General features: G+C 60.1%; 62 protein-coding genes and 3 pseudogenes (1 of these 65 running past the window's edge). 45 read left to right on the top strand and 20 right to left on the bottom strand.

The features are described from left to right. Positions 1-238: the 3' end of a TetR/AcrR family transcriptional regulator gene (locus tag RM533_RS08860; RefSeq protein ID WP_311340874.1), read on the top strand. 458 nt of this gene lie to the left of the window's left edge; only the last 238 of its 696 coding nucleotides appear in the window; its start codon lies beyond the left edge, outside the window; it ends in the stop codon at positions 236-238. A 15-nt stretch (positions 239-253) separates the two neighbouring features. Here RM533_RS08860 and RM533_RS08855 read toward each other — a convergent pair whose 3' ends face one another. Genes RM533_RS08855 through RM533_RS08840 form a run of 4 tightly spaced genes read right to left on the bottom strand, consistent with a single transcriptional unit; the run spans position 254 to position 3,274 of the window. Further along, complete coding sequence (locus tag RM533_RS08855) at positions 254-1,285, bottom strand: LLM class flavin-dependent oxidoreductase (RefSeq protein ID WP_311340873.1); 1,032 nt, start codon at positions 1,283-1,285, stop codon at positions 254-256. Then, positions 1,286-1,666, bottom strand: coding sequence for a limonene-1,2-epoxide hydrolase family protein (locus RM533_RS08850; protein ID WP_311340872.1), 381 nt, complete (start codon positions 1,664-1,666; stop codon positions 1,286-1,288). A 2-nt stretch (positions 1,667-1,668) separates the two neighbouring features. Then, entirely contained in the window at positions 1,669-1,986 is a 318-nt protein-coding gene (locus RM533_RS08845; protein ID WP_311340871.1) for a 2Fe-2S iron-sulfur cluster-binding protein, read from the bottom strand. Between the two features lie 19 nt (positions 1,987-2,005). After that, entirely contained in the window at positions 2,006-3,274 is a 1,269-nt protein-coding gene (locus tag RM533_RS08840) for a sulfotransferase family protein (RefSeq protein ID WP_311340870.1), read from the bottom strand. A gap of 136 nt (positions 3,275-3,410) precedes the next feature. Here RM533_RS08840 and RM533_RS08835 point away from each other — a divergent pair, with 136 nt between their 5' ends. From RM533_RS08835 to RM533_RS08780, 12 genes are read left to right on the top strand one after another with little or no spacing between them, the layout of a single operon-like run. After that, a complete protein-coding gene (locus RM533_RS08835) occupies positions 3,411-4,196 on the top strand; it encodes an SDR family NAD(P)-dependent oxidoreductase (protein WP_311340869.1) in 786 nt (261 codons plus the stop codon). Positions 4,197-4,207: 11 nt separating this feature from the next. Further along, positions 4,208-4,408, top strand: a complete 201-nt coding sequence (locus RM533_RS08830; RefSeq protein ID WP_311340868.1) for a hypothetical protein — start codon at positions 4,208-4,210, stop codon at positions 4,406-4,408. Beyond that, the gene (locus RM533_RS08825; RefSeq protein ID WP_311340867.1) at positions 4,393-4,716 is read left to right on the top strand and encodes a hypothetical protein; all 324 of its coding nucleotides are present in this window, start codon (positions 4,393-4,395) and stop codon (positions 4,714-4,716) included. The genes RM533_RS08830 and RM533_RS08825 overlap by 16 nt, the downstream gene beginning before the upstream one ends. After that, positions 4,713-5,501 (top strand): tyrosine-protein phosphatase, encoded by a 789-nt coding sequence (locus RM533_RS08820; RefSeq protein WP_311340866.1) that lies wholly within the window; start codon positions 4,713-4,715, stop codon positions 5,499-5,501. Before RM533_RS08825 ends, RM533_RS08820 begins: the two co-directional genes overlap by 4 nt. Next, on the top strand, positions 5,498-6,382 hold the full coding sequence (locus RM533_RS08815) for an NAD(P)-dependent oxidoreductase (protein WP_311340865.1): 885 nt from the start codon (positions 5,498-5,500) through the stop codon (positions 6,380-6,382). Before RM533_RS08820 ends, RM533_RS08815 begins: the two co-directional genes overlap by 4 nt. Beyond that, a complete protein-coding gene (locus RM533_RS08810; protein ID WP_311340864.1) occupies positions 6,382-6,768 on the top strand; it encodes a carboxymuconolactone decarboxylase family protein in 387 nt (128 codons plus the stop codon). Before RM533_RS08815 ends, RM533_RS08810 begins: the two co-directional genes overlap by 1 nt. 3 nt (positions 6,769-6,771) lie before the next feature. Then, entirely contained in the window at positions 6,772-7,596 is an 825-nt protein-coding gene (locus RM533_RS08805) for an SDR family NAD(P)-dependent oxidoreductase (protein ID WP_311340863.1), read from the top strand. A gap of 4 nt (positions 7,597-7,600) precedes the next feature. Further along, positions 7,601-8,404, top strand: coding sequence for an SDR family NAD(P)-dependent oxidoreductase (locus RM533_RS08800; protein ID WP_311340862.1), 804 nt, complete (start codon positions 7,601-7,603; stop codon positions 8,402-8,404). Next, positions 8,401-9,570 carry a sulfotransferase family protein gene (locus RM533_RS08795; RefSeq protein ID WP_311340861.1) on the top strand — a complete coding sequence of 390 codons (1,170 nt, stop codon included), beginning with the start codon at positions 8,401-8,403 and terminating at the stop codon, positions 9,568-9,570. Before RM533_RS08800 ends, RM533_RS08795 begins: the two co-directional genes overlap by 4 nt. After that, positions 9,567-10,343, top strand: a complete 777-nt coding sequence (locus RM533_RS08790; RefSeq protein ID WP_311340860.1) for an SDR family NAD(P)-dependent oxidoreductase — start codon at positions 9,567-9,569, stop codon at positions 10,341-10,343. The genes RM533_RS08795 and RM533_RS08790 overlap by 4 nt, the downstream gene beginning before the upstream one ends. Then, positions 10,340-11,593: a hypothetical protein gene (locus tag RM533_RS08785; RefSeq protein ID WP_311340859.1), complete on the top strand. Its 1,254-nt coding sequence runs from the start codon at positions 10,340-10,342 to the stop codon at positions 11,591-11,593. The genes RM533_RS08790 and RM533_RS08785 overlap by 4 nt, the downstream gene beginning before the upstream one ends. Then, positions 11,583-12,125, top strand: coding sequence for a VOC family protein (locus tag RM533_RS08780; protein WP_311340858.1), 543 nt, complete (start codon positions 11,583-11,585; stop codon positions 12,123-12,125). Before RM533_RS08785 ends, RM533_RS08780 begins: the two co-directional genes overlap by 11 nt. On the opposite strand, the gene RM533_RS08775 is transcribed toward RM533_RS08780, so the two are convergent. Further along, complete coding sequence (locus RM533_RS08775; protein ID WP_311340857.1) at positions 12,122-12,937, bottom strand: SDR family NAD(P)-dependent oxidoreductase; 816 nt, start codon at positions 12,935-12,937, stop codon at positions 12,122-12,124. The two genes, RM533_RS08780 and RM533_RS08775, sit on opposite strands and share 4 nt — an antisense overlap. Positions 12,938-12,943: 6 nt before the next feature. Then, positions 12,944-13,141 (bottom strand): hypothetical protein, encoded by a 198-nt coding sequence (locus tag RM533_RS08770; protein ID WP_311340856.1) that lies wholly within the window; start codon positions 13,139-13,141, stop codon positions 12,944-12,946. Position 13,142: 1 nt separating this feature from the next. Here RM533_RS08770 and RM533_RS08765 point away from each other — a divergent pair, with 1 nt between their 5' ends. Genes RM533_RS08765 through RM533_RS08755 form a run of 3 tightly spaced genes read left to right on the top strand, consistent with a single transcriptional unit; the run spans position 13,143 to position 15,198 of the window. After that, entirely contained in the window at positions 13,143-13,640 is a 498-nt protein-coding gene (locus RM533_RS08765) for a hypothetical protein (RefSeq protein ID WP_311340855.1), read from the top strand. Continuing rightward, on the top strand, positions 13,640-14,965 hold the full coding sequence (locus RM533_RS08760) for a spinster family MFS transporter (protein ID WP_311340854.1): 1,326 nt from the start codon (positions 13,640-13,642) through the stop codon (positions 14,963-14,965). Before RM533_RS08765 ends, RM533_RS08760 begins: the two co-directional genes overlap by 1 nt. Then, on the top strand, positions 14,962-15,198 hold the full coding sequence (locus tag RM533_RS08755) for a hypothetical protein (RefSeq protein ID WP_311340853.1): 237 nt from the start codon (positions 14,962-14,964) through the stop codon (positions 15,196-15,198). The genes RM533_RS08760 and RM533_RS08755 overlap by 4 nt, the downstream gene beginning before the upstream one ends. Here RM533_RS08755 and RM533_RS08750 read toward each other — a convergent pair. Next, positions 15,132-16,004, bottom strand: a complete 873-nt coding sequence (locus tag RM533_RS08750) for an alpha/beta fold hydrolase (RefSeq protein WP_311340852.1) — start codon at positions 16,002-16,004, stop codon at positions 15,132-15,134. The two genes, RM533_RS08755 and RM533_RS08750, sit on opposite strands and share 67 nt — an antisense overlap. On the opposite strand from RM533_RS08750, the gene RM533_RS08745 reads away from it, so the two are divergent. After that, positions 15,988-17,322, top strand: a complete 1,335-nt coding sequence (locus tag RM533_RS08745; RefSeq protein WP_311340851.1) for a DUF1214 domain-containing protein — start codon at positions 15,988-15,990, stop codon at positions 17,320-17,322. The genes RM533_RS08750 and RM533_RS08745 overlap by 17 nt on opposite strands. A gap of 25 nt (positions 17,323-17,347) precedes the next feature. Continuing rightward, the gene (locus RM533_RS08740; protein ID WP_311340850.1) at positions 17,348-18,574 is read left to right on the top strand and encodes a cytochrome P450; all 1,227 of its coding nucleotides are present in this window, start codon (positions 17,348-17,350) and stop codon (positions 18,572-18,574) included. A 35-nt stretch (positions 18,575-18,609) separates the two neighbouring features. On the opposite strand, the gene RM533_RS08735 is transcribed toward RM533_RS08740, so the two are convergent. Then, a complete protein-coding gene (locus tag RM533_RS08735) occupies positions 18,610-18,996 on the bottom strand; it encodes a nuclear transport factor 2 family protein (protein ID WP_311340849.1) in 387 nt (128 codons plus the stop codon). A gap of 189 nt (positions 18,997-19,185) precedes the next feature. Here RM533_RS08735 and RM533_RS08730 point away from each other — a divergent pair, with 189 nt between their 5' ends. From RM533_RS08730 to RM533_RS08710, 5 genes are all read left to right on the top strand, one after another. Next, entirely contained in the window at positions 19,186-20,259 is a 1,074-nt protein-coding gene (locus tag RM533_RS08730; protein WP_311340848.1) for a TIGR03857 family LLM class F420-dependent oxidoreductase, read from the top strand. Further along, positions 20,259-21,386 (top strand): phosphotransferase family protein, encoded by a 1,128-nt coding sequence (locus RM533_RS08725; protein ID WP_311340847.1) that lies wholly within the window; start codon positions 20,259-20,261, stop codon positions 21,384-21,386. The genes RM533_RS08730 and RM533_RS08725 overlap by 1 nt, the downstream gene beginning before the upstream one ends. A 387-nt stretch (positions 21,387-21,773) precedes the next feature. Further along, positions 21,774-22,028, top strand: a complete 255-nt coding sequence (locus RM533_RS08720; RefSeq protein ID WP_311340846.1) for a hypothetical protein — start codon at positions 21,774-21,776, stop codon at positions 22,026-22,028. Between the two features lie 24 nt (positions 22,029-22,052). Beyond that, on the top strand, positions 22,053-23,369 hold the full coding sequence (locus RM533_RS08715) for an MFS transporter (RefSeq protein WP_311340845.1): 1,317 nt from the start codon (positions 22,053-22,055) through the stop codon (positions 23,367-23,369). Next, positions 23,369-23,758, top strand: coding sequence for a VOC family protein (locus RM533_RS08710; protein WP_311340844.1), 390 nt, complete (start codon positions 23,369-23,371; stop codon positions 23,756-23,758). The genes RM533_RS08715 and RM533_RS08710 overlap by 1 nt, the downstream gene beginning before the upstream one ends. Here the strand turns inward: RM533_RS08710 and RM533_RS08705 are convergent. The 7 genes and pseudogenes from RM533_RS08705 to RM533_RS08675 all read right to left on the bottom strand — a co-directional run bounded on the left by RM533_RS08705 (position 23,739) and on the right by RM533_RS08675 (position 26,440). Next, the gene (locus tag RM533_RS08705; RefSeq protein ID WP_311340843.1) at positions 23,739-24,611 is read right to left on the bottom strand and encodes a MaoC/PaaZ C-terminal domain-containing protein; all 873 of its coding nucleotides are present in this window, start codon (positions 24,609-24,611) and stop codon (positions 23,739-23,741) included. The two genes, RM533_RS08710 and RM533_RS08705, sit on opposite strands and share 20 nt — an antisense overlap. Then, positions 24,611-24,898 (bottom strand): alpha/beta hydrolase, encoded by a 288-nt coding sequence (locus tag RM533_RS08700; protein WP_311340842.1) that lies wholly within the window; start codon positions 24,896-24,898, stop codon positions 24,611-24,613. Before RM533_RS08700 ends, RM533_RS08705 begins: the two co-directional genes overlap by 1 nt. Further along, positions 24,883-25,274: pseudogene (locus RM533_RS13685) on the bottom strand (alpha/beta hydrolase fold domain-containing protein); the annotation flags it as partial. The gene RM533_RS08700 and the pseudogene RM533_RS13685, both read right to left, overlap by 16 nt. Beyond that, positions 25,274-25,519: a hypothetical protein gene (locus tag RM533_RS08690; RefSeq protein WP_311340840.1), complete on the bottom strand. Its 246-nt coding sequence runs from the start codon at positions 25,517-25,519 to the stop codon at positions 25,274-25,276. The gene RM533_RS08690 and the pseudogene RM533_RS13685, both read right to left, overlap by 1 nt. A gap of 44 nt (positions 25,520-25,563) precedes the next feature. Next, positions 25,564-25,719, bottom strand: a complete 156-nt coding sequence (locus RM533_RS13680; protein ID WP_432265053.1) for a hypothetical protein — start codon at positions 25,717-25,719, stop codon at positions 25,564-25,566. Between the two features lie 93 nt (positions 25,720-25,812). Then, positions 25,813-25,950 (bottom strand): hypothetical protein, encoded by a 138-nt coding sequence (locus RM533_RS08680; protein ID WP_311340838.1) that lies wholly within the window; start codon positions 25,948-25,950, stop codon positions 25,813-25,815. Between the two features lie 103 nt (positions 25,951-26,053). Beyond that, complete coding sequence (locus tag RM533_RS08675; protein ID WP_311340948.1) at positions 26,054-26,440, bottom strand: amidase family protein; 387 nt, start codon at positions 26,438-26,440, stop codon at positions 26,054-26,056. Between RM533_RS08675 and RM533_RS08670 the strand changes: the two genes are divergently transcribed. Further along, positions 26,358-26,735 carry a hypothetical protein gene (locus RM533_RS08670; protein ID WP_311340950.1) on the top strand — a complete coding sequence of 126 codons (378 nt, stop codon included), beginning with the start codon at positions 26,358-26,360 and terminating at the stop codon, positions 26,733-26,735. The genes RM533_RS08675 and RM533_RS08670 overlap by 83 nt on opposite strands. 19 nt (positions 26,736-26,754) lie before the next feature. Here RM533_RS08670 and RM533_RS13675 read toward each other — a convergent pair. Together RM533_RS13675 and RM533_RS08665 are read right to left on the bottom strand one after the other, a co-directional pair. Further along, a pseudogene (locus RM533_RS13675) lies at positions 26,755-26,931 on the bottom strand (hypothetical protein); the annotation flags it as partial. Further along, positions 26,909-27,103, bottom strand: coding sequence for a hypothetical protein (locus RM533_RS08665; RefSeq protein ID WP_311340837.1), 195 nt, complete (start codon positions 27,101-27,103; stop codon positions 26,909-26,911). The pseudogene RM533_RS13675 and the gene RM533_RS08665, both read right to left, overlap by 23 nt. Positions 27,104-27,339: 236 nt before the next feature. On the opposite strand from RM533_RS08665, the gene RM533_RS08660 reads away from it, so the two are divergent. Beyond that, positions 27,340-28,431, top strand: coding sequence for a CaiB/BaiF CoA transferase family protein (locus tag RM533_RS08660; RefSeq protein WP_311340836.1), 1,092 nt, complete (start codon positions 27,340-27,342; stop codon positions 28,429-28,431). Here the strand turns inward: RM533_RS08660 and RM533_RS08655 are convergent. Then, positions 28,418-29,434 carry an NADP-dependent oxidoreductase gene (locus tag RM533_RS08655; protein ID WP_311340835.1) on the bottom strand — a complete coding sequence of 339 codons (1,017 nt, stop codon included), beginning with the start codon at positions 29,432-29,434 and terminating at the stop codon, positions 28,418-28,420. The two genes, RM533_RS08660 and RM533_RS08655, sit on opposite strands and share 14 nt — an antisense overlap. A gap of 137 nt (positions 29,435-29,571) precedes the next feature. Here RM533_RS08655 and RM533_RS08650 point away from each other — a divergent pair, with 137 nt between their 5' ends. From RM533_RS08650 to RM533_RS08630, 5 genes are all read left to right on the top strand, one after another. Beyond that, a complete protein-coding gene (locus RM533_RS08650; protein ID WP_311340947.1) occupies positions 29,572-30,777 on the top strand; it encodes an acetyl-CoA C-acetyltransferase in 1,206 nt (401 codons plus the stop codon). A gap of 31 nt (positions 30,778-30,808) precedes the next feature. Then, on the top strand, positions 30,809-32,962 hold the full coding sequence (locus RM533_RS08645; protein ID WP_311340834.1) for a 3-hydroxyacyl-CoA dehydrogenase NAD-binding domain-containing protein: 2,154 nt from the start codon (positions 30,809-30,811) through the stop codon (positions 32,960-32,962). 6 nt (positions 32,963-32,968) lie between these two features. After that, complete coding sequence (locus RM533_RS08640) at positions 32,969-34,126, top strand: acyl-CoA dehydrogenase family protein (protein ID WP_311340833.1); 1,158 nt, start codon at positions 32,969-32,971, stop codon at positions 34,124-34,126. Between the two features lie 62 nt (positions 34,127-34,188). After that, on the top strand, positions 34,189-35,310 hold the full coding sequence (ribB, locus tag RM533_RS08635; RefSeq protein WP_311340832.1) for a 3,4-dihydroxy-2-butanone-4-phosphate synthase: 1,122 nt from the start codon (positions 34,189-34,191) through the stop codon (positions 35,308-35,310). 41 nt (positions 35,311-35,351) lie between these two features. Beyond that, positions 35,352-35,978, top strand: coding sequence for a phenylacetic acid degradation protein PaaY (locus RM533_RS08630; RefSeq protein WP_311340831.1), 627 nt, complete (start codon positions 35,352-35,354; stop codon positions 35,976-35,978). Here the strand turns inward: RM533_RS08630 and RM533_RS08625 are convergent. Beyond that, positions 35,975-36,931: a flavin reductase gene (locus tag RM533_RS08625; RefSeq protein WP_311340830.1), complete on the bottom strand. Its 957-nt coding sequence runs from the start codon at positions 36,929-36,931 to the stop codon at positions 35,975-35,977. The two genes, RM533_RS08630 and RM533_RS08625, sit on opposite strands and share 4 nt — an antisense overlap. A 105-nt stretch (positions 36,932-37,036) precedes the next feature. After that, entirely contained in the window at positions 37,037-37,930 is an 894-nt protein-coding gene (locus RM533_RS08620; protein ID WP_311340829.1) for a LysR family transcriptional regulator, read from the bottom strand. Between the two features lie 89 nt (positions 37,931-38,019). Here RM533_RS08620 and RM533_RS08615 point away from each other — a divergent pair, with 89 nt between their 5' ends. From RM533_RS08615 to RM533_RS08545, 15 genes and pseudogenes are all read left to right on the top strand, one after another. Next, complete coding sequence (locus RM533_RS08615; RefSeq protein ID WP_311340828.1) at positions 38,020-39,516, top strand: CoA-acylating methylmalonate-semialdehyde dehydrogenase; 1,497 nt, start codon at positions 38,020-38,022, stop codon at positions 39,514-39,516. Between the two features lie 4 nt (positions 39,517-39,520). Next, positions 39,521-40,240, top strand: coding sequence for a CoA transferase subunit A (locus tag RM533_RS08610; protein WP_311340827.1), 720 nt, complete (start codon positions 39,521-39,523; stop codon positions 40,238-40,240). Further along, positions 40,237-40,902, top strand: a complete 666-nt coding sequence (locus RM533_RS08605; protein ID WP_311340826.1) for a CoA transferase subunit B — start codon at positions 40,237-40,239, stop codon at positions 40,900-40,902. The genes RM533_RS08610 and RM533_RS08605 overlap by 4 nt, the downstream gene beginning before the upstream one ends. 12 nt (positions 40,903-40,914) lie before the next feature. Next, complete coding sequence (locus RM533_RS08600) at positions 40,915-41,463, top strand: glutathione peroxidase (RefSeq protein ID WP_311340825.1); 549 nt, start codon at positions 40,915-40,917, stop codon at positions 41,461-41,463. Between the two features lie 5 nt (positions 41,464-41,468). Next, positions 41,469-42,614 (top strand): acyl-CoA dehydrogenase family protein, encoded by a 1,146-nt coding sequence (locus RM533_RS08595; protein ID WP_311340824.1) that lies wholly within the window; start codon positions 41,469-41,471, stop codon positions 42,612-42,614. After that, positions 42,611-43,657, top strand: coding sequence for an enoyl-CoA hydratase/isomerase family protein (locus RM533_RS08590; protein WP_311340823.1), 1,047 nt, complete (start codon positions 42,611-42,613; stop codon positions 43,655-43,657). Before RM533_RS08595 ends, RM533_RS08590 begins: the two co-directional genes overlap by 4 nt. Then, positions 43,654-44,448 (top strand): enoyl-CoA hydratase-related protein, encoded by a 795-nt coding sequence (locus RM533_RS08585; RefSeq protein WP_311340822.1) that lies wholly within the window; start codon positions 43,654-43,656, stop codon positions 44,446-44,448. Before RM533_RS08590 ends, RM533_RS08585 begins: the two co-directional genes overlap by 4 nt. A gap of 96 nt (positions 44,449-44,544) precedes the next feature. Beyond that, complete coding sequence (mmsB, locus tag RM533_RS08580; RefSeq protein ID WP_311340821.1) at positions 44,545-45,423, top strand: 3-hydroxyisobutyrate dehydrogenase; 879 nt, start codon at positions 44,545-44,547, stop codon at positions 45,421-45,423. Between the two features lie 4 nt (positions 45,424-45,427). Next, positions 45,428-46,958: pseudogene (locus RM533_RS08575) on the top strand (acyl-CoA carboxylase subunit beta). A gap of 17 nt (positions 46,959-46,975) precedes the next feature. Next, complete coding sequence (bktB, locus tag RM533_RS08570) at positions 46,976-48,163, top strand: beta-ketothiolase BktB (RefSeq protein ID WP_311340820.1); 1,188 nt, start codon at positions 46,976-46,978, stop codon at positions 48,161-48,163. Then, a complete protein-coding gene (mce, locus tag RM533_RS08565) occupies positions 48,163-48,612 on the top strand; it encodes a methylmalonyl-CoA epimerase (protein ID WP_311340819.1) in 450 nt (149 codons plus the stop codon). The genes bktB and mce overlap by 1 nt, the downstream gene beginning before the upstream one ends. A 1-nt stretch (position 48,613) precedes the next feature. Continuing rightward, positions 48,614-50,869 (top strand): methylmalonyl-CoA mutase, encoded by a 2,256-nt coding sequence (gene scpA / locus RM533_RS08560; RefSeq protein WP_311340818.1) that lies wholly within the window; start codon positions 48,614-48,616, stop codon positions 50,867-50,869. Further along, positions 50,866-52,071 (top strand): ADP-forming succinate--CoA ligase subunit beta, encoded by a 1,206-nt coding sequence (gene sucC / locus RM533_RS08555; RefSeq protein WP_311340817.1) that lies wholly within the window; start codon positions 50,866-50,868, stop codon positions 52,069-52,071. The genes scpA and sucC overlap by 4 nt, the downstream gene beginning before the upstream one ends. After that, positions 52,068-52,958, top strand: a complete 891-nt coding sequence (gene sucD, locus RM533_RS08550) for a succinate--CoA ligase subunit alpha (RefSeq protein WP_311340816.1) — start codon at positions 52,068-52,070, stop codon at positions 52,956-52,958. The genes sucC and sucD overlap by 4 nt, the downstream gene beginning before the upstream one ends. Next, on the top strand, positions 52,958-54,905 hold a 1,948-nt coding region (locus RM533_RS08545), incomplete at its 3' end, for an ATP-binding protein (protein WP_311340815.1). The genes sucD and RM533_RS08545, both read left to right, overlap by 1 nt.

The following is a 54,905-nucleotide window of genomic DNA, read 5'->3' as shown; positions in this document are numbered from 1 at the left end:
CCAGCGCCGCTTGCAAGACTTGCTGACGCATGTCTCTTCCCGCACGCGGTTGAGGCCTATCGGCTCGGCTGCGCTTCTGGCGCTGCTTGTCCACGGCGTGGGGTCGTATTTCTCGCTTACTCCGTTGTATGAAGGTCTGCTGCCGGACCCGCCTTTGGAGGGTTCTGGCAAGCCGGGGCTGGAGGAACGCGCGGACACCATGGCGGAATTCCTGCTGGCGGGGCTTTTCTCGGACTAATCCGCCTGCGGTCATTCAGTCGCTTGCCGAGAAGAACAGATCGGCGATGCGGTCTCGATAGACCGCCGACTTGCTGTCTTCTATACCGAACTGCGGAACGACGGGCGTGATGGAATCGGCAAACCGTGCGCGATCCAGCACTTGCGCTTCCACCTCCTCGGCCGAACCGAGAATTGTAATCGCGCGCACCATTTCGTCCGGGCAGGCTTGCGACATGGCCGCGAAATTCTGCCGCGAGAAAGCCTCATGGATCGCCAACGCCTCCGCGCCGAAGCCGATTGCCTCGAAATAGCGAAGGTACTGCGGAGACTGGGTATAGAATGCGATATTCGCGCGGGCATCATTGATGGCTTCCTCGCGATCATCGTTGATGACGGCGAAAATCATCAGGTTGAGATCGAATTCGGATCGCTTTTTTCCCGCCTTCTCCAGTCCCTTCCGCAAGTTCGTATCGACCTTTTCGTGGATCCATTGCGTGGTCCAGAGCGGGTGACCCAGCAATCCATCAGCAATCTCGCCAGCCTGGGCACAGGCCTTTTCAAAGATTGCCGGCAGGTAGATTGGAACCACCGAACGCCGGGAGGGGCCGGTCAGGCGAAAATGCGAGAGGTCCAGCGTGGTATATTCCCCTTCGAGCAGCTGCAATTCGCCCGTGTGCCCCTTTCCGATCACCGCGCGCACCTGGCTTACGACCTCACGCATATGCGCCAGCGGCTTGCCGTAGGACATGCCGAAGCTACCCTCGATCTGGCTCTGCGCGCTCGATCCGAGGCCCAGCACCGCGCGGCCATTGCTGATGTGATCGAGGTCGATCACGCTGCATGCGGTCTCCAGCGGGCTGCGGGTGAAGGCGAGAGCGATGCCGCTGCCCAGCTTGATCCGCCTGGTGACCGCCGCCGCCGCCGCCAGCGTGACCTGGGGGAGGCCGAAAATCTGCGGTACCCACACCCCCTCGATGCCGTCCGCCTCCCACTTCTGCACCAGCGGCACGAGGTCCTGTGCGGGAAGCACCGGGAGTTGCGCCCACACCCTCTTGCCAGCGAACATTCAGCCGAAGCCCTTCACGGTGTCGAAATAGTCGCGCCAAGACAAGATCTTTTCACCATCCATTTCGAAGATGCCCATGAGTTGGAGCGAGACGATCTGCTTGCCGTCCTTGTCATAGAATGTGTCGGTTCGTTCCGTCAGCACGACATTGCCGGTCGAAGCGACATGATGGACAATCACTTCACCGCTTTCGATCGGATACATCTGCGCAAAACCGTCCATGAAGGCCTTCGCCTCGGCAAAGCCGGTGGTCTTCGATATGCCGACATTTTCCCACACGGTCTGCGCGGTGAAACGCCTCTCCATCGAGGCGAGCATGTCCCCCAGGGTAGGCTGCCATTCATTGAAGAATGCCAGCACTTCGGCTTGCGCATTGGCCATGCTCAGTCTTCTTGCGCGATCGTGACAGTCACCCCGTCGAGTTCGTCTGTCATTTCGATCTGGCAGGAAAGGCGCGAGGTCTCGTTGCGATGATCGGAACTGTCGAGCAGGTCGCTTTCGTCCTCGCCAAGTTCCGGCAGCTTGCTGGCAAAGGCCGGATCCACGTGGACATGGCAGGTGGCGCAGGAACAGCAGCCCCCGCAAAGGGCAAGAAGTTCGTCGAAACCATCGTCACGGATGATTTCCATGAGCGTCATACCGGTTTCGGCTTCCACTTCCTTGCTTGTGCCAGAACGGTCCACCACGTTGATCTTAGGCATTTGTTACTCCGTATTGATGTTATTTGACTTCGACTTCGACCGGAAAGCGGTCGAAGTAAAACTGGAATTTCGTGCGAATATCTTCCGGCGTCAGATCGAAATCACGCTCCAGATCGAACCTGACCTTGCCTTTGGCGGCCGGACTATGATCCTGGTGGTACTGATGGAGCGTTCGCACCGTCTTCTCGTCCAGTGGGAGGCCAGCCTTGGAATAAATTTCTTTGAGGATCGGGTCCGGGTCCTTAATCCATTCGTGGAAATAGACGTCGATAGCCTGATCTTCGGGCAGGCATTCGCGATCCCTTACGCAGCGCGACATCAGGGTCTTGTAACGGTCGATCCAGTAGTTCTTGGGTTCCTCGGGATCGCTTTTCGTGCGCAGTACGCGGGAAGCATATAGAGACATTGACATCGTCGAGCGGATCGATCCGACCGGGTCGCGATGTGTGATGACGAATGTGGCGTCGGGGAAGCTCTTGTACAGCACCGGCAGCTGTTCCATGTGCTGCGGACATTTTATGACCCAGCGGTTGGGGCCTTTCAAGAATGTAAGAACCTGAAGCCCCTTCTTCAGATAGGCATAGGTGCCGCTCTGGTCGTGGCTCAGGTAGTAATCACGCCATTTGGGAACCATGGCCATCCACTCGATCAGGTAGGATGAGAAATCGAGCGCCTGAAGTTCGATATCCTCGCTGATATAATCGGGCGAAAATTCGTGCATGTAACTCATCATCGGCAGGATCGCTTCCTGCTGCTCCCATCCCGCCTGCGCCTTGGTCCAGCGCGGATTGGGATCATCACTTGTCGGTTCGTCTTCAGCCGTGGGGACAGGGGCAATGGCTTCCCACCAAGGCAGGGAACGAAGCCGCTCGTCGGCCGAAAGCAGGCCAAGCAGGTGAGTAGTGCCCGAGCGCGGCGGCCCGGCGACGATGATGGGCCGATCGATCTCGATGTCCAGAATCTCGGGATGCCGTTTCCAGATGTCCTCCACCCGCAACCGATCCGAGGCATAGCGCACGAACATGCTCCACAGCGCCGCGCGACCGACCGCGGAGAGGAACTCGTCTTCCTCCACGCATTCGCACCACAGGTCCAGCCGCTCGACAAAATCCATCGATCCGAAGTCGTCGAGCCCCGTTTGCTTACTGGCGGCCGCCAGAATCGCCTTGGAGGAGAAATCGAGGTCCGCCTGCGCTGCCCCTGCAAGTGCCGCTTCCTGCGCTTCGCTCAACACCGGCGAGCGCATGTCGGTAATCTCGAAAATTTGCCCCTTGCCGGTCTGGCCCACCGTTTACGTCCTCTCATGCGGTAATTCCGCTTCGCATTTCCGTAAAAGGAGTGTGACGCAAACTTTGCCCTACCGAAAGATATGCTGCGCAGGTGATGGAGAAGTTTAGACCTCTTCGGCGAGAGGATAAGGGACCATGGCAGAAAAGCTGTTCGATCTGACGGGGAATGTGTCGCTTGTCACCGGTGCGAATTCCGGCCTGGGTTTCGGTTTCGCCGAAGGCCTGGCGCGGGCCGGGAGCGACCTAGTCATCTGGGGCAGGCGCAAGGATGCGAACGAACAGGCGGCAGAAAAGCTAAGGGCGCTGGGCGCGAAGGTCCATTGCGCCGCGGTGGACGTATCCGATGAAAAACAGATCGTTGACGGCGTGGCCGAAGCAATCGCCGCGATGGGCCGCATAGACACGGTTGTCGCCAATGCCGGAATCGCCAATCCGAAGCCCTTCGTCGATATGGACGCGGAGACCTATGAGACGCTGATGAAGGTCAACCAGCACGGCGTGGTGTTCACCTTGCGCGAGGTGGCAAGACACATGGTCGCGCGCGCCGAGGCGGGCGATCCCGGAGGTTCCATGATCCTGTGCGGTAGCGGGGCGATATTTCAGGGCGTGCCGACTCTGGTGCATTATGGCGCGGCAAAAGGCGCACTGGCTGGCCTTGCAAAAGGACTGGCCGCTGAACTGGGGCCGCACGGTGTCCGCTGCAATGTCATCGCGCCCGGTTTCATCGTCACGGAAATGACCATGAAGGACCCGGAGGTCGGCAAGGCCATGTCGGATGCCATCGCCGCGAAGGCGCCGATCGGGCGGGCGGGATTGCCGGACGATCTGTGGGGCGCCGTGGTCTATCTCGCCAGCGATCTGTCGCGCTATCACACCGGCGATACGCTGGTGATCGACGGCGGCAAGATGTTCAACAACTAGGAGCGCCGTTCATGTTTTCCCGTCCACAGGCAAGGCACGCCCAAAATGCCTATGTGACCAATGATCTGGACCGGGCGCTGGCCATCTGGCGCGAAGAATACGCAGTGCCCGAATTCTATGTATTCGAGAACGATATGCCGGGCCTCGTTGCCTATCCCGAATACCGTATGAAAATCGCGCTCGCCAATGTCGGGGGGTGGAGATCGAACTGATCGAGCCACTGCCATTGCAGGCGCCCCTGCATGCAGAGGTACTTCCCGACGATGGCAGCTTCGCAATGCGGTTCCATCATGCCGCATTGCGGATTGAAGGTGATCTGGCCGATTTCGAGGATTACATGGCTTCGCTCGACCCAACGGCGCACCCTGTGGTCTGGCGCGGGGCGCTAGGCGATGTCATGCGCTACACCTATACCGACGAGCGAGCGGCACTGGGTCATTACCTTGAGCATGTCTGGTACGATGCCGGTCTCTACGAACAGCTTGCTTCCGCAATTCCCGTTTGTCCTGGGCAGAGATGATGGAACTGGACCAACTCAATTTCCGGGATATCGGCGGCCTTCAGGCCGAGGGCGGGACAATACGCAAAGGCGCGCTTTTTCGGGGGGAGGGTCCGGCCAATTTCGCGCCTGACCACCATGCCCGCCTCAGGTCGCTGGAGATTGGCTATATCTTCGATCTCCGCTCTGCCGGCGAGCGGGAGAAGGACCCGCATGACTGGCATGACGAAAATTGCCGATGGCTGGGGCTAGATGTCAACGCGGATTTGCGGGTCTTCGGCAATGACGGTCGGGAGCGTCTGAGCCTTGGTAACGATGTTCAGCTGGCTGTCGATATCATGTGCGAAACCTATAGCGAAATTCCCGATGCCCTTGCCCCGCACTGGAAAACCATTGGCGACTGTCTGCTGGAGGGCAGGCCGGCCTTGGTGAATTGCACCGCGGGCAAGGATCGCACAGGCGTCGCCATCGCAATTCTGCTGGAGATGCTCGGAACGCCGCGAGACGTCATCCTCCACGATTATAGCCAATCCGTGATATTCGGTGAGAACCTGCGCCGCAGCGGATCGCTGGAAAATGGCTTTCGCTCAAGCTTCGGCTTCATGCCCAGTCCATCGCAAGTCGATGCGCTGATCGGTGTTCGACCTCAATATCTGCAAACGGCATGGGACCAGATCGAAAACAAGCACCAGAACGTGGCGCGCTACCTTGCGCAGTCGGGTCTTGGTGAAGACAAGCAAATCAAGCTGCGAAACCTCCTCGTTTCGAAGGATCTTGCGGCATCAAACGAAGGAGAAACAGCATGAAAACAGGCGGTGTAATTGGCCTTGGCGGTATTGGCGGCGGCGTTGCGCAATGCCTGCAGCGTTCGGGCCAGCTTTCGGCCATCTACGATGTGCGCGCCGAAGCTGCCGAACGCGTTCCCGGCGCTCCGCCGATGTCGGCCACGCCGAAGGAACTGGCTGCGACGTCAGATTGCGTGCTGATCGCCGTCCTAAATGGAGAGCAGGCGCTTGCCGTCCTATCTGGTCCGGATGGCGTGCTGGCGGCCGGGAAACCGGGGCTGACGGTGATCCTGCTGTCCACCATCGCGATGAAGGACCTGGAGCAGTCACAGAAAATGTGCGCCGAGGCGGGCGTTACCCTTATCGATTGCGGCGTCACCAACGGTCCGAAATCGGGCGAGAACGGACTGATCTGTCTTGCTGGCGGCAGCGATGAGGACATGGCGAAGGCCCAGCCGATCTTCGATGGCTTCGCGGGCGAAGTCATACACATGGGCGGCCCCGGCGCCGGAATGGCGGCCAAGATCGCCCGCAACACGACCTATTTCGGCTGCATGCGCGCCGGTTATGAAGGTGCCGTGATCGCACGCAACTATGGCGTCGATCTGGGCCAGCTGCGTCAGGCATTGTCGGGCGATCCGGATGCAGGTGGCGGCCTGGAAGGCGCGCTGGCCATGATGGTCAGGCCCGAACCGGAAGGGAACGAGCAGGAGACCGGCATTCGCAACTACTTCATGGGATTGATGGTCAAGGATCTGGAAGTCGCGATAGAAGAAGCCGCCAAATTCGGTATGCAACTGCCGATGGTGGAACTGATCCGCGACAATGCAAAGTCCACATCCGGCCTGGAATATCCCCAAGGCCAGCCGCTCGACCAACCAACTCTACAAGGAGTGAAATGATGAGTGACAAGAATTGGGAAAAGGGCCTGGAAGTTTTCGACGCGGTCTACGGTCCAGGCACGTCGGCCATGTTGGAACCGTTCAAGGACACGCCGTTCAACCAGGAAATCGTGGGCAACCAATTTGCCAACTGCTGGGGCAACGAGGCGTTTTCGATTCGCGATAAGCGTTTGATGGTGTTGGGTGCCACGGCGATGCTGGGCCGGGCGGATCTGGTGGAAATCCAAATGACCGGCGCCCTCGTGAACGAGGAATTCACCGACGAACAGCTGGACCAGATCCCACTGTTTCTGCTCTTTTACGCAGGTGCCGGGAACACCACTGCCGTGTTTCGCGGGATCGAGGCGGCCAAGGCCCGTTTCGCGGAAATGAAGAAGGAGAAATAGGCGATGCGCGATCTTCCCCGCCTGCCGCTGGATAGCGAGGCTTTTCGCCGGAGATTCGGCCCGTGGGCCGTTATCGCGGGAGCTTCAGAGGGCACGGGCGAATGCTTTGCGCGGAAGCTTGCGGAAACAGGCATGAACCTCGTCCTGGTTTCTCGCAGGCAAGCGGCGCTGGAGAAGCTCGGCGCTGAGCTGGTAGAAGAGCATCGCATTTCCTACCGCGCCATCGCGCAGGACCTTACCGAAGACGGTGCTGGCTTGAACATCGTCGAGGCTACGGAAGACCTCGACGTGGGGCTGTACATCTCGAACGCGGGTGCGGATGGTTTTTCCGCCTTCTTCGAGGACAGCACCGATGCCGCGCACCGGCTGGTGCGGATGAACATCACCACGCTGATCGATGCTACCAACGGGTTTGGCAAGCGCCTACTCGATCGAGGCCGGGGCGGGATCATCGTGATGGCATCGGGCGCGGGGCTGGGCGGACAACCCAATCTCGCGATGTATTCGGCAACGAAGGCCTTCGAGATCAATTTCGCTGAATCGCTCTGGGGAGAATACCACGATCGCGGGATAGATGTGCTTGGTGTCGCCGCGCCGATAATGCGCACGCCCACCTTGTTGCGAACGGTTCCCGAAAGCTTCAATACATGGGACACCTTCGATCCCGCCGATGTCACACACAACGCGCTGGCCGGATTGCTGGCGGGAGAACCCATCCAGATCATTCCGGACGGGCCGGGCGCAGAAAAGCAGCCGCAAATAGAGGCCGATCGCAAGGCCCGGCTCATCGGTTTTGTCGAATTCAACAAGACATTCACGGAAGGGTAAAGCAATGCGCAGGCTTGAGGGGAAGGTAGCCATTGTCACCGGCGGTGGCGGAGGGATCGGATCAGCCGTTGCCCGCCGGATCGTGCAGGAAGGCGGCAAGGTGGCGATTGCCGACGTGTTCGAAGAAAGCGCCAAGAATGCCGCGGAGCCGCTAGGCGATGCTGCGCTGGCGGTGCAATTCGACGCAATCGATCCTGCATCGATAGAAGCGATGGTCAATGCGACGGTCGATCATTTCGGCGGACTGGATATCCTCCACAACAATGCCGCGATGACCGATCCGGAGAAGCATCCGCAAGACACCACACCGGTCGATATTCCGATCGAAATCTGGGACGAGATTATCGACATCAACCTGCGCGGTTATCTGCTGGGATGCAAATATGCCATTCCGCATATGCTGTCGCGCGGGGGCGGCTCGATCATCAATACTGCATCCAACAGCGGCGTGGCCGGCGATCTTGCGCGTGTTGCCTACGGGGCGTCAAAAGGCGCCATCATCACATTGTCGAAATATGTCGCCACGCAATATGGCAAGCAGAACATTCGCTGCAATTCGATCGCTCCCGGCGTCGTACTCACGCCTGCGCTCGAAGCCACGGTTCCCGGGTTGAAGGAAGTAATCCAACGTCATATTCTTACGCCAGAATTCGGCGTGCCTGACGATATTGCAGCCCTGGTCGCCTTCCTGGCGTCAGACGAGAGCCGCTATATCACCGGCGAGAACATCTCCATTTCGGGCGGCGGTCTGTCGCACCAGCCGCATTACGCCGATCTGCTCGACATGATGGAAAAGCATCTCTCATGAGCGATGGGCTGACCGTGGCGGGCCTCGAGGCGGCGGCGCGCAAATCGACGGGCCTGTCCGACTTCGGACCCGACACCGGCTGGCGCGAAGGATTCGAGAAATTGGTGGCGGCGGTAGAGGCCATGCAGCCGAACGATGAGCTGCGCAAACTCGCCACGCACAATATCGTCGGCCAGCTTTCCACGCGATTGCGGTTTACCGAAGATGATCGAAAGCACCCGGAAATTGCGCAGCAGGACGTTGGCGATCCGCTGATCGTGATCGGCCTGCCGCGCACGGGAACCACGATCACCTATGATCTGCTGTGCCTCGATCCGGAAGCCCGGGCACCGCGTGAATGGGAATGGTATATCCCTTGGCCACCGACAGATGCCGCGACTTTCGACAGCGATCCGCGCATCGGCCAGGTGACGGCCATGTATGACAACTGGCTCGACCATGCGCCGCAACTGCTGGATATACAGCGCTTCGATTGCACACAGCCGGGCGAATGCAACCATGGCATGCAATTTCACTTCGCCAGCACCAATTTTCCTGCTGAATTGGGCGTGCCGGATTATGCCGACTGGTTGCGTGGCAGCGATGCGCCGGGACAATATGTGTCGCACAAGCGATTGCTGCAGAACTTTCAATGGAAAGGGCCGAAAGGGCGCTGGACACTGAAATCCCCGCAGCACCTGTTCGATTTGCCGGCCCTGCTAGAGGCCTATCCCGGAGCGATGCTGGTCTGGACACACCGCGATCCTGCGCTGACTTTCTCTTCCCTATCGAGCTTCATTGCCGGGTTCCTTGCCGCATTCGGCGGTGACAAGGACAAGTCGGCCATTGGGCGCGATGTGGTGGAGACATGGATCGCCGCGATGAACCGCGCCCTGGCTGCGCGGGCCGACCCGGCGATCGACGACCGGATCATAGACCTGGCGCATAAGGATGTGGTGGCCGATCCGAAGGCGGCCATCCGTCGCATTTATGACAATTTCGGTCTGCCTTTCCAGGACGAACACGCAAGACGGATCGACCGCTTTCTGGTCGACAATCCTGCTGCCAAGCGCATGGGCAAACACAGGCATTCACCCGAAGAATACGATATTGACGTGGCGGAACTGCGCGAGCGCATGGCGGAATATTATGATCGCTTCGGCCATCTTCTGGGGAGGCCCGCATGAACGTACTCGACCGTTTCCGTCTTGATGGACGAAACGTTATCCTGACAGGTGTTGGACCCGGCTTGGGAGAGCACGTTGCAAAGGCCTATGCCGAGCTGGGCGCCAATGTCGTCATCTCCGCGCGCTCGCAGGATCGGCTTGTCAGGATCGCGGAGGAGATCAATGGACGGGATGGCGGCCGCGCCCTGGCCGTGGCAGCCGATGCGGGCGAACGTGCCGATCTGGAAAACCTGGTAGCCAGGGCGCGCGAAGCTTTCGGCCCGGTCCACGTCGTTTTCAACAATGCTGCGGCCGGCGTTGTTTACGCGGCTGACGGCGGACTCTGGGCTAATACCGACGAGGTGTGGAAGACGGCGATGGACGTCAATGTGATGGCTACCTGGCGTCTGGCCGAACTTACCGCAACAGACATGGAAGCGCATGGCAATGGCATCATCATCTCGGTGCAGAGTTGCGGCGGTTTCACGCCTATACCCCCCGCTGTTGCCTATGGCGTCAGCAAGGCGGCGCTGGCCTTTCTCACGCGCAGCCTCGCCAAGGCGCTTGCACCTCACACACGGGTCAACGCGCTGTGCGTAGGATCGATGAGCCCGGATGGACAGGAAGCCGAAATCCACAAGGGCTTGGGGCTGGCGGAGCGCAATGCCATCAAGCGTTTCGGCGCTGCTGACGAAGCCGTGGGCGCAGCCATACTGCTGGCCAGCAACGCATCGAGCTACACCACCGGGAGCACGATTTTTGTCGAGGGTGGCCGGGTCGGCACCATCGCATGAGCAATCCGCTTTATACTCCCGATCAGGAAGCCGCAGAAAAGCTGGCGTTGCGCCTGATAGAGCGTGCGGATGTAAGAGCTGCCCGTGAACAAGCGCGCCAGGGCATGCTGAATGACCCGGCAGCAGCGACCATTGATGGCAACCTGGGACTCGACCGCGCGCTGGATCAGTGGGTGCTGGCACTGGCCATGCGCGAAGCCAATGGCGACACCGCCGATCCGCTCGTCACTTGGAACGTGTCCAATCCGCCGCGCCGGTGGTTCGGGCACGTTTATCATGGCGCGGCAGTGGCCGTGGACAATCCCGATAATTTCAATCGGGAAATCCCTATCGACGGCGATGGACAGTACCGTATCGACCTGCGCTTTTCAGCAAATCCCCCGCAGTTCAGCGTTGTGATCGAGATGGAGCCTGAACATCACGCCGGGCTCGGCCACAATATCGGTGCGCTGACGTTACAGGACCTGAGGCCGCATTGCGATGGCGAGGGGCGGGTGTCGGTGACCGTGGGGCCGGAAAAGGGCGGACCGCTACACCTGCAATCGCGACCCGGTCGTATCCAGATCTATACCCGTGACAGCCAGTGCGACTGGAACCAGTTGCCGGCCGAAGTCGCTGTCGCGCGCCTCGATCCGCCCGGTGGCTGGAGGGCGCGCGACGAAGACGAGATTGCCGCTGCGATCATCGTAGACATGCCCGCCTGGGTGCGTTTCTGGCGCGGCTTCAAGGATGACTTTCTCGGCTTTCCGAAGCCCAATCAACTGGTCGGCCCCAACGGGCGCGACGGAAACTGGGGTTATCTGGCGGGCGGACGTTTTGAACTTGCTGATGACGAAGTGCTGCTGGTTACGCTCGATCCGGTAGACAGCTATTACACTGGTTTCCAGATTACCGATCCCTGGACAATCGCACCGGATCCCATGTTGCGGCTCGCCAGTCTCAACAAAGGGCAAGTGGTGCCCCATGCGGACGGTACTGTAACCTACGTTCTCGCACTGGTCGATCCGGGCGTAGCGAACTGGATCGATACTTGCGGAATGCATGAAGGCTGGATGCTGGCCCGCTGGCAGGGCGTACCTGCCGATGCAGACCTTTCCAGCATGATCCGCGAGGTGAGGCTCACGACGATTGGTGGGCTGCCAGACGACATTGCAGTCATCGACCTTGCCGGACGGCGGGCGCAGATTGCAGAGCGAGCGGAAGCCTTTGCGCAGCGAACGAGCAAGACGGGCTGGCCCGATGCAGGCTGAGGGATCGATCGTCGAACTGTGCCACGTCGTTGAGAACATGGAAACGGCGCTGGAGCACTGGACGCAGGAGCTCGGGGCCGGTCCTTTCTTCGTATTCGATGTGCCCGTTCTTCCGGGCCAGTTGTACTATGGCGAGCCCACCCGGGTTTCGATGCGCGTGGGCTTTGGCTTCTCCGGTGGCGTTTTGATTGAATTGCTCGAGCAGACGAATGACGGAGCCTCGCCTTTCCTGGATTTTCTCGAGGCGCGCGGGGAGGGATTGCATCACATCATGCCGCGCACCGATTTCGACAAGGCGTCAGCGCGACTTACTGCTGCAGGCTATCGGGTTGCCTATAGCGGGGTGATGCCGGCGGGTGAGCGCTTCTGCCTGTTCGATACTTTCGCCTCGCACGGCTATTACACCGAGTTGATGGAACTTTCGGACGCAATGCTGGGCAGTCTTTCCCTGATGGAAAAGGCACACCAGCAATGGGACGGGATGACCGATCCGGTGCGCAGTATGGACCGGTTGGCAGAACTGGCGCCCTAAAGCTTTCCGCTTCCCATTTCGGCGAACATCTTCTGGAAATCGGCATAGCTTGGCTGATGCGCGGTCACGCCGCCATCGATGGGGATCGCGGCGCCAGTGATGAATTCGCTTTCGTCGCTGGCGAGAAATGCCACCAGATTGGCGACGTCATCTGCCTGTCCCAGTCGCGGCGTAAGATGGTGCGACAGGAGTATGTCCTTGACTACGGACGGCGTCGACTCCTCTGCCAGCGGTGTCAGCACGAAACCGATCACCATGCAGTTGGAGCGCACGCCCTGTTTGCCATATTGCGTGGCGATCATGCGGTTAAGCTGGATCAGCGCAGCTTTTGAAGAGCCATAGGCAGTCAGCGTCGCTTCGCCCTGTACACCGAAACCCGACGCGCTGTGAATGATCGACCCGCGTTTGCGTTCGATCATGTGGGGCAGGGCATATTTGCTCATCAGCATCGCCCCGCGCACATTCACGGCCATCGCCCGGTCCCATGCGTCCACATCGAGGTTGATGACATCGAGATCGGATTGGCGCTGTGCATCATTCTGGATAGCCGCGTTGTTGTGCAGGATGTCGATCCGGCCGAAATCCGCAATCACCCGCTGTGCGAGTTCGCGTACCGAATCCTCGTCTGTCAGATCCAGCGGCAGGGCTGTTGCGCCGGCAATGTCCTGCGCAACAGCCCCTGCCGCATCGGCATCGATATCGCCTAGCACGACAGTTGCACCTTCCGATGCCAGCCGCCTGGCGGATGCTGCACCGATACCGCCTGCTGCCCCGGTTACGATGGCAATCCTGTCTTGAAGCCGTCCAGTCATGGGTCCTCACTCTCCTTCGCCGCGATAGTTGTCCTCGCCGCCTGTAACCCAACCTGTCGCAGGGAAGGTTTCGAAGGCTTTTTGCGCTTTCACCTGCTTCATAGCGGGTAGGGAGGGATGTTTGGAATCGACAATTTTACCAATGCCGGTGATGCCGGCACCCGAACCGGCAGGTACGATCTTCCTGATCGGCACATGCATCATATTGGTTGCCATTCTGGCCTGGTGGGCGCTGGGGGAGGAACGGCGCTTGCGCGGCTGGGTTCTGCCGCTGATATTCGCCGGTACGGCATTGTCGGCGGTGATGATCGAGCCGATCTACGACAACACGCTGCTCTATTGGTATCCTGACGAACTCCCGCTGGCTTTCTTCCGCGCCTATGAACGCACCATTCCTTGGTATGTCCCGCTTGGCTATGCCTGGTTTTCCTTCTGCGATGCCACCGGCGGCTTCGTGCTTGGCGCGGCGCTGGCGAAGCTGATGCCGTATCTTTCCGGAACCAGGCGGCTCTGGCTGCTGATACTGCCAAGCTTTACATATGCCTCGACGCTCGGCTCGACCACGGCGCCGGCATCGCTGGTGCTCAATTCTGCGTGGTCACCGATAATGACCTGGATTGCGGGCGCCGCCACGATGGTCATGTGCATTATAGCGATCCACGTTATTGCCCAGATGGCGTACCTGCGTTGGAAAAGCCTGTAGTGAAAAGTTTCTTGCCGCGCGACTGGTGGTTCATCGGCCTGTTGGGCACGATCTACGCCTTCAATTTCATCGACCGCATGATCATCGCAGTGGTGGGAGAGCCGATCCGGCAGGAATTCGGACTGAGCGACTTTCAGCTCGGCATCATGGGCGGGGCGGCCTTTGCGCTTTTCTATGGTGGGATAGGTATCCCGCTCGCTCGGCTTGCAGAGCGGGTAAATCGTATCGGCCTCGTGGCCACGGCCACCGCACTGTGGTCTGCCATGACGATCCTTTCCGGCGCTGCCGGCAGCTATGTCCAGCTCTTGCTCGCGCGCATGGGCGTGGGCGTGGGCGAAGCTGGCTTTACCCCGCCGGTGGTTTCGCTGATTGCCGATCGCTTTCCGCCCGAGCGCCGGGCGACGGTGTTCTCCATGATAGCGGTGGGCGTATCCGTCGGCGGTGCCATAGGCGTGCTTGGCGGCGGCTGGATCGCGCAGGTCTATGGTTGGCGCTGGGCCTTCGTGGCGGCGGGCGCGCCGGGCCTGTTGCTGGCGCTGTTGCTGTGGCTGACGATCAGCGAACCTGTGCGGCTGAATGCGGACAAGGCGGCACCTCCGTTCGGCGCAGTCATCCGGCGAGTGCGCAAGTCGAGGGCCTTCGTTGCATTCACGTTCGGCAGCGGCATGGTGGCGCTGGTCGGCTTCGGCCTGAACCTGTTTCTGATTCCTCTGTTGGTCCGCCGCTTTGACTTCGACCTTGCCGAAGCCGCGCTGACATTTGCCTTCACCTTCAGTGCCGCCACGGCACTGGGCGGCGTGGTGGGCGGCCTGATAGCCGATCGCTTTGCCGCCAGGAATCATCGGCTGTATGGGTATTTCCCGATGGCGGCGACCATGGTGGCGATGCCCCTGTTCCTCGCGGCCATCTATCAGGATGACTGGCAGGCGATGGCAGTGTTGCTGTTCGGCTCTACCTTCTGTCTTTATGCATTTCTGCCCACGATCATGACCGTTACGCAAAGGCTGGTGGAACCGCGCATGCGCGCAACCGCCGCCGCGATCCACGCCTTCGGCCAGACTGCTTTCGGGCTGGGTCTGGGTTCGGCCTTTCTCGGGTATATGAGCGATGTGCTGGCAACGGCGCGCTTTGGTGCAACCTATGCGCAGGAATGCCTCGGTACCGATGCCAGCGGTTCTGTTCTTTGTTCGGAAGCGGCGGGCACCGGCTTGCAGCAGGCATTGTTGCTGCTGGGCCTTTTCCTGCAGCTGGCCATCGGTTGCTACTGGCTGGCAGCACGATCGATCGGAGGGGAAATAACAGAGATGGAGGATGGCGCGACATGAATGCGACCTATGATGCCGTAATATTCGGCGCTGGCCGTAACGACACGTTGGCGGCGGGCTTTCTCAGCCGCGCTGGCAGTAAGGTGGCTGTTGTGAAGCGCATGGCGAAGGTCGGCGGCGTGTCGGGCATCGCGGGCCGGATCGCCCGACTGGAACAGCTGGCAGATCAGTTGCGGTCTATCCAGGCATTCAATTCGGACCAGTGGCGAACGCGCGTGCCGGCAAAGTTCTGACAATGCGCTGCTTCCTCCAGCACCTGCAACTCGGTTGAAGCGGCTTTCTTGAAATATGACAATTCGTTTTGCGGATCGGGACTGGTGTCGACCACGCTCTGAACCACCAGTACGGGCACTTCGATCGTCGCGGAATCCCCGTGCATTTCTCCGGGCGTCAGCGCCCCACGGCCCAGTGTGGCGGGTGTGGTTGACGCATGTGCCTCATCTTTCTCGATCAACGAATGCGGCACGTCGGGCCAGTAGAACAGCTTGCGCATCGGTTCACGCGGAGTGGGCAAATAGCCATCAGGAATCAGATCGGCCTGCATGGTCTCGACATCCGTATCGCCAAGCACCATCGGTTCATTGGCCCAGCCCAAAACGGCAATCCGATCGAAAACGGGATGCGCCGCGGCCTGGGAGATGATCATCATGCCGCCCATCGAATGCCCGATCCCGGTAACGCTCACCGGCCGATCCATGCCTTCGAGGGCCTGCCCGAGCGCTGCCGCATGTGCATTGGTGATGATCTTTCGGCTCAGCTTGCTCTCGGCTTCCGGTTTCGTGCTCTGCCCCATACCAAGCATGTCGATTGCCAGCACAGCCTTGCCGTGATCGGTAAACCAGCGCGCGAAGCTGTAACTGTCGTCGGCAAAATGCGGGTGCCAGTAGATGCGCGAATAACCTCCACCATGGATGGCGAAGACGAGATGCTGTCCGTTCTCGTCCCAGTCATCGGGCAGATGCAGCGTCGCGGCAATCTTCACCGGCTCGCCAATTGCTGCCGCGGTGGTAACGTCCAACATCATGTCTTCTGATCTCATCGCCCGTCGCTCCTTGTTGAAGGCTCCGGCTCTGACAGGTGCGGCAGGTCTTCACCTGCCGAGAGAAAGGTCCGCCCGGCGGCCGGTGGGCAATGATGCCACGCACGGTACGCAAGAGGAGCTGTACGGCATGACGGACGATGGGCTGGCGTGGGAAAAACTGATCGATGATTTGCGTCCGCTGGGTGATGCCATGCGCGCCCGCGTACCGGAAAGGCTGCGCGCCGATCCGCAGGTAATGGCCGAATCGATGCGCCTTCTGCTGGCGGGCCTCGCCCGCGCCAGTTCGGATGCGCTTGTCGGTGATCGGCGGCAACCGATGTTCGTGCCCGAACTGAATATCGCGCAGAACATCTTTCAGCCCAATGCCGATACGATCTACAAATCGGCATTGATCGAGAAGGGCGGAAGTTACCTGCTGCGCGGTGATCGCGGCACTGTGCGGATGATGATACTCGCCCAGATGGGGCCGGACACCTTGCGCACCGGGCAGCATCACCCCCTGCTGGGGCAGATCGATTTCGACGATCTGGACGTTGGCGACGATGGCTCGTTCGAACTGGTCATCTCTCCCGAACGACCCGCAGACTATGAGGGCGACTGGGTTACCCTCGATCCACGGTGCGAGAAGCTTATGGTCCGCGTGGTTTCCTGCGATTGGGGCGTCGAACGCGAACCGCGTTTCGGGATCAGCCGTCTCGATGTCGCGGAGGCGAAGGGGCGGCCCTCGGCGGCAGACCTGCACGCCGCCTTCAAGGAAGTTCCGTCCATTGCGAAGATCTGCGCATTGGCCTTTCCGGCCCATGTCGAGGAACTGCGGGAGGAAGGATATCTAAATGAATTGAAGGTTTTCGACGTTGCGCAAATGTCGGGGCTGCAGGGCCAATTCTACTACGAAGGCGCTTACGAACTGGCAGATGACGAGGCGCTGATAAGCGAAGTGCGCATACCCGAAAGCTATCGTTACTGGTCCGTCATCCTGACAAACGAATTGTACGAAACCACCGACTGGTACAACAATCAGGCGAGTCTCAATGACACGCAGGGCGTGGTCGATCCCGACGGGATATTCCGTACGGTGATCTCTGCCCGCGATCCCGGTGTCCACAACTGGCTGGATACTTCCGGCTATTCTGGCGGGGCGATCCAGGGCCGCTGGTTCGAGGCGAGCGAAAAGCCTATGCCTACCATTAGAAAGGTCAAGACAGTCGAGGTCTTGTCGCATCTGCCTGAGACAACAAGACGTGTGAATTCCCAAGAGCGCATCGAGGCTTTGCGAACTCGCGGGCTTTCCGCCCAAATGCGTATCATCTGGTAGTTCCAGTGAAACTTAACGGAGAGAAATGATGGCTTCCACCCCGATGCGAGAGATCCCGGAACACGTTCCCGCCGACAAGGTGGTGACGCTCGATTTCTTCAAGCGAGAGAACGTTGACGTCTGCCCGCAGGAAACAATGCTGCCGGAGATTCATCGCTCGCTTCCGCCACTCACCTGGTGCACCAACATTTTTCCTGGCGATCAGGGTGGTTGGCTGCTGACGAAGGTCGAGGACATGCACAAGGTGCTGCGTGATCCGGACGATTACACGAAAAACGGGATGGGCAAGTTTGCCCAGTCGATCGGTGAGGATTGGCTGGTCATTCCGACTGAAACCGATCCACCTGAACATGGTGAGTATCGCAAGGCGCTGAACCCGTTCTTTGCGCCCCAGAAAATCGCCAAAATGCGCGACGAACTGCACGAACGGGCGATCCGCCTGATCGACGAATTCAAGGATCAGGGCCATTGCGAATTCGTGGACGATTTTTCCGCAAAATTCCCGATCTTCATCGTGCTCGATCTGCTGGGCCTGCCGCAGGAACGGATGCCTGAATTCCTGGAATGGGAGAAAGGCATCTTCCACACCAATGATTATGAACTGCGCACCCGATCCGTGCGCAAGGTGGTGGATTACCTCAATGAAGTGATCGCCGATCGTCGGGCCAATCCCGGCGATGACTATATCAGCGGGATTTTCGAATACGAAATCAACGGCCGCAAGTGGAATGACAAAGAGGTGTTCGGCCACTGCTTCAACCTGTTCATCGGCGGCCTCGACACCGTTACATCGCTGATGGGCAACATTTTCGCCTATCTGGCGAGAAACCCCGACAAGCAACAGGAACTGCGCGATGATCCTAAGAAGATCGTTCTGGCAGTGGAGGAGTTCCTGCGGTTCTTTGCCCCGGTCAGCGTGTTTCGCATCGCGGCCAAGGAAATCGAGATTCACGGGCAGAAGATCATGCCCGGCGATTACGTGGGCATCTCAACCCCGATCGCAGGGCTCGATCCCGATTATTACGAGGAGCCGGGCGAAGTGCGGTTCGATCGCAAGGCCCCGCATATCTCGCTTGGCTTCGGTATTCACAAGTGCCTCGGCATGCACCTGGCGCGAATGGAATTGCAGACTGCGCTGGAGCACTGGCTGAAGCGCGTACCGCCGTTCCGCGTCGCCGAAGGGTTCGACATCAAATATCATGTCGGCAATATCACCCATGTGCCCAAGCTGGAACTGGCCTGGGACGTGTAAGGTAACAGTCGAGTGCACCGGCTGGTCCGCAGGGGTCAGGCCGGGTGCATATCGACATGGAAGCGGGACAGGCGAAGCGAGTTGATCTTCCATTTGCCATCCAAACGTCGATATTCCCCGTGGTATTGGCCATAGCCGGTGATCGAGGCGGTGCCTTCCAGTGGTGACTTGCCCGGTTGCCAGACGACCCTGTCCTGCATGGCCCATACAACGTGGGCGGCATCGGGGCTGCTGAATTCCACTTCAGGGGTATGGACCTGATGACTGGTGGCTGCATGATCCACGGCAAAGCGCACCTGCGCCACGATGGCGTCCACTCCGGTTACGGGATCGAGGCCGGCGTCTTCGCGAACATCCATGACCGCGTAGTCGGTAAACAAGCTGGCGAAGGTGTGCCATTCCTTGGGGTCCAGAAGCGGCAATAGCGTGCCTTCACCAGCTTGATTTCTTCGCATGCAACAAGGGTTGCCCATCGGTCTTGCGTGGGCTTCATGAATACCTCCAGACACGATGCAGCCTGCCGTGCGGTCAAGAGAACTGGCCTTCCTTTGGAAAGGTTTCCTGTTTGGCCCGGGCGTTGACGGTATGATAAATCCTATTCGGAGCGAGAGATGACTGAACCCGGTGCACAAGAGCTGTTCGACAGATTCGGAACCTATATCCTGCCTGGACGCGTGGATGATCCGCGTCGCGGGATCGAGGAAGCGCAAGAGGCTGAACGTATCGGTCTTGGCGCAGTCTGGATTTCCGAACGCTTCGCTTTGAAAGAGCCTGCCGTGCTGGCCGGAGCGGTAGCCGAAGCGACCAGCAAGATTCGCATCAACGGCACCTTCTATGCCACCATGCGCCATCCGCTTGTCACCGCCAGCATTGCGAACATGATGCAGGCGATGAGCGGCAATCGCTTCGGCATCATGTTCGCGCGCGCCGTGCCGGCCTATATGAAAATGATGGGCGCACCGGCGATCACGATGGAACGTCTGGCAGATTACATCTCGATCTTTCACCGACTCTGGGACGGGGAAACGGTGTCTTACGAGGGCAAGCTCGGGACGTTTCCCACCCTGAAGCTGACCGACATGCACGAGGGTCCGAAGCCGCCGGTCATCTTTACCGCCATCGGACCCAAGAGCCTTGCCTTCGCGGGAGAGCATTGCGACGGCGTGCTGCTGCACCCCTTCGTTTCCCCCACCGGTGTGGCAAACAGCGCCAAGATCGTTCGCGATGCGGCCGAAAAAGCAGGGCGCGACCCGATGTCGGTTCGTATCTATCACAATATCATCGTGGCGCCCGATCTACCGAAGGACGAGGAGGATGCCGTGGTGCGTGGCCGCGCCATCACGTATTTCGAATTGCCCGGATTCGGTGACCTGATCGTCGAGATCAACGAATGGGACAAGTCGGTGCTGGAGAAGGTTCGCGCCCATCCCAAGATCGCTTTGCTCGAAGGAAAGCCTGCCGATCAGGCCTATACACGACAGGAACTGGTTGATGTGGGGCAGCTGCTGCCGCAGAAATGGATCGACGAGGGTGCCGCCGTTGGCACCGCCGCAAGATGCGCGGATCAGCTGATGGATTATCTCGATGCAGGAGCGGACGAGATACTCCTGCATGGCGCCGCCCCCAAGGACATGGGGCCGCTCACCAGGGAACTGAAACGTGCCCTTGCCGCGAGGAGTGAATAATGACTCCGTCGCAAGTCCAGGATCGGCTGCGCGACTGGCTTGAAGCGAATGTGGATGGCTGGAGCGATGTCCGCATCCAGCCGCTCGAGGTCACGACCGGCTCCGGCTTTTCAGCGCAGATCTTCTTTGTCGATGTGGAATATAACGGCCCTGACGGACCGCGAGCAAAAACACTCGTGGTGCGCCGCCAGCCACAGGATCACGAGGTGGTTTTCGGCTCCAGCCTGAAGTTGCAGGGGCAGATGATCGCGGCGCTCGATGCGCTGGGTTCGGTTCCGGTGCCCGAATGGATCGGGATGGAACTCGATCCTTCCGTGCTGGAGATGCCCTTTATCGTGATGGGCCGGGTCGAAGGACACGCAGCAACGCAGAATCCCAACTATAACACGACAGGCTGGCTGTATGACATGGCGCCCGCCCAGCGCGGTGCCTCGTGGCGCAATGCTATCCATGCCTATGCCGGCATGGCCAGCATCGATTGGCAGAATGACGGCTTCGGCTTCATGGCTCGGCCCGACTGGGGCGCGCCGGGTCTGGATCAGTATCTTGGCTATATAGAGGCTTGGTATCTTGCCTGTCACAAGGATCGCGAGATGCCTTATGTCGACAAGGCGATGGCCTATATCCGAGAGCATCAGCCAGCCGACACTCCGGTCAATGTCCTGTGGGGAGACAGCACGCCGTCTAACGTCATGTTCGCCGAAGACGGCGGCGTGAACGCGTTGATCGATTGGGAACTGGCGGCGCTTGGTCCGTCCGAACTGGATCTCGCCTGGTGGCTCTACTTCGATGATCTGTTCAGCCGCCGCTTCGATGTCGAACGGCTGGATGGTCTGCCGACGCGCGACGAAACCGTGGCGATCTGGGAAGCTGCGACGGGCAGCAAGGCACAACACCTTGAATATTACGACATCGTGGTAGCCCTGCGCATGGCGCTGGTCGCGGTGGGCGCGTTCGACCGGCAGGTTGCCATCGGCAATATCCCCAACACGAACAAGTCGCTCAACTCCAATTTCATGACGTTCTACCTGGCGGAGCGACTTGGGATGGAACTGCCTGAGCTGGGAGCGGATTTCTACGCTTTCATGAGCAACATGACCCCTGTCGATCAGAAAGAGGACGGCTAGAGGAGCTGGCGAGAGGCCCGCAGGGTCTATCCGGGAGAGATCGGTGTTTACGCCAGCCGTAGCAGTACCGCCGCGCGATCCTGCGGTGGAAGAAGCAGCCATCGCCGCCTGGCTTGAGGCGGAGCTCGGTTGTCGCGAGGTATCCATTACCCGGAAGCACCGCTGGCGTCCCACCTATGAGGCCGAGGTCTTGCGCGGTGGGGAGCGGGTGCGCTATTTCCTGAAGGAAGAGCGGACATGGCCGCTGCCAGATCTAGCGCCTGAGCGATCGACCGCGGAGATCGCACGTCTGCCGGAGCATGCGCAAATGCAGGGTTGGCAGCGAAAACGTCCTTGGTTCTCTGCCGCAAATGCTGATGCAAATCGGACGTTACAGCCAGTGGTGCGATGAAGCCTATCGTGATGACATTGCCCGAGCTGACGGGTAAATCCCGTGCCGGGCCGGCCGATGCGGATGCTCTCTTGGAAACCTATATCAACGAGGCCGGACCGGACAGCGATGCTGAGATTGTGCGCGTGTTGCATCGCAAGCTGCTGGGCGACTGCCTGATTATCGCAGGCCCGGATGCTTCCGAAGATCATATAGTCCCGGCGCGGATTGAGCCAGTTCTGCATCTTGCCGGTAGTCGCGCACAAGACTAGCAAAACGGTGGAGGGGAAAGCGCATTGGCACAGACGCCGCGTGAAATAATGGACGAGGGCAAGCTGGGTAATTGGCAGATTGCCGCGCTCTGCATGACGATTGTGCTCAATGCCCTCGACGGTTTCGATGTCATGTCGATTAGCTTTGCAGCCCCTGGTATCGCCGAAGAATGGCAGGTTCCGCAGGACGTTCTCGGCTGGGTGCTGGCGATGGAGCTTATCGGCATGGCTGTCGGATCAATCCTTCTAGGTGGTTTGGCCGACAGGTTCGGGCGCCGCCCCACGATCCTCAGCTGCCTGACAGTCATGAGCGCGGGGATGTTGATGGTTCCGCTTTCATCGGGCGTCGGCGAGCTATCCTTCTGGCGGCTTCTTACCGGGCTGGGTATCGGCGGTATGCTTGCCGCCCTCAACGCCACCGTCGCGGAATTCTCCAACGCCCGTTATCGCAGTCTCGTGCTGCCGCTGATGGTTACGGGATATCCACTCGGAGCATTCCTGGGCGGGTTGATGGCGAGCAATGTGCTTGAGGCGGGTAACTGGCGCGGCGTCTTCTACCTTGGAGCAGGCTTCACGATTGCCGCTATTCCCCTGTCCTTCTGGCTGATACCCGAAACACCTGACTGGCTAGCCGATCGCCGCCCCAGAAACGCGTTACAACGGATAAACCGCACTCTCACCCGTTTCGGCCTGCCGGCGGCAGAGGTGCTGCCAGAAACGGTAAGGCAGCAAAGCAAGGTCTCGCTGGCCGATATATTCAAGCCGCCGCTGTTGTCGCGCACGGTGCTGCTGACGTTCGCCTACCTTACCCACGTTACGGCGTATTACTACTTCGTGAAATGGATGCCCAAGCTGGTGGTGGACATGGGGTTTGACGCCAGCGCAGGTGGCGAGGTACTGACAAAGGCCATGCTCGGCGGCGCTATCGGTGGCGGCACGCTGGGACTGTTGGCGCTCAGGATCGGGATCAAGAAAGCGACCGTAATCGCCCTTGCCGGGGCTTTCGTGATGCTAAATGTGTTCGGGAGCGCTCCCGAAGATGTCGCCTTGCTGGGCTGGATTGCAGGTGCCACGGCATTTTTCTCCAATGCGGCAGCGGTAGGTTTCTATGCACTTCTGGCCATGGCATTCCCGCCACACGTGCGAGCCACCGGCACCGGTTTTGGTATCGGCTTTGGCCGCGCGGGGGCAGCAATGGGACCGGCGCTGGCCGGTATTCTCTTCGCGCGTGGTCTTGATGTCGGGGTAGTGTCGCTGATCATTTCCATCGGTTCCGCCATCGCGATCGGTGCTGTCCTGCTCGTCAAGCTGGCGGCTACCAGCGACACCCGGCCCGCGTGATGGGCATCTTCACGCACAATTGTGTGGGTACCAATGATGTCGAAGGGGCGGAGCGCTTCTATGATGCCTGCCTTGCGCCGCTGCGGATTCGCCGGCTCGGGAATTTCCTCGATCAGGGGCTGGCCTATGGCAACAGGGCGGCAGAATTTCTCGTCCTGCGCCCGGTCGACGGCGAACCCGCTGCACCCGGCAACGGCCTGACCATCGGCTTCAAGGCGCAAGACCGGGCTGCGGTAGCAGCGTTCCACACGGCAGGACTGGCAGCAGGCGGCAAGGATGCGGGAGCTCCGGGGCCAAGGGGAGCCGTGCCGAATGCATTCGGGGCTTACCTGCTCGATCCGGATGGCAACAAAATCTGTGCCTATTGCTTCAAGGCGCCGGAGGAGTGATCCGGGCGAATCCGTTGTCGATCACGCACTGTTCTGTTCCATTGCGATAGGCGCGAAAATACAGCGTTTCGCCATCCTGCCAGATATGGGTTTGAATGCTGTCGCCCGGAAACACCGGCGCGGTGAAGCGCACATTCATTTCACGCAGAGCCGACGCTACGCCTCCACAGGCGGCGTGAACCAGCGCCCTGCCGACGATACCCATCGTGCCGAGCCCGTGCATCAGCGGCCGGTCAAAACCGGCAGATGCGGCAACGGCGGGATCGATATGCAAGGGGTTTCTGTCACCGGAGAGCCGGTAGATCGCCGCCTGTGCCGCATTGGTGGGCAGCACGACGGCGTAGTCCGGATCACGCTGCGGAATCTGCGCTCGCGGCTCTGTCGGCAAGGTTCGCTCTCCGCCAAAACCACCAGCCCCCTGGATAAACCAGGTCTCCGAAGTCTCTGCCACCAGCGTACCGCTGAGTGTGTGGATTTCCTTCTTCGCGCGGATCAGGGCGGGCTTGCCGGGGCCCTTGTCGGCAAGGTCCGTAACCGTGGTATTCCCCACGAGAATACCGGCCGTTTCCAGCGGTGCATGAATTTTCAGCCGCTGTTCGCCATGCAGGATGGCCATCCAGTCCAACCCACTTTCGGGCGCCATTGCCCAGAAACCCGGAGTGCCCAGCACCAGCGCCATCGTAGGCAGGACCTGAAGGTCTTGCTCGTAGACGAAGCGTGTCTCGTCGATCTCACAGCTGAGCCCGGCACCGACGCCGATTGCATACAGGATGACGTCCTTCGGATCGTACTCATCGTGTGTCTCGGGTATTTTATAGGCGAGCAGTTTTTCGACATCGAGCGGCGTGGTCATCAAAGAAGAGCCTTCTTAAGAGCATTGAGGCTATCGCGGCGTGATCGCAGCGTGACTTGTGCCTGCGTCGCCATCTGGAAGCCGTGGAAGCAGCCGGGATAGACGATCAGTTCGGTCGGCACGCCCGCGCCCAAAAGCTTTCCACAATATTTGACGCGTTCATCCACAAACAGATCCAGCGCGCCCACCGCGACGAAGGGGTGGGCGGCAGATCGGCAACCGAGGTTGCCCTCAAGGCAGAGGCATAGGGTGATGAATTGCCGCCGACGAGGTAGGCAGACCGGCAATATGCGCTGGCCTCGCGGGTCCAGACGAATTCGCCGGTAAACGGGTTCGCCTCCTCGCCTTCGGGGATGCTGTCATCGAGCCGCGGTGCCTCCAGAAGCTGGAACGCGACAGGGATCCTGCCTTCATCCCGTGCCAACAAGGCAAGGCTTGCCGCCATCGCTCCGCCGGCGCTTTGCCCCGCAAGTGCTATCCGGCCGGGGTCTATCCCCAGGTCATCAGCCTCTGCATGCAGCCAGCGCAGGACATCAGGGCGTCCTCCATCGCGCCGGGAAAGGGCGTTTCGGGAGCCAACCTGTAATCGACCGAAAGCACGAGGCAGTTCAACTCGGCTGCCCATTGCATCAGTTCGGCCTGATTCATTTCGGGCTTGCCCATCACATGTCCGCCACCGTGGAAATGGAGGATTGCTGGCGCGCCCGACGCCATCTGCTGTGCCCTTCCTCGCGCGACGGCACCGCAATTTCGCGGGTCTCAATCGGCAGGTCTGGCAATTCCTGTTCGTTCAAGACACCAGAAAACATCTCGCGCATCATGGGCAGTCTCTTGTCCGACAGTTCCATGGGCGGAAAGCTGTCAACCAGGTCCAGCAGTTCCGAATCGACGAGATGGCGAGTGGTCATGGCAGTTCCCTAGTTTCTGTTTGCCCCTGGGCCGGTCAGCTGGCCTAAGCGAGTGGAGGATGACGGTGATGCCAGGGCATCAACTCGGAGAACGTCTGCGCGGCGCTGAATACGCGTGCATCTTCCAAACGCTGACCGATAATCTGCAGGCCGACGGGCATACCATCATTGAACCCGCAGGGAACCGATGCCGCTGGCAGGCCGAATAAATTGGCAATATAGGTATAGTTCGTGCTAATATGGTCGATGGAATACTGGTCGGTGTAGGGTTGGTCCCAATAACCGCCGGGGATCTACGGGGCGAGCTGGCCCACGGTAGGCGTGCAGAGCAGGTCGAAATCTCCGAAAATTCCGTCGATCCACCTGACCAGCTGCGCCCGCAGCTCGAAAAATTCCTTGTAATCATCCGCTGAAAAAAGCGTGCCGCCCATCGCTTCTATCTGGCGCAGTATGCCGGCGACCGGAGGGATGAGCAGTCCTCGCTGTTCTAGGTGTTGGCCAGCAAGCGGCCCATGCGGCGATAGGAATACTCGTTCATTCCGATGAATACCCGCCACGCCTGCGCGTCGGGCAGGTGATCGCGGCAGAATCGACGCTGGCACCAGCCGAACTCAGCAGCGATGCGGCCTGGTGGGCGCGGTCGATCACGCGGCTAGCGGTATGCGGAATCGCGCCCCATTCGGGCGACCATGCAATGCGCACCCCGTCGATACCGTGGTCGAGTGCGCTGACAAGATCCGGCGAAGGCGCGGCAATCGCGCTCGGGTCGCGCCCGCCGATTACCTGTATGATGAGCGCCGCGTCGCGAGCATCTCGGGCGATTGGACCGGCAGACGCCATGTGCACGCTGACAGGTGTGCGGGAAGGAATGCGCCCTGCGCTCGGTTGGGAACCGAAAACTCTGTTTAGTGCGGCGGGAATCCGTGTCGAGCCGCCACCATCGCTGCCGATGGCGAAGGAACTCATCCTTGAAGCTGGCAGATCGGCCGATGCGCACCGTCACGCGGGCCAACACAACCGATTCAATATCGCCTACCTCGTTACCGGTAAAAAGGTTCTCATCGTATCCGTCGCGCTCTGTATAACGACCGGCGACGCGAACCGACAGTTCGACGCCAGCGAGCGGCACGATGGCCGCCGCTTCCACGAGGCGATGATCGTAATTGCCGATTTCGCCCTTCACGTAGCCGGAGAATTCTCCATCGGACTGTGGTGAACGAAACCACGCCGCCAGTCGTGTTGCGACCGAACAGCGTGCCCTGCGTACCGCGGGCAACCTGGATGCTTTCAACGTTGAGGAAGCCCAGGTTACTGGCGATGGGGCGTGCGAGATAGACGCCGTCGAGATAGATGCCGACAGCGGGGTCTGACACCCGAGTTCGGGCTGTTCTATGCGTTACCCCGAAGCGCATAGGTAACAATCGCCGTGGGGCCGGTACCGGTGCCACGCGAAATCAGGCCGGGCGCGATACGCTGAACGTCGATTGCCGCTTCAAGCTGGAGTTCGGCAATACCCTCGGCACCAACTGCCGAATTGGCGACAGGGATGGACTGAAGATCCTCTTCCGCGCGACGTGCTGTCACGATGATGATCCCTTCCTAAATCACGGACCCTATCCTGGGCCCCAGTTTGTATCGCGACGATCCCCGGTCACGTGTTCATCATTTATCGGTTCGTACTCTGAGTTCCTATCGAAGGGTAGGGGGGTGGATAGGCTATTAATTTAGTGGGTCGACCTGTAGTAATTAGCGCACGGCACATTCTGGACGCCTGATCTGATGCAGATGTCTAATTTGCCGACCATCGACAAGGAATAACAATGCCCAACGGCCCGCTTGCTGGAATCCGTATTGTGGAGATGGACGCGATAGGACCGGTCCCGCTTTGCGGCATGATACTTTCCGGCCTTGGCGCCGACATTGTTCGCGTGACACGTCCCGGGGGGCATTCGGCTTGGGGTGATATCGGCGATGCCGTGGTCTTGCGGGGGCGCACACAGGTGCAACTGGACCTGAAGTCCGACACCGGCAGGCAAGCCCTTCTGGATCTGGTGGCCCATGCGGATGGACTTGTCGAAGGCGCTCGTCCCGGAGTGATGGAAAGATTGGGTCTGGGACCGGACGAATGTCTCGCGCGCAACCCGCGCCTCGTTTTCGGTAGGATGACGGGCTGGGGGCAGGAAGGCAGCCTGAGTAAGGCTGCGGGTCACGATATCAATTACATTGCCATGACCGGGGCGCTGCATGCCATCGGCAAGCGAAATGAGCCGCCGACCGTACCGTTGAACCTGGTAGGCGATTATGCCGGCGGAACGATGTTCCTAGCGCTGGGCATGGTATCGGCCATTCTTTCCGCCCGTGCGACGGGGGAGGGGCAGATCGTCGATGCAGCGATGGTTGACGGGGTCGCCAACCTGCTGGGGTTGTATCACGCCTTCGTCGCCAACAGTCTCTGGCAGGATGAACGGGAATCCAACCTGTTCGATGGCGCTGCACCGTTTTATCGCTGCTATCTTTGCAGTTGCGGCGGCTCGGTTGCGGTCGGCGCGCTGGAACCGCAATTCTTCGCGGCTCTGCTGGAAGGGCTCGAAGTGCCGCACGACCGGTTCGAGCAGAATGACCGTGGTCAATGGCCTGCCATGCAAGCGGATTTCGAACGCATCTTCGCCTCGGCCTCGCGCAACGAGTGGGAGGAGCGGTTCGCCGGAACCGACGCTTGCGTTTCGCCCGTCCTTTCGTTGTCGGAAGCGACCGGCCATGCTGTCAATATAGAGCGCGGCGTCTTTCAAGAGCATAATGGCGTGATGCAGGCATCGCCCGCGCCACGCTTTTCGCGAACGCCCGGCAAGATCGATAAAGGCAAGGACGCGACGGTGGAAGACATCGTGCAGGAGTGGTCTAGAGGCGGATGATCCGCTTGCCGCTGTTTTCACCGCGGTACAGGCCTGCGATGGCGTCGGGACACGCTTCCAGCCCCTCCAGCACGTCCTCGCTGTAGTCCAGCTTTCCCTCGCGTATCCACTCCGCGAGTATTGCGATCGCTTCTTCCCATCTGTTCATATGGTCGAAGACGACAAATCCCTGCATGCGCGCCTTCTTCACCAGCAGGTGGCGTTCCACCCTTGGCCCAGTCGGCCAGGGGTTCCAGCGGTCGATGGCCGCTGTGCCGCAGACAACCACGCGCGCTCCGGTTGCCAACTGCGGCAGCACCGCATCGCTGACGGCCCCGGAGGTATTGTCGAAATAGACATCCACGCCGTCTGGACACTCCCTTGCAATCGCCTCGTCCAGTTTGCCGGCCTTGTAGTCAATGGCCGCATCGTATCCGAACCTGCCCATGCAATCGCGGACCTTCGTCGAACCACCTGCGATGCCGACAGTCCGGCAACCCAGCAAGCGTCCGATTTGCCCGACCGCCGAACCGACCGAGCCTGCCGCCGTCGATACCAGCAGAGTTTCACCCGCTTTCGGTTCGCCAATCATAGTCAGCGCGAGCAGCGCGGTAACGCCATTGATGCCCAGGACACCAAGGGCCAACGAAGGCGAAAGGTCCGTTTGTACGACGCGGCGCACGACTGCGTCTGCTGTGACCGTCGCGATTTCCTGCCAGCCGAACCAGCCCAGCACCCTATCCCCTTCCGACCAGTCCCTGCTGCGACTTTCGACCACCTCGCCAACTGCAAGCGATCGCATGACCCTGCCTATCGGTACCGGGTCGGCGTAGTTTCCGGCATCGGCGATCCAGCCGCGCATGGCGGGATCGACCGAGAGAAAGCGATTTCTGATTCGCACCTCGCCCTCGCGCAGGGGTTCGAGCGCAAGCTCGTCTATCGCAAAGTTTTCGGCCTGCGCGATGCCGGCTGGCCGCGATGTCAGGATCACCCTGCGGTTCATGCCGCTTCGTCGCACTGTCATTCATAGGCGAAAGACATCCTTTTTCTTCCGCAAGTCCTATCGCAGGGTAGGTGATGACAGCGGCTGTCGCGAAAATGGTAATGACCAAACGGATGAACACCGGTTCGGCCGCAACCGACTTTGGGAGAATCGCTCCAATGCGTGAAGTATTTATCTACGACCATGTCCGCACCCCGCGCGGTCGCGGGCGGGCGGATGGCTCGCTGCATGAGATCACCGCGATCGAACTGACCACCCAGCTGCTGGAGGCGATCCGCGATCGCAACGACCTCGACACGGCGTTGCTCGATGACGTGGTGATCGGCTGCGCACAGCCCGTGGGCGAGCAGGGCGGCGTGCTGGCGCGCGGTGCGGTTGTCAATGCCAAGTACGACCACTCGGTGGCGGCGCAGCAGCTGCACCGGTTCTGTGCTTCGGGCCTTGAAGCGGTCAACAATGTCGCCGCGCAGATCGGCAGCGGTATGGCCAGCGCCGGTATCGGGGGCGGCGTGGAAAGCATGAGCCGTGTGGTCATGGGTTATGACAGCGGCGCGTGGGTGGCCGATCCTGCCGTGGCCGTCGAGAACTACTATGCTCCGCAGGGCTTGGGCGCAGACATGATCGCCACCCTCGAAGGATATACCCGCGAAGACGTCGATGCCTATGCCGTGGAAAGCCAGAAGCGCGCTGCCAAATCCTGGGACGAAGGCAACTTTGCGCGGTCGATCGTGCCGGTGAAGGACGTGATGGGCGAGGTCATTCTCGATCATGACGAATACCGCCGGCCCGGTACGACGATGGAATCGCTCGCGGGACTGAAGGCAGCCTTCCCCGGATTTGCGAAGATGGGGTTCGGCCGCGTGGCCAAGGAGCGCTATCCCGAGATTGAAGAGCTGGCCCACGTTCACACGGGCGGCAATTCCAGCGGCATTGTCGATGGTTCGGGCATCGTGATGCTGGGCGATGCCCAGTTCGGCAAGGCTGCGGGATTGAAGCCGCGCGCTCGGATCAAGGGCTGGGCCTCGATCGGATCCGACCCGACGATCATGCTCACCGCGCCGGTCGACGTAGCGCGTAAGGCGCTGAAGCACACCGGTATGTCGAAGGACGATATCGACCTGTATGAACTGAACGAAGCCTTTGCCAGCGTCGTACTGCGATTTATGGATCACATGGAAGTGGACCATGCCAAGACCAATGTCGCGGGTGGGGCGATCGCGCTGGGCCACCCGCTGGGCGCCACCGGAGCCATGATCCTCGGTACCGTGCTGGACGAGTTAGAACGCCGCGATCTGAACACCGCCATGACCTTTCTGTGCGCCGGTAACGGCCTCGGCACCGCCACCATCATCGAACGGGTCTGACCCGATGAGCGAAAGTGCAAAGAGCAAAACAATGCGACATATGAAGCTGGAAAAGGGCGCCGACGGCGTCGCCATTCTAACTCTCGACAATGCCGACGTGAGCATGAATGTCGTGTCCGACGAATGGCTTGACGACATGAACGCTGCCATTGCCGATTTTCGCGATGACGATTCCGTAACGGGCGTCGTAGTCGCCTCAGGCAAGAAGGCCTTCATGGCGGGTGTCGATCTCAAGTTCGTGGTCGATGCCTATGAAACCATGTCTGCCAAGGAAGCCTATGCCTTCAGCCAGAAGGCCACCGCGATGCACCGTGCGCTGGAGACGATGGGTAAGCCTGTCGCCTGCATCATGAACGGGCTCGCGCTCGGTGGCGGTTTCGAACTCGCCTTGGCATGCCATCATCGCATACTGGTGGATGATCTGCAGGCCGTGGTGGGGCTGCCCGAAGTCACGTTGGGCTTGCTGCCCGGTTCCGGCGGCACACAGCGCCTGCCGCGCATTATCGGTCGCAAGCCGGCGCTCGACCTGCTCCTTTCGGGGCGCTCTGTCGCCCCGCAGGAGGCGCTCAAGCTCGGCATTGTCGACGAGGTGGCTTCAGCCGACGAACTGATGGACAAGGCGCGCCAGTGGCTGGCAACCGATCCGCCGGCAGAGCGCATCTGGGATGTGAAAGGCTACGCCATTCCCGAAATGCGCGGAATGATCGTTCCCGAAGTGGCGATGGATTACTCGATTGCCGTGGCAGGAATCGTCAACAAGCATGGCTACAATTATCCAGCGCCCGGCGCGATCCTGTCCTGCGTGTTCGAAGGGCTTCAAATGCCGATGGACAAGGCGCTGTCGGTGGAAAGCAAGTATTTCGCCAAGCTCCTGACAGACCCTGTGGCGCGCAATATGATTCGCACCACTTTCATTTCCAAACAGGCCGCCGAGAAGGGTGCTCGCCGTCCTGATGCCGTGGCAAAGTCCGAAGTGCAGAAGCTAGGCGTGCTGGGTGCCGGGATGATGGGCGCAGGGATTGCGCTTGTTTCCGCCAATGCGGGCATTGACGTTGTGCTGATCGACCGTGACACCTCCACTGCCGAAAAAGGCAAGGGCTATAGCGAAAAGGTTTTCGGCAAGGCCGTGGAACGCGGCAGGATGACGCAGGACAAGGCCGATGCCGCTCTCGCACGCATCAATCCGACTGACGATTTCGCCCATCTCGAAGGCTGTGATCTGGTGGTCGAGGCGGTGTTCGAAGATCTGGATATCAAGGCGCAAACCACGAAAAAGGCCGAAGCAGTTCTGCCTGACAGCGCGGTATTCGCAACCAACACGTCTACGCTGCCGATCTCGAAACTGGCCAAGGCATCGAAGCGACCCGATCAGTATATCGGCCTGCATTTCTTCTCGCCGGTCGATCGCATGGGCCTGGTCGAAGTTATCATGGGGGAGCAGACGTCGGAGGAAACGCTGGCGAAATCGCTCGATTTCATTACGCAGATCCGCAAGACCCCGATCGTGGTGAACGATGCCCAGGGTTTCTACACCAGCAGGGTGTTCCGCATGTTCATCTTCGAAGGCGCTGCCATGATGGCAGATGGTGTCGAGCCTGCGCGGATCGAGAACGCCGCCCGGGCCGCCGGTTTCCCGATAGGCCCGCTCGCCCTGCTGGACGAGGTGACAATCGATCTTCCCGTGAAGATCCTGAAGGACGCGGAAGGCAAGGAAGGCAACCTCTACACGATCGAGCGCGGCGGCCAGGTGCTCGACCGCATGCTGGAGCTGGGCCGCGGCAGCCGCAAGGCCGGAGGCGGCTTCTACGAATATGCCGAGGACGGCACCAAGCGCGTGTGGACCAGGTTGGCGAAGGAGTTTCCGACCAGCGCAGAACAACCCGATCAGGACGAGTTGAAGAAGCGCTTCCTCTATTCGCAAGCCAATGAAACTGCCCGCTGCTTGGAAGAGGGTGTGCTGGAAACACCGCAGGATGCCGATGTCGGCGCCTTGCTGGGCTGGGGCTTCCCTTCCTGGACCGGGGGTACGTTGAGCTATATCGACACTGTGGGGATCGAGGCATTCGTGGAAGAGGCGAAGCGTCTCGCCAAGGCCTATGGCGAAAGGTTTGCGCCTTCAGCATGGTTGCAGGAAAAGGCCGCGACGCAGGAAAACTTCTATTCACCAGTGGCGTCGAAGGGCTGACGAGCGATGCAGCGTACGATTTTCGAACCCGAGCACGAGCAGTTTCGCGACAGTGTTCGCAAGTTCATGCAGGCCGAGGTTGGTCCGAATGCCGAACGCTGGCGCGAAGCTGGCATGGTTGATCGCGAGGTCTATCTGAAGGCCGGCGAACAGGGTCTGCTGTGTGTGTTTGCAGATGAGAAATATGGCGGCGCCGGTATTGATGACCTGCGTTTCGACCAGATCATTGTCGAGGAGAACATGCGTCACGGCGATATCGGGTTCTATATCAATCTGCATAACAACCTCGTGGCGCCCTACATTCACAAGCTCTGCAACGAGGAACAGAAGGATCGCTTCATGCCCGGCGTGGTTTCAGGCGAGACGATTCTGGCGGTCGCCATGACCGAGCCTTCCACCGGGAGCGACCTGGCGGGCATGAAGACCCGCGCGGTGGAGAAGGGCGATCACTGGGTGTTGAGTGGAGCCAAGACCTATATCTCCAACGGCATTCTGGGCGATGTGGTGGTTGTTGCCGCGCGCACCGATCCCGACAGGCCGCACGGCATAAGCCTGTTCCTGGTGGAGCGCGGGATGGAAGGGTTCGAACGCGGTCGCAAGCTGGAGAAGATGGGCCTCAAGTCACAGGATACGGCAGAGCTGTTCTTCAATGATGTCAAGGTACCGCAGAAAAACCTGATCGGCGAGGCGGGAAAGGGCTTCAAATACCTGGCACAGATGCTGGCACAGGAAAGGCTTATCGCCGCCATCGGTTTCATGGCCACTGCGCAGACTGCATTCGACCTGACGCTGGAATATGTGAAGGAGCGCCGCGCATTCGGAAAGCCGATCGGCGCCTTCCAGAACACCCGTTTCAAGATGGCGCAGATGCGCGCACAGTTGGATATGGCACAGACCTACGTCGATCAATGCGTGATGCTGCTGAACGACAGCGCCCTGACGGCCGAGGATGCATCGGCAGCGAAATTGCTCACCAGCGAACTTGAAGGGCGCGTGATGGACGAATGCGTGCAGCTGCATGGCGGTGCCGGCTACATGGAGGAATATCGCATCAGTCGCATGTTCACCGACGCGCGCATCAGCCGCATTTTCGCCGGGACGAGTGAAATAATGCTCGAGATCATCGGCCGCGGGCTGGGACTGGACGAGCGCAAGATGAATTGATCCAGGTTGCGCACGAAGCGGACCGGAACGATCGGGAATGCTGACGGGGAACTCGCCGCAGTATGGGAGACGGCAGAGTGATTGCTAGCATTGAAGAAATAGTCGAAGAGGCCCGCAACGGGCGCATGTTCATTCTCGTAGATGACGAGGACCGCGAGAACGAGGGTGATCTTATCATCCCGGCGCAGATGGCCACGCCGTCGGCGGTCAATTTCATGGCGACCCATGGTCGCGGCCTGATTTGTCTCGCGCTTACCAGGCAGCGGGTGGACCAGCTTGGCATCGATTTGATGAGCCAGCAGAACCGTACCCGGCACGAGACGGCCTTCACTATCTCCATCGAGGCGCGCGAAGGCGTGACCACGGGTATATCGGCCGCGGATCGCGCCCGCACTATCGCCGTGGCCATCGATGGCGGTAAAGGCGCCGATGATATAGTCACGCCCGGTCATGTATTTCCGCTCGTCGCCCGCGATGGCGGCGTGCTGGTTCGCGCCGGACATACAGAGGCTTCGGTCGACATCTCGCGGTTGGCGGGCCTGAATGCGTCTGCGGTTATTTGTGAGATCATGAACGACGATGGTACGATGAGCCGGATGGACGATCTGATAGGCTTTGCGAGAAAGCATGATCTGAAAGTCGGCACTATCCGCGACCTTATCGCCTATCGCCGCGAGCATGACCATCTGATCGAGCGTAGATCCGAACGGGATTTTGCCAGTCGTTGGGGTGGCGACTGGAAAGCGATCTGTTTCTACAACAAGGCAACCCGTGAAGAGACACTTGCCTTGGTGAAGGGCAAGATCGACCCGGCCACTCCAACGCTGGTGCGGATGCAGTTGCTATCTGTCTTTCCCGACGTGTTTGCAGAAGCCGGTGGGCGGGAATCGCTGGTGCGCCGATCAATGGAGACCATTGCCGAGGAAGGGAGCGGCGTATTGGTGCTTATCAATCGCCCCGTGCCCGATTTTGTCAGTCGGGCCATGCGGATTGCAGGGTTGAAATCGGCAGAAAAAACCGCGGGCGAGAATCCTGAACAGCGTGACTATGGCAATGGCGCGCAGATTCTTGCCGAACTTGGTTTGAGAGACATGATCCTACTCACCAACAACAGCCGGTCTCTGGTCGCGCTTGAAGGCTATGGTCTGTCGATTGTCGGTGAACGGAGCATCGACCAAGGCTAAAGATCGCAAGTCCGACGTCATGCGGGAAAGGACGGCGCGTAATGCCGTGTTATGAATTCCAGGGTATCAGGCCAGTGGTCGATCCCTCCAGCTATGTTCATCCGCTGGCTTCGTTGATTGGCGATGTAATTGTCGGTCCGGGGTGTTTCATCGGCCCATGCGCGAGCCTTCGGGCTGATTTCGGACGCCTTCTCGTGGAGGCTGATGCCAACATTCAGGATTGTGCCACTGTGCATGTCTCGACCGAGCGCGATACCGTGATCCGGCGCGGCGCCACCATTGCCCATGGCGCAGTTATCCATGGCTGCGAAATCGGAGAGAATTGCCTGATCGGAATCAACGCTGTCGTGCTCGACGCGGCAATTCTCGGGGCCGAGTGCATGATCGGTGCCATGTCCCTTGTGCCGCACGGGCTGGAGGCACCAGAGCGCAGTCTGCTCATGGGCGTTCCGGCACGGATTGTCCGCACCATGTCGGCTGACGAGATCGGATGGCGCAACGATGGCGATGGTGAATACCAGCTGCTCACCCTGGAAGTGCAATCAAGTTTGCGGGAAACGGAGCCCTTGCGCCAGGTCGAACCGCACAGAAGACGTACGGAAATAGCCGCCAGTCCGGTCAGGTTTGGCGAACGGACGGAGACAGAGACGGCGAGAAAGCCGGGTTAAGTCTGGTCCGCCTGCAGGGCGTTCATCACTTCCAGATGCTGCGTTGAAGCATCGCCGCTATGGTGAGATAGCTCTTCGAGAAGTTGCGACAGGAGCAAACGCAACTGGTCCAGTTCTTCTGTCCTGAAAGCTTTCTGCGCGCTCGCCTCTATCGCCTTCGCTTGCGCGAACAATCCAATCATCGTCTCGCGGCCGGACTTCGTAAGCGCAATCCTGCCGCTGTCTTCTTCCGTGATATAATCCTGTTCCGCCAGCCTTTGAAGGTCATCCTTCGTCCATTCCCAGCCTGATGCTTCCAGAACGGCGTTCACATCGGCCAGTGTTGCAGGCCCGCCCTTCATGAGGATGGAGAGCGCATAGTGATCGCCCTGCGACAGGCCAAGCCTGCTGACTTCGGCCCGCACGCCGTCTGTCAGCATGAAATAGGCGCGGGCGACAAGGTAGTTCAGATCACGGTGGTCGCCTTCACCATCGTCGCTGTTCGGCGAGGTCTTGCGGGCATATTTGCCGCGATGAAAGAGCAGAGGCTCCTTCTCGGACTGCTCGAGATTGAGAACCTCTCCGACGAAGATAATATGGTCGCCGCCATCGTACTGATATGCTGTCTGGCATTCGAAGCGTGCCGCGCAATCGGTGAGGAGTGGAATACCGGCGCGGCCTGTCTTGAATTCCACTCCCTCGAACTTGTCGACGCCTGGCGTCGCAAACTGGTCTGAAAGCGCTTCCTGATCCGCACCCAGTATATGAACGGCAAAAGCATCCACTGCCTTGAAAGCCTCGATGTTCGACGATTTCTTTGCCAGGCTCCAGAGCACCAGCGGCGGATCGAGCGAAACCGAATTGAAGCTGTTGGCAGTAAGGCCGACCTTCCGGCCATCATGGTTCGTGGTGACGATGGTGACACCGGTAGCGAAACTCCCAAGCGCATTCCTTAATGATTTCGCGTCGATCACAATTTTCCTCTCACCGGTCGGGCAGCGCCCATGCAGGTCTGGGTCGATATGCTAGATTGCAGGGCCTGTCGCTCACCTTTCGGGCGATAGGTGGTGCCCCCGCGCTTACGGCATCAATCGCTTTCGGCCCTGCGTGACACATTCCGCCAGCCACTCCTTGCCGGCGCGCACCTTAGAGAGACCCTGCGTGTCACGATGAGTGATGATCCAGAAGCTGCGCTCGACAATTTTCTCGGGGCATACGACGACGAGGTTCGTCGATTTGTCCGCGATGAAACACGGGAGCACGCCGATTCCTGCACCAGCCTCAACCAGCCTGTGCTGGGCATTGATACTGGAGGATCGGATCTGGGATTCGAGCCCGGCATGAAAATCATCGAGGTAATTCAGTTCGGGGGCGTAGAGCAGATCGGGGACATAGCTAACCAGTGTATGCCCGTGTTCCAGATCGGCAGGCGTTTCGGGAGTGCCATGCTGTTCGAGATATGAGCGGCTAGCATACAGTCTGAGACGGTAGTCAGAGAGCTTCTTGCACAGGACGGGACCGGCCTTGGACCTGGAAAGCATGACAGCGATATCGGCCTCCCGCCGTGACGGGCTGAGGAAACCACTGTTGGCCACAAGTTCGATGGTCAGCGCCGGGTGCTGCTGGGCGAAGGAATTCAGATAGGGGGTCAGGAACTGGCTACCGAAGCCTTCCGATACGCTGAGGCGCAGGGTGCCGCTGATGCCCGAATGCGAAACTGCAACCTCGTCAATCATCCGAGCCAGTTCCGCCATTCCTTCTGCCTTGGTGAGCAGCGCCTCGCCTGCCTCCGTGAGAACCTGTCCGCTGCGCGTGCGTTCGAAAAGGGTGACTCCAAGCCGCTGTTCAAGTCGTTTCAGTCGCCGACCGAGCGTCGTTGGGTCCAGCTTCAGTTTCTGCGCTGCATGACCAAGTTGCCCGGCATCTGCCACGGCAAGAAACACGCGCACGTCGTTCCAATTGAGTTCCTGCATATTTGCAGCTTATGGCTGCAAAATTGGACCTTGTCTGTAAGTTTTCGATCATCCATCGCGTGTAGACCAACTTTGAGGATGAGTTTCCTATGCGACAGATCGACCACTTCATTCAGGGCTACGAAGGCAGCAGCAGTGGCCGGACACACAAGGTGTGGAACCCCTCTACTGGCGAAGTGCAGGCAGAGGTCGCACTTGGAGATGCTTCCTTGCTCGACCGCGCCGTCGCCAATGGGAAGAAGGTGCAGCCCGAATGGGCGGCAACCAATCCCCAGCGGCGCGCCCGGGTGATGTTCAAGTTCAAGCAATTGCTCGAAGACAACATGCAGGAACTGGCAGAGTTGCTGGCTAGCGAACACGGCAAGGTCGTCGATGATGCAAAGGGCGACGTGCAGCGCGGTCTGGAGGTGATCGAATATGCCTGCGGGATTCCCCAGGTGCTGAAAGGCGAATTTACCAACGGCGCAGGGCCGGGGATCGATGTTTACTCTATGCGCCAGCCGTTGGGGGTTTGTGCCGGTATCACGCCGTTCAATTTTCCTGCGATGATACCGATGTGGATGTTCGGGATGGCGATTGCCGCAGGCAATGCCTTCATCCTAAAGCCCAGCGAACGCGATCCAAGCGTGCCCATGCGTCTGGCCGAGTTGTTCCTCGAGGCTGGAGCGCCCGAAGGCCTGTTGCAGGTTGTGCATGGTGACAAGGAAATGGTTGATGCAATCCTGGACCATCCGAATATTCCCGCCATCAGTTTCGTCGGCAGTTCCGACATTGCGCAGTATATCTACTCGCGCGGTACGGCGAACGGGAAGCGCGTACAGGCATTCGGCGGGGCGAAGAACCACGGTGTAGTCATGCCCGATGCCGACCTCGACCAGGTCGTGAATGATCTTGCAGGCGCAGCCTTCGGATCGGCGGGCGAGCGTTGCATGGCACTGCCGGTGGTCGTTCCCGTGGGTGAGGATACGGCGGGCCGGCTGCGGGAAAAGCTGATTCCGGCGATCAATGCACTGCGCGTCGGCGTATCGAATGATCCCGAAGCACACTACGGGCCGGTCGTAACGCCAGAGCACAAGGCCCGGGTGGAAAGCTGGATCGACACGGCTGAAAAGGAAGGCGCGGAAGTCGTGATCGACGGACGCGGGTTCAGCCTTCAGGGTCACGAGAACGGGTTCTTCGTAGGCCCGACGCTTCTCGATCGTGTCACGCCAGAGATGGAAAGCTACAAGGAGGAAATCTTTGGTCCTGTTCTGCAGATCGTGCGCGTGAAAGACTTCGAGGAGGCGTTGCGGCTGCCCAGTGAGCACCAGTATGGCAACGGCGTTGCCATCTTCACCCGCAACGGCCACGCCGCGCGAGAGTTCGCAAGCCGTGTGAATGTCGGCATGGTCGGGATCAACGTGCCGATCCCCGTGCCGGTCAGCTATCACAGCTTCGGCGGCTGGAAGCGGTCGGGCTTTGGCGACGTCGATCAGTACGGCACCGAAGGGCTGCGCTTCTGGACCAAGGCCAAGAAGGTCACCCAGCGCTGGCCCGATGGCGGCGGCGACGGGTCGAACGCATTCCTCATCCCGACGATGGGTTGAGGCGATGCAGAAACTCTTTCCTTCCGCCGAAGCTGCTTTGGAAGGCGTGCTGCAAGATGGCATGCTGATCGCCAGTGGCGGTTTTGGCCTGTGCGGCATTCCCGAACGGCTGTTGAAGGCGATCCAGGATAGCGGTGTGCAGAACCTCACCTTCGCCAGCAACAATGCCGGTATCGATAATGAGGGCATTGGCATGCTCCTTCGCAGCAAGCAGGTGGCGAAGATGATTTCCAGCTATGTGGGCGAGAACAAGGAATTCGAGCGCCAGTATCTTTCCGGTGAGCTGGAGGTGGAATTCTGCCCCCAGGGCACGCTGGCAGAGCGTATGCGCGCAGGCGGCGCGGGCATTCCCGGTTTCTATACCAAGACTGGCGTCGGCACGCAGGTGACAGAGGGCAAGGAAGTCAAAAGCTTTGACAAGGGTGACGGACCGGAGGATTTCATCCTCGAACATGGCATCTTCGCCGACCTTGCCATTGTAAAGGCGTGGAAGGCGGATGAAACCGGCAATCTGATGTTCCGCAAGACCGCCGGCAATTTCAACCAACCCGCCGCCACATGCGGCAAGATTTGCGTTGTCGAGGTGGAGGAAGTGGTGCCGGCCGGATCGCTGGAACCCGATTGCATACACCTGCCCGGCGTTTTCGTGAACCGCATGGTGGTGGGCGCGCCTTACGACAAGAAAATCGAGTTCGTCACTACTCGCAAACGGGAAACCGCATGACGGCCCAGGAATCAGACACGCAGACCAAGGGCTGGACCCGCGATGAAATGGCCGCACGCGCGGCGAACGAATTGCAGGATGGCTATTACGTCAATCTGGGCATTGGCATTCCCACGCTGGTGGCAAACCACATTCCGGCAGGCATGCAGGTAACGCTGCAAAGCGAAAACGGCATGCTGGGCATCGGCCCCTTCCCTTACGAAGGCGAGGAGGATGCCGACCTGATCAATGCCGGCAAGCAGACCATCAGCGAATTGCCGCATTCCGCCTATTTCGACAGCGCCACCAGCTTCTCGATGATTCGCGGCGGCCATATCGACCTCACCGTACTGGGCGCAATGGAGGTGGCCGGGAACGGCGACATCGCCAACTGGATGATTCCGGGCAAGATGGTGAAGGGTATGGGCGGCGCGATGGATCTGGTCGCAGGCGTGAAGAAGATCATCGTAATGATGGAGCACACCAGCAAGCACGGCGATCCCAAGTTTATTCCCGGATGCACCCTGCCGCTGACCGGTACGAACGTGGTCGACATGATCATAAGCGATCTCGCGGTGTTCCAGCGGCCCGACCGCGATAGCCCTTTCCGGTTGGTGGAACTGGCGCCGGGCGTCACGGCAGAGGACGTGGCGGAAAAGACCACCGCGCATTACGAAAGCTGAGGAGCAAAAGATTTGACCGAGCCGCTTCCCGAAATATCGCTTGTTCGCAACAATGGTGCGGCCGACAGTCTTGCAAATTACAGGGGCAAGGTTCTGCTGATTGTCAACACGGCATCCAAATGTGGTCTCACGCCGCAATACGCGGGGCTCGAGAAATTGCGATCCACCTATGCCGGTCGCGGGTTCGAAGTGCTGGGATTTCCGGCCAATGATTTCGCCGGACAAGAGCCGGGTAACGACGCCGAGATCGCTCAATTCTGCGACGTGAATTTCAACGCCAGCTTTCCCTTATTCCAGAAAGCAAGCGTGGTCGGCAGCGACAAGCAACCCTTGTTCGCGGCGCTGACAAGTGCCGTGTCGGAAAAGACAGGCGACACAGACAGTTTCAAGGAACGGCTGCGCAGCAACGGCCTGACCCCGAACGAGGACCCGGAAGTGCTGTGGAACTTCGAGAAATTCCTCATCGCACGTGACGGCCGTGTGCTCGCCCGCTTCTCCCCCACGACAGCGCCTGAAGATGCAGCACTGGCTGAAGCCATTGAAAGCGCCTTGGAGGCCTGAATAACATGACCGGACAATTCCAGTTGAATGAAGACCAGCTCGCCATCCAGGAGATGGCTCGGCGCTTCACCGCCGATAATATCACCCCACATGCAGGCGAATGGGACGAACAGCACCACTTCCCCAGGGACGTGATCAAGAGCACAGCAGAGCTGGGCTTCGGCGCCATCTACGTGAGCGAGGATAGCGGCGGTATTGGCCTTGGACGGCTGGAATCCGCGCTGATCATGGAGGCGCTGGCCTATGGCTGCCCCACCACGAGCGCATTCATATCGATCCACAACATGGCCGCGTGGATGATCGATTGTTTCGGCGGCGACGGGGTGAGGGCGAGGTATCTCGACGATCTCATCAGCATGGAAAAGCTTGCCAGCTACTGCCTGACGGAACCGGACAGCGGGTCAGACGCAGCCGCACTCAAGTCAACGGCACGGCTGGATGGCGATCATTACGTCTTGAACGGCACCAAGCAATTCATCTCCGGCGGCGGGGTGAACGATGTCTACGTGGTGATGGTGCGCACCGGCGAGCACAAGACCCGCGGCATTTCCTGCGTCGTCGTGGACAAGGACACCCCCGGCGTCAGCTTCGGCGCGCCGGAAAAGAAGCTGGGCTGGAACGCCAGCCCGACAGCGCAAGTGATCTTCGAGGATGCGCGTGTGCCGGCGGACAACCGCGTGGGCGATGAGGGCGAAGGGTTCCGCATCGCAATGGCGGGACTGGACGGCGGTCGCCTCAATATCGGCGCGTGTTCACTGGGCGGGGCGCAACGTTGCATGGACGAGGCGATCGCCTATTCGAAGGATCGCCAGCAATTCGATCAGCCGATTGCCGAGTTCCAGAATACGCGGTTCATGCTCGCTGACATGGCAACCGAACTGGAGGCGGCACGCGCACTTCTTTATCTCGCCGCCGCCAAGGTTACCGACAATGCGCCGGACAAGACCCGCTTTTCCGCAATGGCCAAGCGCCTTGCCACCGATAGCGGGTCCAACGTCGTCAACAACGCGCTGCAGATATTCGGCGGCTACGGCTATCTGAAAGACTACCCCATCGAACGGTTCTGGCGCGATTTACGCGTGCACTCGATCCTCGAAGGCACAAACCAGGTGATGCGAATGATAGTGGGAAGGGACTTGCTGCGCCAATGACCAAGGACGTGCACATTCAAACGCATGGCCGGGTTGGGCATATCTCGCTCAACCGGCCCAAGGCGATCCACGCCCTCACTCTCGATATCTGTCACGACATGAGCGCGGCGTTGAGCGAATGGGCCACCGACGGTTCCATCGACGCGGTCCTGCTCGACCATTCCGAGGGTCGCGGCTTTTGCGCAGGCGGCGACATCAACCTGCTGCGCGAATCCGCCCTGACTGACGGTGGTACTTCGGGCCGGAAGTTTTTTCACGACGAGTATCAGCTCAACCACCAGATCTTCGAGTATGAAAAACCCATCGTGGCTTTCATGGATGGTGTCACGATGGGCGGCGGCGTCGGTATTTCATTGCCCACGAAATTCCGGATTGCGACCGAGAATACGCGCTTTGCAATGCCGGAAACGGGCATCGGCTTGTTCCCTGACGTTGGCGGAGGCTGGTATCTGTCGAGGCTTTGCGGCCGCCTTGGTCAGTATCTCGCTCTCACGGGCGCGCGCCTTGATGGTGCGGAGTGCGTCTGGGCGGGCCTGGCAACGCATTTCCTGCCGGCAGACAGGCTGGCCGAGGCCAAGGCGAGGATCAGAGAGAAGCCCGATCGCATTCCGGGCATCCTTGCAGAACTTTCCAGCACGCCGCCGGAGGCGCGGATCGCCGAGCATGTCGACCGCATCCACCACCATTTCGCCTCGGATAGTATCGAGGACACACTCGCTAGTCTGGAAGCCGACGATACCGAATGGTCAGCGAGGGCGCGTGCGGTGCTGGTCAGCAAGAGTCCGCAGACCTGCAAGGTGGCGCTGAGGGAACTTGAACAAAGCGCGAAGCTGAACAGTTTCGCTGAAAACATGGCGATGGAATATCGCATCGCGTCGCGGGTGCTCTTGCGGCCAGATTTTGCTGAAGGCGTGCGTGCCGTCATTGTCGACAAGACCGGCGATCCGCAGTGGAACCCTGCGAGGCCCGAAGACGTAAGCGAGCAGATGCTCGACGAGATATTCGCCCCGCTGCCGGAAAATGAAGAATGGAAACCGCTATGAGCTCCAATACGCTGATCGTTGAACCGAACGCGCAGGGCAATAAGGGCGTCACCCTGATCACCCTTAACCGACCCAAGGCGCTCAACGCGCTGAACAGCGAGGTTCTGGAAGAACTGATCGCGGCCTTTGCTGCATTCGAGGCGGACCCGGCACAGCTTTGCGCAGTCGTGACCGGATCCGGCGAGAAGGCGTTTGCCGCAGGCGCGGACATCAAGGAAATGATCGAGAAGCAATCTGCCGAATTCTATCTCGAGGATTTCTTCTCGAACTGGACCGGCGAAATCGTGAAAAAGGTCCGCAAACCCTGGATCGCTGCCGTCAACGGCTTTGCGCTGGGCGGTGGATGCGAACTGGCCATGATGGCCGATTTCATAATCGCGTCCGAACATGCCCGTTTCGGCCAGCCGGAAATCAAGCTCGGTGTGGCACCGGGCATGGGCGGGTCGCAGCGACTGACACGCGCTATTGGCAAGTCCAAGTCGATGGAAATGTGCCTCACGGGCCGGATGATGGACGCCAATGAGGCAGAGCGTGCCAACCTGGTCGTGCGGGTTTTACCTCAGGACGAGTTGCTGGGCGATGCCCTGAAAACCGCCGCGACAATCGCTGCAATGCCTCCGATGGCCGCGATCGCCAACAAGGAGATGGTCAACGCAGCGTTTGAGACGACGCTCGATCAGGGCCTGATCATGGAGCGCCGTATCTTCCAGATCCTTGCTGCAAGTGAGGACAAGCAGGAAGGGATGGCCGCATTCGTTGAAAAGCGAGGGGGACAGTGGAAGGGGCGCTGACCTCCCGACTGCACATCAGAACCTATCCTTCGGCGGGTACAGAGTGTCGCCAGCCCTTCGATAGGGCAACCCCAGCTCGGTAGAAGGAGTAGCCTTTTGAAGATTGCATTTATCGGCCTTGGAAACATGGGCGGCGGAATGGCTGCGAACCTGCTGAAGGCTGGTCATGGGGTGCGCGCTTTCGACTTGTCGGAAGAGGCGCTGGCGACGGCAAAGGCGAATGGTTGCGAAACCTTCACCTCGGCAAGCAGGGCATGCCAGGGCGTGGACGCCGTGGTCTCGATGCTGCCCAACGGGGAGGTCGTGAAGTCCGTCTACACCGGCGACGTGATCGGAGAGGCACCGGAAGGCGCGGTGTTCCTCGATTGCTCCACCATTGACGTTGCCACCGCGCGCGAGGTGGCGGAAGTTGCTGAGGCTGCAGGGTATGCCATGGTCGACGCGCCGGTATCGGGCGGGATTGCAGCAGCCGTTGCAGGCACGCTCACCTTCATGGTCGGCGGCAGCGAAAACGCTTTCAGCAAGGCAGAGCCGGTGTTGCAAGACATGGGCAAGGCGGTGATTCATGCGGGACAGGCGGGCAATGGTCAGGCCGCGAAAATCTGCAACAACATGCTGCTTGGCACTCACATGGTCGGCACGTGCGAGGCTTTCATCCTGGCGCAGAGCCTAGGCCTGGATCCACAGCTGTTCTACGATATTTCCAGCGTCAGCAGCGGCCAGTGCTGGAGTATGACGAGCTATTGCCCGCTTCCAGGAGTCGGGCCCAAGTCACCTGCCGACAATGACTATCGGGGCGGCTTTGCCACAGGCCTGATGTTGAAGGATCTGAAACTGGCAATGGAAGCGGCACAGAAGGCGGGCGTCGATACCCCGATGGGCAGCCGCACACGAGAGCTTTACGAGGCTTTTGACAGCGCGGGCAATGGCGGTCGCGATTTCTCCGCCATTATTCAAACGCTCAAGCAGGGCTAAGCTGATGTCCGCCAATATCGCCGAAATGGAACGCCGCCGTGAAGCCGCCCGCATGGGAGGCGGTCAGAAGCGCATCGATGCCCAGCACGCCAAGGGCAAGCTGACCGCGCGAACGGCTCGAAGTCCTGCTGGACGAAGGCTCGTTCGAAGAGCTGGACACTTATGTCGAGCACGACTGCATCGATTTTGGCATGGAAGAACAGAAGATCTCCGGTGACGGCGTGGTCACCGGTAGCGGCACGATCAACGGGCGGCTGGTCTATGTCTTCAGCCAGGATTTCACCGTTTTCGGCGGCTCGTTATCCAAGCGCCACGCGGAGAAGATCTGCAAGGTGATGGACAACGCCATGAAAGTGGGCGCCCCCGTCATCGGCCTGAACGACAGCGGCGGCGCGCGCATCCAGGAAGGCGTGGCCAGCCTTGGCGGCTATGCCGAGGTGTTTCAGCGCAACGTGCTGGCCAGCGGCGTGATTCCGCAGCTTAGCCTCATCATGGGCCCATGCGCAGGCGGTGCGGTGTATTCGCCCGCCATGACGGACTTCATCTTCATGGTGAAGGACAGCTCCTACATGTTCGTGACCGGGCCGGAAGTGGTGAAGACCGTCACCAATGAGGAGGTGACGCAGGAAGACCTCGGTGGCGCCGTGGTGCACACCACCAAGACCAGCGTTGCCGACCTCGCGCTGGAGAACGATATCGAGGCGCTGCTGGCCGCGCGCGAGCTGATCGGCTTCGTGCCGGAAAGCAATCGCGACCCGCTGCCGCACCTGCCTACTGACGATCCGTGGGACCGGCGCGAGGACAGCCTCGACACGCTGATCCCGGCCAGTTCCAACATGCCGTATGACATGCACGAACTGATTTCGAAGGTGGTGGATGACGGCAATTTCTTCGAGATCCAGCCTTCGCACGGCGCTAACATCATCACCGGTTTTGGTCGCATCGAAGGCCAGCCGGTGGGCTTCGTCGCGAACCAGCCGATGGTGCTGGCAGGCGTGCTGGATATCGACGCCACTCGCAAGGCCGCGCGCTTCGTGCGCTTCTGCGACGCCTTCAGCATTCCGATCGTGACATTTGTGGACGTGCCCGGCTTCCTTCCCGGCACCGGGCAGGAACACAACGGCATCATCAAGCACGGCGCGAAGCTGCTGTTCGCCTATGCCGAGGCAACCGTACCCAAGATCACCGTGATCACCCGCAAGGCCTATGGCGGTGCGTACGACGTGATGGCGTCAAAGCATCTGCGCGGCGATTTCAACTACGCCTGGCCGACCGCCGAGATCGCGGTGATGGGCGCCAAGGGCGCGGTCGAGATCATCTTCCGCCAGGATCGCGACAACCCGGAGAAGATCGCCGAGAAAACGAAGGAATACGAAGACCGCTTCGCCAACCCCTTCGTGGCGGCGAGCCGCGGCTACATCGACGAAGTGATCTATCCGCACTCCACGCGGCGGCGGATTGCGCTTGGGCTGCGGAAACTGAAGGGTAAGGAATTGGAGAACCCTTGGAAGAAGCACGATAATCTGCCGCTTTAGAGAGACAGGACATAGGCATGGAAGACGTATACATCCTCGCCGGAGCGCGGACGGCCATCGGCTCGTTTGGCGGTTCGCTCGCATCTATGCGCCCGGCGGAAATCGGCGCGCTCGTCGCCAAGGAAGCTATTGCGCGTTCGGGCGTCGCTGCAGAGAAATTTCAGCAATTGGCCGTGGGCAGCGTAGTTCCCACTCAGCCGGCCGACTCCTATCTTGCACGCGTCATTTCGATCAATGCGGGCCTTCCCGTTTCTAGCGTGGGCATGGGCGTCAATCGTCTTTGCGGTTCCGGCTTGCAGGCTATCGTTTCGATGGCGCAGGGCGTGACGCTGGGCGAGTGCGATTATGCCATTGGCATGGGAGCGGAAAGCATGTCGAACGCGCCGCATATGACCAGCGGCGCTCGCTTCGGCACTAAGATGGGTTCCATCGAATTGCAGGACAGCATGCTCGGCGCGCTGCACGATCCCTTCGACAACATCCACATGGGCGTGACCGCAGAGAATATTGCGAAGCAGTGTTCGATCAGCCGCGAGGAGCAGGATGCGCTGGCGGTTTCCAGCCATCAACGGGCCGCGAAAGCGATCGAGCAGGGGTACTTTAAGGAACAGATCGTCCCTGTCGAGTTCAACAGCCGAAAGGGAACCAAGGTGTTCGACACAGATGAACACGTTCGGGCGGACGCTTCGCTGGAAGGCATGGCCGGGTTGCGCCCTGTCTTCCAGAAGGATGGCACCGTCACCGCCGGCAATGCCAGCGGGCTGAACGATGGCGCGGCTGCCGTTGTGCTTGCCAGTGGCAAGGTGGTGGAGGCCAAAGGGCTGACGCCGATGGCAAAAGTGTTGGCGTGGGGCCATGCCGGGGTTGAGCCGAGCGTGATGGGCCTTGGTCCGGTGGAGGCCGTTCCGGTCGCGTTGAAGCGCGCGGGGCTTTCGCTCGACCAGATGGACGTGATCGAAAGCAACGAGGCCTTTGCTGCGCAGGCTTGCGGCGTTGCCAAGACGCTTGGTTTCGATTCCGACAAGACCAACCCTAATGGATCGGGCATATCGCTTGGACACCCCATCGGGGCAACCGGCGCCATCCTCACCATCAAGTGCGTCTATGAGTTGCGTCGCACAGGCGGCAAGTACGGGCTCATCACGATGTGTATCGGTGGCGGACAGGGTATCGCCATGATTATCGAGAACAGCGCGGCAAGCTGATGAAACTCGGCCGCCTCAATCACATCGGCGTTGCCACGCCATCGATCGCCGCTTCCATTTTGCATTTCCACGATATGATGGGAGCGACCGATATCTCCGAACCTTTCGACATGCCCGAGCAAGGGGTGAAGGTCTGCTTCGTCAACACGCCAACCGGGAGTGACATGAATGGAACGCAGATCGAGTTGATCGAACCGCTGGACGAGAATTCGCCGATCCACGGCTTTCTCGCCAAGAACCCGCAAGGCGGCCAGCATCACGTCTGCTTCGAAGTCGAGGATATTTCCGAAGCGCGAGCGTGGTTCGAGGGGCAGGATAAGCGTATTCTCGGCCCCACGCGAATTGGTGCGCATGGCACACCGATTTTCTTCCTCCATCCCAAGGACATGATGGGCCAACTCACCGAGATTATGGAAACGCCCCGAGGCGAAGACGGGGGCGGTCACTAGGATGACGGAAAAACCATCCAAATCAGACTGGCAGGACAGGGCTTCCAAGGAGGTTAAGGGCCGCGATCTCACCTGGCACACGCCAGAGGGTATCGATGTGCAGCCATTGTATACTGCGAAGGATGTCGAGGGGCTGGATCCCGGCCTGCCCGGATTCGAGCCCTTCACCCGTGGCCCCTATGCCTCGATGTACACGGGCAGGCCGTGGACGATCCGGCAGTATGCAGGCTTCTCGACTGCCGAGGAATCGAACGCCTTCTACCGCCGCAATTTGGCGGCGGGTCAGAAGGGACTCTCGGTTGCCTTCGACCTTGCCACCCATCGCGGTTACGATTCGGACCATCCGCGCGTCGTCGGCGATGTCGGCAAGGCAGGGGTCGCCATCGATACCGTGCGCGACATGGAAATCCTGTTCGACCAGATCCCGCTCGACACCATGAGCGTATCGATGACCATGAACGGCGCGGTGATCCCGATCCTGGCCTTCTACATCGTGGCGGGCGAACGGCAGGGCGTCAGCGCGGAAAAGCTGAGAGGCACCATCCAGAACGATATTCTGAAGGAGTTCATGGTCCGCAACACCTACATCTATCCGCCCGAGCCTTCGATGCGGATCGTTTCGGACATCATCGCATATACCTCGGCCAACATGCCCAGGTTTAACAGCATCTCCATCAGCGGCTATCACATGCACGAAGCCGGGGCGACGGCGGTGCAGGAGCTTGCCTTCACCATTGCCGACGGCAAGGAGTACGTGAAACGCGCGATGGAGACGGGTCTCGACATCGATGTCTTCGCGCCGCGCCTGTCGTTCTTCTGGGGCATCGGCATGAGTTTTTTCATGGAGATCGCCAAGATGCGCGCAGGGCGCGTGCTGTGGCACGACATCATGGAGGAACTGGGCGCGCAGAACCCCAAGTCGAAGATGCTGCGCACCCATTGCCAGACCTCGGGCGTCTCCTTGCAGGAACAGGACCCGTACAACAACGTGATCCGCACCACGCTGGAGGCGCTGGCCGCGGTGCTTGGCGGTACGCAGAGCCTGCACACTAACGCGCTGGACGAGGCGTTGGCACTGCCCACCGATTTCTCTGCCCGCATCGCCCGGAATACGCAACTGGTGCTGCAAGAGGAAAGCGGCGTGACAAACGTCGCCGATCCTTTGGGCGGCAGCTATTATATCGAGAGCCTGACCAACGAACTGGTGGAAAAGGCCCGCGCCCTCATCAAGGAAGTCGACGGGCTCGGCGGCATGACCGCAGCGGTTGCCAGCGGCATGCCCAAGGCGAAGATCGAGGAAGCGGCAGCCGCCAAGCAGGCTAGCGTCGACAAGGGGGAAACCGTGATCGTCGGCGTGAACAAGTACCGCCTCGGTGAAGAGGCCCATATCGACACGCTGGACATCGACAATCACAAGGTCCGCCAGAGCCAGATCACGCGCATCGAGAAGGTCCGCCGCAACCGGGACGTGGAGGCCGTGAAGGTCGCGCTCGCCAATCTGTCGCGCGGCGCGCGGGTGGATCGCTCCGCCAACGACGAATTGCTGGATAAGGGCAGGGACGACAAGGGCGTGCCTCTGCCGCCGTCGCAATTGGAAAAGCTGGCGGCCGAGAGGGAAACCAACCTGCTGGCACTGGCCGTAGAGGCGGCGCGCGCCGATGCGACGCTGGGCGAGATTTCCAAGGCGATGGAAGACGCCTTCGGTCGCTATGACACCCTGCCAACGCCGGTGAAGGGCGTCTATGCCGCTGCCTACGAGGGCGACGCACGCTATGCGCAGGTGGTGGATGGCGTCGATTCTGTCGCCCACCGCCTCGGTCACCGGCCCCGCATTCTCGTCGCCAAGATGGGCCAGGACGGGCACGATCGCGGCGCCAACGTCATTGCTTCCGCCTTTGCCGACATGGGTTTCGAAGTAATCTCCGGGCCGCTGTTCCAGACGCCTGAGGAAACCACGAAAATGGCGCTGGAGCACGAGGTGGACGCCGTCGGCGCATCCTCGCTGGCCGCTGGCCACAAGACGCTGATCCCCGAACTTATCAACCACCTGCGCGACGCGGATCGCGGCGATATCAAGGTGGTGGCAGGCGGCGTGATCCCGCCGCAGGACTACGACTTCCTCAAAAAAGCAGGTGTGCAGGGCATTTATGGCCCCGGCACAAATGTGGTCGAAGCGGCAGCGGACCTGCTGCGCCTGCTGGGCCATAACATGCCGCCTGCGGGGTGGGAATTCACGATGGAAGGTGAAACTGAATGAACATCCATGAATACCAGGCCAAGGAACTGCTCGCGAAATTCGGCATCGGCATCCCGACCGGCTATCCCGCGCTTACCGTCGAAGAAGCTGTCGAGGGCGCCAAGAAGCTTCCCGGACCGCTTTATGTCGTAAAGGCGCAGATCCACGCTGGCGGACGCGGCAAGGGCAAGTTCACCGAGCTCAGCGCGGATGCCAAGGGCGGCGTGCGGCTGGCCAAGAGCATCGAGGATGTCGAGGCTGACGCGAAGGACATGCTCGGCAACACGCTGGTCACCATCCAGACAGGCGACGAAGGCAAGCAGGTCAATCGCCTTTACGTGACCGACGGCGTTGATATCGCCAAGGAATATTACCTCTCGATGGTGATCGACCGCGAGACCAGCCGCGTCGCCATGATCGTATCCACCGAAGGCGGCATGGATATCGAGGACGTGGCGCATAACACGCCCGAGAAGATCACCACCATCACCATCGATCCGGCCACCGGCTTCATGCCGCACCATGGCCGCGCGGTGGCATTTGCGCTGAAGCTGTCCGGCGGGCTGGCCAAGGAAGCGCAGAAACTGTCGAAGAAGCTGTACGAGGCTTTCGTCACGCTGGATTGCGCCATGCTGGAGATCAATCCGCTGGTGGAAACCGAGGGCGGAGAGCTGCTGGTGCTCGACACCAAGATGAGTTTCGATTCAAATGCGCTCTATCGCCACCCCGACGTGGAAAAGATGCGCGACGAGACCGAGGAAGACTCGATGGAGGTCGAGGCCTCCAGGCACGATCTCGCTTACATCAAGCTGGACGGTAACATCGGCTGCATGGTGAACGGCGCCGGCCTGGCCATGGCGACCATGGATATCATCAAGCTGAACGGCGCCTTCCCCGCTAATTTCCTCGATGTGGGCGGCGGCGCCGACAAGGAGAAGGTGACGGCAGCCTTCAAGATCATCCTGTCCGATCCTGCCGTGGAAGGCATTCTCGTCAACATCTTCGGCGGCATCATGAAATGCGACATCATCGCCGATGGCATCGTCTCCGCGGCGAAGGAAGTGAACCTGTCCGTGCCGCTGGTGGTGCGCCTGGAAGGCACCAACGTGCAGCAGGGCAAGGATATTCTCGCCAACTCCGGCCTGCCGATCATCCCGGCAGACGACCTTGGCGATGCTGCCAAGAAGATCGTCGCCCAGGTGAAGGAAGGAGGCGCGGCATGAGCATTCTCGTCGACAAGAACACCAAGGTTATCACCCAGGGCATGACCGGTGACACCGGCACGTTCCACACGCAGCAGGCGCTGGATTACGGCACCAAGATGGTGGCGGGCGTGACCCCTGGCAAAGGCGGCACCGAGCATATCGGTCTGCCCAACTTCAACACCGTGCGCGAAGCCAAGGAGGCAACTGGTGCCACCGCATCGTGCATCTACGTGCCGCCGCCCTTCGCTGGCGATGCCATCCTTGAGGCCATCGAGGCCGAGGTGGAACTGATTGTCTGCATTACCGAAGGCATTCCGGTGATGGACATGGTGATGGTGAAGCGCGCTCTTTCCGGCAGCAAGTCCCGCTTGATCGGTCCAAACTGCCCCGGCGTGCTGACGCCCGGCGAATGCAAGATCGGTATCATGCCCGGCTCCATCTTCCAGAAGGGCACCGTGGGCGTCGTCAGCCGTTCGGGCACGCTTACCTACGAAGCCGTGCACCAGACAACGGCTGTCGGCCTCGGCCAGACCACCGCTGTCGGCATTGGCGGCGATCCGGTGAACGGCACCAACTTCATCGACGTGCTCGACCTTTTCCTTGACGACGATGCCACCAAGTCGATCATTATGATCGGTGAAATAGGTGGTTCTGCGGAAGAAGAAGCAGCCGAGTTCATCAAGCAGGAAGCCGCTAACGGCCGACGCAAGCCGATGGTCGGCTTCATTGCCGGGCGCACGGCTCCTCCGGGGCGCCGCATGGGCCATGCAGGAGCCATCGTCTCGGGCGGCAAGGGCGGAGCGGAAGACAAGATCGCGGCGATGAAAGAGGCGGGCATCCGCGTTGCCCAGTCGCCCAGTGAGCTTGGTACCACGCTCGATGCCCTGCTGAAGGAACTCGCCTGATGTTCACGAAGATCCTCATCGCCAATCGCGGGGAGATCGCGTGCCGTGTCATCAAGACCGCGCGCCGGATGGGTATTGCGACGGCGGCGGTCTACTCCGACGCCGATGCCCGTGCGCCTTTCGTGCAGATGGCGGACGAGGCCGTGCATATCGGCCCTCCGCCTGCCGCTGAAAGTTACCTGCTGGCTGACAAGATCATTGCGGCCTGCAAGCAGACCGGGGCCGAGGCGGTGCATCCAGGCTATGGCTTTCTGTCGGAGCGGGCAAGTTTTGTCGAGGCTCTGGCCAAGGAGGGCATCGAGTTCATTGGTCCGCCCGCCAATGCCATTGCCGCGATGGGCGACAAGATCGAGAGCAAGAAGCTGGCCAAGGCGGCAGGCGTCAACACCGTGCCAGGCTCCGAAGATGCCATCGACACCACGGAGGAGGCTCTGACAGTCTCCAACGGAATCGGCTACCCGGTGATGATGAAAGCCAGTGCGGGCGGCGGCGGCAAGGGTATGCGCCTTGCGTGGAACGACAAGGACGTGGAAGAAGGCTTCGAAGCGACCAAGCGCGAAGGCCTCAATTCCTTCGGCGACGATCGCGTGTTCATCGAAAAATTCATTCAGGACCCGCGCCATATCGAGATCCAGGTGCTGGGCGACAAGCATGGTAACCTGCTTTACCTCAACGAACGCGAATGCAGCATCCAGCGCCGCCACCAGAAGGTGGTGGAAGAAGCGCCATCGCCGTTCGTAACGCCGGAGATGCGGCGCAAGATGGGCGAGCAGGCCGTCGCGCTGTCGAAGGCGGTGGGCTACCACTCGGCAGGTACGGTGGAACTGATCGTCAGCGGCGCGGACTCTACAGGAGATAGCTTCTACTTCCTCGAGATGAACACCCGCCTGCAGGTGGAGCATCCCGTTACCGAGGCGATTACGGGGATCGACCTTGTTGAATACATGATCCGCGTGGCTGCCGGCGAAAAGCTGCCGATGAGCCAGGATGATATCGGCATCGATGGCTGGGCGATCGAGAACCGCATCTATGCCGAAGACCCCTACCGCGGGTTCCTGCCATCGACTGGGCGACTGGTGCGCTACTCCACGCCGGTAGAACCGTGGGCGGGCGATCTTCGGGGTGTGGACGGTGTCCGCTTCGATTCCGGCGTGCAGGAAGGCGGCGAAGTGTCCATCTTCTACGATCCGATGATCGCCAAGCTGGTGACCTGGGGCAAGACGCGCGACGAGGCAGCGGACCTGCAAGTCAAGGAGCTCGACAATGTCGAACTTGAAGGACTCGGCCACAATGTCGACTTCCTGTCTGCCCTGATGCAGCACCCGCGCTTTCGCAGCGGGGACCTGACCACAGGCTTTATTGTAGAGGAATACCCGGAAGGTTTCGAAGGCGCTGCCACCAGCGAGGAGCGCAGTCGCACGATCGCGGCCATCGCTTCCTGGATAGAACTCACCTACCAGACGGGCCAGCGGCAGATCAGCGGGCAGCTTCACGACGCGCAGCCTGTCACGCCTGCATGGATCGTGCGCATCCAAGGCAATGATCACGCTGTTACGCTGGGCGAAGGCCATGCCATGGTCGATGGCGAAAAGGTGGAGTTTGTCTGCACCTGGCGGTCTGGCCAGCGCACTGCCACGGCAACGCAGCCCGATGGCTCTGCGCTGGGTCTTGTCGTCAAGCGCAAGCGGTCCAACTGGGAGATCAACACCCGAGGCCGGACCTACACCGTGCGCGTATTGCCAGCCCGGCTTGCCGACCATGCGGGCCACATGATCGAGAAGGAGCCGCCCGATACCTCGAAGTTGCTGCTGTGCCCGATGCCGGGCCTGCTGGTGAAGCTGCATGTGGGCGAGGGAATGAAAGTCGAGGCGGGACAGCCGCTTGCAACGGTAGAAGCCATGAAGATGGAAAACATTCTGCGCGCCGAAAAAGCCGGTACCGTTGCCA

Origin of the sequence: Croceicoccus esteveae, from assembly GCF_031846435.1 — a bacterium.
In the GTDB taxonomy this organism is placed as follows: Bacteria; Pseudomonadota; Alphaproteobacteria; order Sphingomonadales; family Sphingomonadaceae; genus Croceicoccus; species Croceicoccus esteveae.
Note: the sequence above shows the minus strand (reverse complement) of the source record. Positions and strands in the feature narration are given on the sequence as shown.

What these genes read in the sequence shown, in the direction of transcription:
- RM533_RS08815 (WP_311340865.1), top strand. Translation starts at nt 5,498, where the DNA reads ATGAAAACAGGCGGTGTAATTGGCCTTGGCGGTATTGGCGGCGGCGTT.
- RM533_RS08775 (WP_311340857.1), bottom strand. Translation starts at nt 12,937, where the DNA reads ATGACTGGACGGCTTCAAGACAGGATTGCCATCGTAACCGGGGCAGCA.
- RM533_RS08820 (WP_311340866.1), top strand. Translation starts at nt 4,713, where the DNA reads ATGATGGAACTGGACCAACTCAATTTCCGGGATATCGGCGGCCTTCAG.
- scpA (WP_311340818.1), top strand. Translation starts at nt 48,614, where the DNA reads ATGACGGAAAAACCATCCAAATCAGACTGGCAGGACAGGGCTTCCAAG.
- RM533_RS08655 (WP_311340835.1), bottom strand. Translation starts at nt 29,434, where the DNA reads ATGACAGTGCGACGAAGCGGCATGAACCGCAGGGTGATCCTGACATCG.
- RM533_RS08725 (WP_311340847.1), top strand. Translation starts at nt 20,259, where the DNA reads ATGACTCCGTCGCAAGTCCAGGATCGGCTGCGCGACTGGCTTGAAGCG.
- RM533_RS08690 (WP_311340840.1), bottom strand. Translation starts at nt 25,519, where the DNA reads ATGACCACTCGCCATCTCGTCGATTCGGAACTGCTGGACCTGGTTGAC.
- mce (WP_311340819.1), top strand. Translation starts at nt 48,163, where the DNA reads ATGAAACTCGGCCGCCTCAATCACATCGGCGTTGCCACGCCATCGATC.
- RM533_RS08850 (WP_311340872.1), bottom strand. Translation starts at nt 1,666, where the DNA reads ATGGCCAATGCGCAAGCCGAAGTGCTGGCATTCTTCAATGAATGGCAG.
- RM533_RS08730 (WP_311340848.1), top strand. Translation starts at nt 19,186, where the DNA reads ATGACTGAACCCGGTGCACAAGAGCTGTTCGACAGATTCGGAACCTAT.
- RM533_RS08770 (WP_311340856.1), bottom strand. Translation starts at nt 13,141, where the DNA reads ATGATGCATGTGCCGATCAGGAAGATCGTACCTGCCGGTTCGGGTGCC.
- RM533_RS08630 (WP_311340831.1), top strand. Translation starts at nt 35,352, where the DNA reads ATGCCGTGTTATGAATTCCAGGGTATCAGGCCAGTGGTCGATCCCTCC.
- ribB (WP_311340832.1), top strand. Translation starts at nt 34,189, where the DNA reads ATGGGAGACGGCAGAGTGATTGCTAGCATTGAAGAAATAGTCGAAGAG.
- RM533_RS08805 (WP_311340863.1), top strand. Translation starts at nt 6,772, where the DNA reads ATGCGCGATCTTCCCCGCCTGCCGCTGGATAGCGAGGCTTTTCGCCGG.
- RM533_RS08830 (WP_311340868.1), top strand. Translation starts at nt 4,208, where the DNA reads ATGTTTTCCCGTCCACAGGCAAGGCACGCCCAAAATGCCTATGTGACC.
- RM533_RS08790 (WP_311340860.1), top strand. Translation starts at nt 9,567, where the DNA reads ATGAACGTACTCGACCGTTTCCGTCTTGATGGACGAAACGTTATCCTG.
- bktB (WP_311340820.1), top strand. Translation starts at nt 46,976, where the DNA reads ATGGAAGACGTATACATCCTCGCCGGAGCGCGGACGGCCATCGGCTCG.
- RM533_RS08585 (WP_311340822.1), top strand. Translation starts at nt 43,654, where the DNA reads ATGAGCTCCAATACGCTGATCGTTGAACCGAACGCGCAGGGCAATAAG.
- RM533_RS08610 (WP_311340827.1), top strand. Translation starts at nt 39,521, where the DNA reads ATGCAGAAACTCTTTCCTTCCGCCGAAGCTGCTTTGGAAGGCGTGCTG.
- RM533_RS08780 (WP_311340858.1), top strand. Translation starts at nt 11,583, where the DNA reads ATGCAGGCTGAGGGATCGATCGTCGAACTGTGCCACGTCGTTGAGAAC.
- sucD (WP_311340816.1), top strand. Translation starts at nt 52,068, where the DNA reads ATGAGCATTCTCGTCGACAAGAACACCAAGGTTATCACCCAGGGCATG.
- RM533_RS08835 (WP_311340869.1), top strand. Translation starts at nt 3,411, where the DNA reads ATGGCAGAAAAGCTGTTCGATCTGACGGGGAATGTGTCGCTTGTCACC.
- sucC (WP_311340817.1), top strand. Translation starts at nt 50,866, where the DNA reads ATGAACATCCATGAATACCAGGCCAAGGAACTGCTCGCGAAATTCGGC.
- RM533_RS08595 (WP_311340824.1), top strand. Translation starts at nt 41,469, where the DNA reads ATGACCGGACAATTCCAGTTGAATGAAGACCAGCTCGCCATCCAGGAG.
- RM533_RS08605 (WP_311340826.1), top strand. Translation starts at nt 40,237, where the DNA reads ATGACGGCCCAGGAATCAGACACGCAGACCAAGGGCTGGACCCGCGAT.
- RM533_RS08755 (WP_311340853.1), top strand. Translation starts at nt 14,962, where the DNA reads ATGAATGCGACCTATGATGCCGTAATATTCGGCGCTGGCCGTAACGAC.
- RM533_RS08620 (WP_311340829.1), bottom strand. Translation starts at nt 37,930, where the DNA reads ATGCAGGAACTCAATTGGAACGACGTGCGCGTGTTTCTTGCCGTGGCA.
- RM533_RS08710 (WP_311340844.1), top strand. Translation starts at nt 23,369, where the DNA reads ATGGGCATCTTCACGCACAATTGTGTGGGTACCAATGATGTCGAAGGG.
- RM533_RS08590 (WP_311340823.1), top strand. Translation starts at nt 42,611, where the DNA reads ATGACCAAGGACGTGCACATTCAAACGCATGGCCGGGTTGGGCATATC.
- RM533_RS08670 (WP_311340950.1), top strand. Translation starts at nt 26,358, where the DNA reads ATGTGCACGCTGACAGGTGTGCGGGAAGGAATGCGCCCTGCGCTCGGT.
- RM533_RS08750 (WP_311340852.1), bottom strand. Translation starts at nt 16,004, where the DNA reads ATGAGATCAGAAGACATGATGTTGGACGTTACCACCGCGGCAGCAATT.
- RM533_RS08645 (WP_311340834.1), top strand. Translation starts at nt 30,809, where the DNA reads ATGCGACATATGAAGCTGGAAAAGGGCGCCGACGGCGTCGCCATTCTA.
- RM533_RS08650 (WP_311340947.1), top strand. Translation starts at nt 29,572, where the DNA reads ATGCGTGAAGTATTTATCTACGACCATGTCCGCACCCCGCGCGGTCGC.
- RM533_RS08795 (WP_311340861.1), top strand. Translation starts at nt 8,401, where the DNA reads ATGAGCGATGGGCTGACCGTGGCGGGCCTCGAGGCGGCGGCGCGCAAA.
- RM533_RS08855 (WP_311340873.1), bottom strand. Translation starts at nt 1,285, where the DNA reads ATGTTCGCTGGCAAGAGGGTGTGGGCGCAACTCCCGGTGCTTCCCGCA.
- RM533_RS08720 (WP_311340846.1), top strand. Translation starts at nt 21,774, where the DNA reads ATGAAGCCTATCGTGATGACATTGCCCGAGCTGACGGGTAAATCCCGT.
- RM533_RS08640 (WP_311340833.1), top strand. Translation starts at nt 32,969, where the DNA reads ATGCAGCGTACGATTTTCGAACCCGAGCACGAGCAGTTTCGCGACAGT.
- RM533_RS08785 (WP_311340859.1), top strand. Translation starts at nt 10,340, where the DNA reads ATGAGCAATCCGCTTTATACTCCCGATCAGGAAGCCGCAGAAAAGCTG.
- RM533_RS08660 (WP_311340836.1), top strand. Translation starts at nt 27,340, where the DNA reads ATGCCCAACGGCCCGCTTGCTGGAATCCGTATTGTGGAGATGGACGCG.
- RM533_RS08740 (WP_311340850.1), top strand. Translation starts at nt 17,348, where the DNA reads ATGATGGCTTCCACCCCGATGCGAGAGATCCCGGAACACGTTCCCGCC.
- RM533_RS08810 (WP_311340864.1), top strand. Translation starts at nt 6,382, where the DNA reads ATGAGTGACAAGAATTGGGAAAAGGGCCTGGAAGTTTTCGACGCGGTC.
- RM533_RS08680 (WP_311340838.1), bottom strand. Translation starts at nt 25,950, where the DNA reads ATGGGCGGCACGCTTTTTTCAGCGGATGATTACAAGGAATTTTTCGAG.
- RM533_RS08845 (WP_311340871.1), bottom strand. Translation starts at nt 1,986, where the DNA reads ATGCCTAAGATCAACGTGGTGGACCGTTCTGGCACAAGCAAGGAAGTG.
- RM533_RS08800 (WP_311340862.1), top strand. Translation starts at nt 7,601, where the DNA reads ATGCGCAGGCTTGAGGGGAAGGTAGCCATTGTCACCGGCGGTGGCGGA.
- RM533_RS08705 (WP_311340843.1), bottom strand. Translation starts at nt 24,611, where the DNA reads ATGACCACGCCGCTCGATGTCGAAAAACTGCTCGCCTATAAAATACCC.
- RM533_RS08615 (WP_311340828.1), top strand. Translation starts at nt 38,020, where the DNA reads ATGCGACAGATCGACCACTTCATTCAGGGCTACGAAGGCAGCAGCAGT.
- RM533_RS08745 (WP_311340851.1), top strand. Translation starts at nt 15,988, where the DNA reads ATGTCTTCTGATCTCATCGCCCGTCGCTCCTTGTTGAAGGCTCCGGCT.